This window comes from Micromonospora sp. NPDC050695 (assembly GCF_040654415.1).
GTDB lineage: Bacteria > Actinomycetota > Actinomycetes > Mycobacteriales > Micromonosporaceae > Micromonospora.
Genome location: NZ_JBFAHZ010000047.1, coordinates 1 through 43086 on the forward strand (window position 1 = coordinate 1; position 43086 = coordinate 43086).

Here is a 43086-nt window from a genome sequence, read left to right on the forward strand (position 1 = left end):
AACGACCGACCCCGTAAGATCCACAATTGGAAGAAGCCCTCCGAGATTTTCGCCGAACTCGTAGAGACAAATGCTTCGACTGTCTGAACCTGCCGGATGCTGGCCTGCGACGACGCAGTGCGGATTGCGTAAGAATGCCTTTGAGTCTATGGGTGGTGACCTGTGAGTCCGCCCGTAGTTCCGGACCAAAACAACTCGCTAAGGACGGAGGCGTTGATCTACGTCTGACAGGCCCGCAGCCAGGGCCCCCGAGTGGTCCGCGAATGTCCTGCCGGGGCTGTTGTTGCCCTGGGGGCGGTGCTCGGATGAGAAGCGAGCACGCCACCTGTGGAACATGAAGTTGTCTACGCTTCAAGATTCACAAGAGGCGTCGTTCTCGCTGTGTCAGCATCGCTCATGTCCGTGGCGGGCCACGCCGTGGTCCACCCCGCTGACCCGGACGGTGTCGGTGAACGGGAACAACATCGCGTGCACCGCACCGCCCTCACTGACCAGCCGCGCCGCGCCGCCATCGCGGTGGACGGCAAGTGTCTACGTGGCGCGAAACGCTCCGGCGGCGCCGCGCAACTGCGGCACCGGGACTGTGAGCCTGATGTAGTGCGATCTTGATGGGTAGATGCAGCGCGCGAGGGCGTGAATCGTTTACGACATCAGCTCCATAGCGGGCCGATCCACGCCAACCGGCCCGCCCACGAGTACCGCTCGGTGGGACGGGCTGGTCGGCGCGGGATCAGCCACGCAGCCAGACGGTCACGTCGGCCGGGACCGCGCCGTTGTCGTCCAGGGGCGCACTGGCGGCGAGCACCTCGGCGCCGGCCGGGACCGGCACCGGGGCGTCACCGAAGTTGGTGAGCACGGTCAGCTCGCCGTTGCGGAAGGTCAGCACCTCGTCGCCGGAGGACAGCCATTCCAACGTCCCGCGGCCCAGCCCGTGGGCGCGGCGCAGCCGCAGCGCCGTGCGGTACAGCTCGTACGTCGAGCCGGGCACGCCGCGCTGCCGGTCCAGGGCGTACTCCGCCCAGAGCGAAGGCTGCGGCAGCCAGCTCGCGTCGGTCGGGCCGAAACCGTACGACGGGGCGTCGGCCTCCCACGGGATCGGCACCCGGCACCCGTCGCGGCCGCGTTGGGTGTGCCCACTGCGCACCCAGGTCGGGTCCTGCCGGGCCTCGTCCGGCAGCGTGGTGTGCTCGGGAAGCCCCAGCTCCTCGCCCTGGAAGAGGTACGCCGAACCGGGCAGGGCCAGCATCAGCAGGGTCGCTGCCCGGGCCCGGCGCAGGCCGAGCGCGGCGTCCGGCTGCGGGTCGCCGATGCCGATGCCGTTGGGTCGGCCGCCGCCGATCGGCAGGCCCAGCCGGGACGCGTGCCGCACCACGTCGTGGTTGGACAGCACCCAGGTGGTGGGCGCGCCGACCGAGTCGGTCGCCTCCAACGAGCGGGTGATCACCGCGTACTGGGCCGGCGCGGTCCACGCGGCGAGCAGGTACTCGAAGTTGAACGCCTGGTGCATCTCGTCCGGGCGGACGTAGCGGGCCAGCCGCTCGGCCGGTTCCACCCACGCCTCGGCGACGAGCACCCGCTCACCGGCGTAGCTGTCCAGGACCTGCCGCCACTGCCGGTAGATCTCGTGCACGCCCTCCTGGTCCCACATCGGCGGGCGGGGCTTGTCCACCTCGTTGCCGGAGAGGATCTCCTGCGGCTCCTGCCAGTCGGCCAGGTCGGCCTGCTTGACCAGGCCGTGCGCGACGTCGACCCGGAAGCCGTCCACACCACGGTCCAGCCAGAACCGCAGCACGTCCAGGAACTCGGCGTGCACCTCCGGGTTGTCCCAGTTGAGGTCCGGCTGACCGGTGTCGAACAGGTGCAGGTACCACTGGCCGGGTCGCCCGTCCGGGTCGACCGTGCGCGTCCAGGCTGGACCGCCGAAGACGCTCTGCCAGTCGTTCGGCGGCTGGTCGCCGTCCGGGCCCAGGCCGTCCCGGAAGATGTACCGGGCCCGTTGCGGGCTGCCGGGGGCGGCGGCCAGCGCCGCCTGGAACCAGCGGTGCGCCGAGGACGTGTGGTTGGGCACGAGGTCGACGATCACCCGCAGGTTGCGGGACCGGGCCTCGGCGATCAGCTTGTCCGCGTCGGTGAGGGTGCCGAACAGCGGATCGATGTCGCGGTAGTCGGCCACGTCGTAGCCCGCGTCGGCCTGCGGCGACGGATAGAAGGGGGAGAGCCACACCGCGTCCACACCCAGCTCGACCAGGTGGTCGAGGCGGGCGGTGATGCCGGGCAGGTCACCGATTCCGTCGCCGTCCGAGTCAGCGAACGAGCGGGGGTAGATCTGGTAGATGGCGGCCTCGGTCCACCAGCCGGTGGAGGTCTGCTGCGTCGGATCGGTGTTCAGGGTCTTCTCCCGTGTCTTGCTGTGGTTGAGGTTCCAGTGTGCCCCGGGTCAGGGTGCCCGGGGTGGTGCGGTGGAGTCCCGGACGACCAACCGAGTGGGCAGGATCACCGGTGTGTCGCGACCGGTGCCGCGCTGCCCGACGATCGGGCCGAGGGTACGGGCGCCGAGTGGGTCGAGGAGGATCCGCGCGGCCAGCCGACCCTGCTCGGCGGCGGGCTGGGCGACGGTGCTGAGCCCGAGCACTCCCGCCAGGTCGTGGTCGTCGATGCCGATGACGCTGACGTCCTGCGGCACCCGTAGGCCGGCGTCCCGCAGCGCGGCCATGGCGCCCATCGCCATCTCGTCGGACGCCGCGACGATGGCGGTCGGTGGCGTACCTCGGGCCAGCAGCTCGGCGGTGGCCCGGGTGCCGCCGTCGATGGTGAATGACGACTCGATATCCAGGCTCGGGTCGAGGCGTAGACCCGCCGTCCGTAGCTCCGCCTGGTAGCCCCGGCGCCGATCGGCGTGGGCGGTGAAGACGAAGTGCTGGTCGGGGTCGCCGGAGATGTGTGCGATCCGGCGGTGGCCGAGGTCGAGCAGGTGCCGGGTGGCGGTGCGCGCGGCGGCCATGTCGTCGATGCGCACACACGGCCAAGTGGGCACCGTGGTGCCCGAGCTGATGGTCACGCCGGGCAGATCCAGGTTGGCCAGCGCGGTCAGGTCGGCCGGCCGCAGCGGCGTGGCGACCAGCATCACGGCGTCGACCCGCTTGTGCAGGTTGGCCGTCCGCAGCACCCGCTGGCGCACCTGTTCGCGGCCGCCCAGGTTGTAGAGCAACAGGTCGTAGCCGGACTCGTGGAGGTACTCCTCGACCGCCTCGACGACGGTGCTGAAGAACCAGCGGGTGATCCGGGGGACCACCACCGCCACCGTGCCGGTCCGGCCGCCGGCGAGCCGCGACGCGCTCGGCGACACCTCGTAGTTGAGTTGCTCGGCGGCGGCGAGCACCCTGCGCCGGGTGGCGGCCGAGACCGTCGGCAGTCCGCGCATCGCCCGCGAGACGGTGGCCGTGGAGACCCCGGCCAGCCGGGCGACATCATCAATCCTGGTCACGGTTCCCCCGCTCGGTGCCCGGCGCCCGCCGCCGCCCGAGGGCCAGGCGGCGGCGGGCAAGCGGGTCAGCCCTTGACGCTGCCGGCGAGCAGACCTCGCACGAAGAAACGCTGCAGGGACAGGAAAACAACGAGGGGTACGACGATCGAGACGAACGCTCCGGCGGTCAACCGCTGCCACTCGTTGCCCCGGGTGCCGGCCATCTCAGCCAGCCGGACGGTGAGCGGGGCGGTCTCGTTGCCGCCACCGGCGAAGATCAGCGCCACCAGCAGGTCGTTCCAGACCCAGAGGAACTGGAAGATGCCGAACGCGGCCAGCGCCGGGGTGATCAGCGGCAGCACGATGGTTCGGAAGATCTTCGGGTGGGTGGCGCCGTCGACCCGGGCCGCCTCCATCAGGTCCCCCGGGAGCTGCGAGACGAAGTTGTGCAGCAGGAAGACCGCGAACGGAAGCGCGAAGCAGGTGTGCGCGAACCACACCTGTGCGAACTTCTGCTCGTCGACCAGATCCCAGGCGGGCATCAGGGTGATGCCGCCGAGGGTGACGCCGGTGGAGAAGAACTTCAGCAGCGGCACCAGCGCCATCTGCAGCGGGACGATCTGCAACGCGAAGATCGCGATGTAGAGCCAGTCCCGACCCCGGAAGTTGATCCACGCCAGCGCGTACGCGGCCAGGGCCGCGAAGGCGAGCGGGAAGAGCACCGAGGGGATGGTGATCGCCAGCGAGTTGATGAAGTAGCTGGCGAGCTGCCCGGAGGACGACGACCGTCCGAACAGCACCTGCTGGTAGTTCTCCAGCGTGAACTGCGGGTTGGTGAACGCGGTCCACCAACCGGTCGTCTTGATGTCGTCCTCGGGCCGGATGGAGGAGATGAACAGACCGAAGGTCGGGATGGTCCAGACCACCGCGATGACGATCGAGACGAGCGTCGCGGTACGGCTGTTCAAGCGTTTGCGGACCCGACCGGCGGTGGTGGGCGGGGTGCCGGCGGTCTTCTGGGCGCCGGCGGCGACGGTCGGCGTTGCGGTCGTCATCTCAGCCCTCCCGCTGTTGACGGAGGTTGCGGATCTGGTAGATCACGACCGGGATGACCAGGATGAAGAGGAAGACCGCGAGCGCGGAGCCCTGCCCGTTCTGGCCGTACCGGAACGCCTGGTTGTACATCTCGCTGGCGATCACGCTGGTGTCGTAGTTGCCGTTGGTCGAGGTCCGGACGATGTCGAAGACCTTGAGCGTGGCGATCGTGAGTGTCACCACCACGACGATCAGCGCCGGCCGGATGCTCGGCATGGTGATCTGCCAGAACATCTGCCACGGGCTGACGCCGTCGAGCCGGGCGGCTTCGACGATGTCGCCGGGGATCGCCTTGATCGCGGCGGAGAGCACCACCATGGCGAAACCGGCCTGGATCCACACCATGATGACGATCAGCAGCAGCGTGTTCAGGGGTGATTCCAACAGCCACTGCTTCGGCTCGCCGCCGAGGCTCACGACCATCTGGTTGAGCAGACCGATCTGGTCGCCTTCACCGCGGTAGGCGTAGACGAACTTCCAGATGATGCTGGCGCCGACGAAGGAGATGGCCATCGGCAGGAAGATCAGTGACTTGGCCACCGCCTCGAACCGGGCCTTGTCCACGAGGATGGCGTAGGTGAGACCGAACCCGGTTGCCACCAGCGGGACCAGGAGCACCCAGACCAGCGTGTTGATCAGGACCCGGACGATCGAGCTGTCGGAGAACATCCAGCCGTAGTTGCGCAGCCCCACCCAGTTGCTGCTGCTCCCGTCCATCAGGGAGAGCAGCGTGGTGCGGATGGCCGGCACGACGAGGCCGATGACGAGCAGAAGCAGTGTCGGCAGCAGGAAGAAGAGCGCGAAGAGCCCTTCCCGCTGTTTGGGCCGGCGGGCCAGCGGCGTGCCGCTGACGGAGGCGGCGACGAGCTGGGCCTCCCGCCGCCGGGCGAACCAGGCCGGTACGACGTCGAGTAGCAGGAGCAGGCCACCCACCACCACAACGAAGGCAACCAGCCCGTACATCAGCATGAGGAGCTTTGGCTGCTCATCGGCGAAGTCGAACCCCATCAACCCTCCCTATCGGGTCCACCTCGGCCGGTGGCCCGGCCCGCGAACGCGGGCCGGGCCACCGCCGGGATCACTTAGGCCAGCTGCTTTCGATGCCCTGGAGCACCGGGGCGGTCTGCTTGCCGTTCAGCCATTCGACCATGCCCTTCCAGAACGTTCCCGCGCCGACGGCTGCCGGCATCAGGTCGGATCCGTCGAAGCGGAAGGTGCCGCTCTTGTCCTGGAGGATCTGGACGGAGAGCTTGTCGACCGGGCTGGCGACGTTGGCGATGTCCAGCTTGTTGTTCGCCGTGACCCAGTTGCCGAGCTTCGCGCGGCTGTTCACGTACTCGGCCGAGGCGAGGTAGGTCTGTACCGCCTGCACCTCGGGACGGTCGGCGTAGGCGACGACGAACTCGCCAGCGCCGAGGACCGGCTTGCCCTTGGCGGGATCGATGGCGGGGAAATAGAACGCGAACGCGTCGCCGTCCGGGGCCACCTTGGTGCCTTCGGGGAACTGGTTGGCGTAGAAGGACGCCTGCCGGTGCATCGCGCACTTGCCGGTGGTGACCGGTACGCCCGCCTCCTGGAAGGAGGTGGTGGTGATGCTCTTGACGCCGCCGAAGCCGCCGTTGACGTACTTCTCGTTCTTGAGGATGGCGCCGGCGCGGTCGACCGCGTCGACGATCTTCGGGTCGTTGAACGGGATGGCGTGGGTGGTCCACTGGTCGTAGACCTCGGGGCCCTGGGTACGCAGGATCACGTCCTCGATCCAGTCGGTGGCCGGCCAGCCGGTGGCGTCACCGGACTCGACGCCCACGCACCACGGCTTCATGCCGCTGGCAGCGATCTTGTCGCTCAGGGCGATGAGCTGGTCCCAGGTGGTCGGAACCTCCCAGCCCTTCTCCTTGAAGGTCTTCGGGGAGTACCAGACGAAGGACTTCACGTTGGCGCCGAGCGGCACGCCGTAGAGCGTTCCGTTGACGGTGCCGTACTTCAGCCAGTCGGCCGGCATGTTCTGCTCGGCCAGGGCCTTGGTGTCGGCGCTGAGGGCCTTCAGCTTGCCGGCGTCCGCGAAGCGCTTCACGAGGCCCGGCTGGGGCACGAAGGCGATGTCGGGGGCGTTGCCGCCGTCGACCCGGACGGGGAGCTGCGCCTCGAACTCGCCGCTGCCCTCGTAGGCGATCTCGATTCCGGTGCAGTCCGTGAACTGCGACCACGACCGCTCCAGCAGGTCGGCCTCCGCGTCCCGGATGGACGCGTAGATGGAGACCTTCTTGCCGTCGTTGCCCTGGTACTTCTCGTATGCGGCACACTCCGCGGAGCCCGCCTTGTCACTCTTCTTGTCGTCGCCGGTACCGCAAGCGGTGGCGCTGAGCGCCAGCCCGAGTGCACCGGCGATCACGAAGGCCTGGCGTGGTCTGGTAAAGACCGCCATGCCGTCCTCCTTCCTAGCCGGCGCGGTCGTGCTGGTGACCCGTCGCCGGTCCGATTGGGCGTGCACACATGTAAGCGCTTGCATCCGGTCCGGTCCACCCCCTGTCAGACACGAGCGAGTAACAATCCGGAAACCTCCGGGCTGCCTGGTGGGCGCGTTCCCGGGCCGGATCGCCGACTCTTTCGAAGAATGACGATATCTGTCAGGCTGAGGCAGCCACATCGAAGGTTTTCGACATAGGAGGAGCTGTATGCGCAAGCGGTGGATCAGCCTGCTGGTGACCGGTCTACTCGTCGGGGGAGCGCTCGTGCCCGCGAGCCCCGCGCTCGCCGCACCGACCTTCAAGGTGCCGTTCCCGTGCGGCCAGTCCTGGTCCGGGCAGACCCGGTCGGACCACAGCCCGGCATACGCCGTCGACTTCAACCGCACCGACGACCTCGGCGACCCGGTGGTCGCCAGCGCACCCGGCACGGTCGACCGGGTGACCGACCTCGGTGACACGAGCTATGGCAAATATGTCCGAATCAACCATGGTGGCGGTTACAGCACCTACTACGCACACCTCAACGGCTTCAACGTCTCGGTGGGGCAGACGGTCGGCTACGGCAAGGTGCTCGGCTGGGTGGGCAGCACCGGCGGATCGACCGGCCCCCACCTGCACTACGAGCAGCGCCTCAACGGCAGCGACATCCAGGTCCGCTTCAACGGCACCCTCGGCCTGTACTGGGGCACCAAGACCTACACCAGCGACAACGGGTGCTCCTCGGGCAGCGGCAACGGCACGGTCGACACCAGCGGCACGGCGTTGACCGTCCGCTCCGGCCCCGGCACCGGGTACGCCTCGGTGGGCACCGTCGCCGACGGCACCCGGGTGACCATCGCCTGCCAGACCAGCGGCACGACGGTCACCGGCACGTACGGCACCAGCTCGATCTGGGACCGGATCGGCACCGGGCGCTACATCGCCGACGCGTACGTCTACACCGGGTACGACGGCTACCTCCCGAACGTGCCCCGCTGCTGACCGGCTGACGACCACGGTCCCCGGCGGGCGGCGACGCCGGGGTCCAGATCGCGTTGAGCACCAGTTGGGCGGTCCACGCCCAGAGGGCGCCGGCGAAGCCGACCCGTCGCCACACCAGCCAGCCGGCCACCGCGATCAGCGCGTAGAGCAGCGTCCAGACCGGGCCGAACAGCCACGAGGGCGGTGCCCAGTCGGGCTGCCGCAGGCTCGCGTACTCGTCGCTGGTGCCCTGGACCCCCAGGCCACCGATCGCGGCCGCGACGAAGACCGCCGCCGCGAAGCCGGCGAGGGCCCACCACGAGCGCCGGCCGGAGGCGGTCGCCCCGTCCTGAGATCTCTCCATGGTCGAGATATTTCCCGGCGGCTACTGCTCAAACCCGCGCACAAAAAAGCGCCGGGGCCGCTGCGGCCGGTGCTTCTGTCGGGAGGACGAAGCTCCGGTCGCGGCGACCCCGACGGGTCCCGGTGTCGTGCGGATGTTCGAACGTCAATTGAAGATGCTGACACCACCCGGGCCGACCAACAGCCCGACAACGATGAGGACGATGCCCCACAGGATCTGCCGGCGGAACAGCGCGAGGATGCCGGCGACCACGAGTACGACTGCGAGAATCCAGAGAATCAGCTCCATGACCTCTGACTACCCGACTGGCCGATCGGGGAAACCTGGTCGGTATCAAGTTGATCGCCGACGTGGAAGACGCTGTACGCCTGCTTGATCACGGGGTGGGCGACGTTGCGGACGCGGACACCTCCAGGGGTGGTGCCACGCTCGGTCCCGGCGTGCGCGTGCCCGTGCAGGGCGAGCGCCGTGTGCGCCGAGTCGATCGCCTGCCCCAGCTGGTACGACCCGAGGAACGGATAGATCTCCAGCGGCTCCCCGGCCAGCGTGTCCGGCACGGGGGAGTAGTGGGTGAGCGCGACGAGCATGTCGCAGTCCAGCGAACGGAGCGCCGTGCCGAGGCGGTCGGCGCTGTCGTTGGTGGTCCGGACGAACGCCTTCATCTCCGGCTCGCCGAAGTCACTGGCGCAGCGCCCGGCGAACCCGCCGCCGAAGCCCTTGACCCCGGCGATGCCCAGCCGCCCGCCCGCGCAGTCCAGCACCACGCCGTTGCCCTCCAGCACCGTGATGCCCGCGTCCTCGAGCACCTTGACCACCTGTGGCACCTGGTCACACTGGTGGTCGTGGTTGCCGAGCACGGTCACCACCGGCACGGCCAACCCACCGAACTCCTGTGCCACGCAGCGCGCCTCGGCCTCGGTGCCGTGCCGGGTCAGGTCCCCGGCCAGCAGCAGCACGTCGGCGCACTCCGGCAGCTCCTCCAACGCGGGACGGAACCGGCCGACGACGTCCTCGTCCAGATGCACGTCGCCCACGGCGGCGATCCGGATCACCATGGAACCTCCTTCAGGGCAGTTGCTCGATCTCCGTGGGCGCCTGGGCGCGGATCACACCGATGTCGCTGGTGATCGGCACGTCCGGGAAGCGCTCGGACACGCGGCGCAGGATCTCCTCCCGCCGGTGCGGGCTCTCCACCTCGCCGTAGAGCACGATGGCGCGTTCCCGGCGGACCACGGTGATCCCCTGCTCGGCGACGGCGGGGTCCTCGGCGAGCAGTCGCTGGATCTCGGCTTCGACGTACTCGTCCGGTGGCCCGGCGCCGATGTCGCGATGGTGGGTCACGATGTCCCCTCTCCTGCCGGGGTGCCGGCCGTCGGCACCACCTCCAGCCGGTCCAGCAGCACCAGGAACGCCTCGGCGTACGGCGAGTGCTGCGTCTCCTTGCGTACCCGTTCCCAGTCGATCTGCTCCCGTAGCGACCGGGCCAGTGGCAGGCCGCGGGCGAAGTCGCAGTAGTGCTGCGAGAAGCTCAGCAGCTTGTGCACCATCAACTGGGTGGCGGACAGGACCGGCATGTGAATCGCGTCCACCGGCCGGACGACCGTGTCGGCGAACGTCTCCTCGGTCACCGGCGTCTCGATCGGCCGGTGGATCAGATCCACCATCCGTCCGTCGTCGAAGACCTTCACCAGCCAGTCCTCCGGGGGGCGCTCGGCGATGAAGCCGGCGGCCACCAGGGCCTCGAGGGACCGCTCCACGTCGGCCTCCCGGATGAGGAAGTCGACGTCGTGGTCGCTGGAGTGGCCGCCGTGGGCGTACACGGCGAAGCTGCCGCCCAGGGCGAACGGGATCTCGGACTGCTTGAGCACGGCGGCGACCTTCTTGAGGGTGTGCACCAGACTCTCGTCCCCGCGCTCAGCCATCTGGATCTCCCGTCGGTCGTGTTGGTGGACAGGCGGTTGGTTTGAAACTCCGGTACCCGGCATTCCGGTCGGCCACACCTGCCCGCGTCGCGGTAGGGTGCCAACCGGGATGAAGCGGAAGAAACCTCGCGGAGCACGTGCGTCGGTCGGATAACCTGTCGAGGGTGGCCAGATCATCGGGGATGCGACGCGGCAGGGCCCGGTTGCGCACCGTCGCCCTGATCGGCATCGACGGTTCGGGCAAGACCACGCAGGCACACCGGCTGGCCGACGCGCTGAACGCGGCCGGTCGTCCCGCCACGTACCGCCGCAACGCCAGCGGACGTCGGTGGCTCGGTCGGGTCGCCAACCGGCTCGGCCGTCCGGACGCCCAGCGGCTCGTCGGGCGCGACGGCGTGCTGGCGGTGGAGTCCGTGCTGCGCTGGCTCGCCATCGCCGTCGCCCTGCTCACCTGCCTGCTCACCGGCCGTACGGCGGTGATGGACCGCTACTCGGCCTGCCAGTACGCCAGCATCCGGGCGCACGGCGGGCACCGTTGGGAGCGGCTCGCCCGGGCCGGCTACCGGCTGTTCCCGACGCCGCAGGTGACGTTCCTGCTGGCCGTCGACCCGGCGGAGGCGTACCGGCGCATCGAGGAGCGCGGCACCGACCACGAGACGATCAGCTGGCTGACCGCGGCGGACACCGCCTACCGGACCCTGCCCGAGTACCCGAGCTTCGTGCTGGTGGACGCGGGCCGCCCAGCCGAGGAGGTGACCGAGCAGATTCAGGCCCACCTGGCGACCTGGCTGCCGTCGGGTGCCCGCCCCGACCTCACCCGGCCACCGTCCGACGTGCCGCCGCCCGTGCCGGCCCCGTCCGAACCGCCGCCCCCCAGGTCGGCGCCGTCGGATCTGCCGACGCGCGGCGGCCCCGGCCCGTTGGTGGCTCAGGCCCGCCCGTAGACCGGAACGGTGGCGCCGCTGGTCGGAGCGGACTCCGGCGACGCGAGGAAGCGGATCACCGGCGCGATCTCGGCCGGGGTGACCCAGCGGGAGTGGTCGGCGGTGGGCTGGGCGGCCCGGTTCGCCGGCGTGTCGATGACGCTGGGCAGCACGGTGTTGCAGCGCACGCCGCGGGACCGGTACTCGACCGCGACGGCGTTGGCGAAGGCCAGCACCGCCGCCTTGGCGGTGACGTAGCCGGCCGCTCCGGCGAACGGGGTGACCGCCGCGCGGGCCGAGACGCAGACCACCGCGCCGCCGCCGGCCGCCACCAGGTGTGGCAGCGCGGCCTGGGTGATCAGGTAGGTGGGCCGCAGGTTGACGGTGAGCATCCGCTCGAACTCCTCGACCGGTGTCTCGTGGACCAGACCGCCGCTGGCGTACCCCCCGACCAGGTTGACCACCGCCCGCAGCGGCGCCGCCGGCTCACCGGTGGCGGCCTCGACGGCCCGCGCCGCGCCGGCCGGATCGGCCAGGTCCGCGATGACCCGGACCAGCCCGTCCGCCGCCGGCTCCGACCCGGGCCGGGCTTCCCGCTGCGGTACGACCACCCGCCAGCCCGCCTCCACGAACGAGGCGACGACCGCCCCGCCGAGCCCGCCGGTGCCTCCGGTCACGACCACGCTGCGCTCCGCCATGCGGCACACGCTAGCGCCCGCTCCGGCGGCTCGTCGGCCGACCGGTGCTCTGCCCAGAGCAGAGTGGTTGGCCGAATCGCCCGCCGGCGGCGCAGGATCGGCGGATGCGGATCCTGATTCTCGGTGGCACCCGGTTCCTCGGCCGGGCGGTGGCTCACCTCGCCGTCGCGCAGGGCCACGAGGTGACCTGCGCGGCCCGGGGCGTGTCCGGCGTCGCGCCGGCCGGGGCACGGTTCGTGCCGGTCGACCGCGACGACCCCGAGGCGCTGGTGTCGCTCGCCAGCGACGGCGTCGACGCGGTGGTGGACGTGACCCGCCAGGTCAGTCACGCCCGGCACGCGCTCACCGCGCTGGCCGACCACGTCGGTCACTGGTCGTTCGTGTCGACCATCTCGGTGTACGCCGACAACACCACGCCGGGTCAGACCGTGGCGGACGCGCCGGTGCTGCCACCCGCCCCGTCGGATGTGGACGCTCCGGTCGGCCCGGACCACCGCTGGTACGGGGAGTGCAAGGTCAGCATCGAGCGGCTGGTCCGGGAGCGGATGGGCGAGGACCGCTCGTTCATCTGCCGGGCGGGGCTGCTCGTCGGTGCCGAGGACCCGAGCGACCGCTTCCCGTACTGGGTGCGTCGGCTGGCGACCGGTGGGGAGGTGCTCGCGCCCGGACGGCCCACCGACCGGGTGCAGTTCGTGGACGTCGCCGACCTCGCCGGCTGGTTGCTGCACGCCGCCGGCACCCGCCTGGCTGGTACGTACGACGGCATCGGCGCGGCGATGTCCCGGGCCGATCTGCTGAGCGGCGTGGCCGCCGGGCTGGGTGTCGCCGAACCGCACCTCACCTGGGTCGAGCAGGACTTCCTGGTGGCCCGCGACGTCCGTGAGTGGTCGGGGGAGCGGGCGCTGCCGCTCTGGGTGCGACTGCCGGAGTGGGCTGGCCTGATGGACCGCGATGTCCGTCCGGCGCTGGACGCGGGGCTGACGGTCCGTCCGTTGTCCGACACCGTTCGGGCGACCGCGTCCTGGATGGCATCGTCGCCGGACGCCGTACGGCAGGGTGGACTCGACCCGGTGGATGAGGCGGCGGTCCTCCGGGAGTGGGAGGCTGTGCGCAACGCGTGAATCCGGTCGGCGACACTTTCCCCCACCACAGACAGTCATGGTTGACGCTCACGCCTCGTGAAAGTAAGTTTCATCCGTGGCGAAGAGTCCGAAGATTTCTGCGAGTCACGAGCCCGGTGGGCTGATCGTCCACATCAGCGGGCTGTTGCCGTCGCTGTCGCCCGCCGAGCAGCGGGTCGCCCGGCTGGTCGTGTCCGACCCGGCCGCCGCGGCCCGGCGGACCATCACCGACCTCGCCACCGCAGCCGAGACATCGGAGGCGACCGTCATCCGGTTCTGCCGCTCGGTCGGCATGGACGGCTACCCGCAACTGCGCATCCGGCTCGCCGCCGAGGCCGCCCGCCGCATCGAACCGCCGGACGCCCGGGTGGTCGGCGGCGACATTCCACCCGGCGCCGACCTCGCCCAGATCATCGCCACCATCGCGTTCAACGATGCCCGCGCGGTCGAGGAGACGGCCGAGCAACTCGACCCGGCCGTCTGTGAGCAGGTGGTCGAGGCGATCAGCGGTGCCGGCCGGATCGACATCTACGGCGCCGGTGCCAGCGGGTTCGTCGCCTCCGACTTCCAGCAGAAGCTGCACCGCATCGGCCGGATCGCCTTCTACTTCCCGGACGTGCACACCGCGCTGACCTCCGCCGCGCTCCTCGGCCGGGGCGACGTCGCGGTGGGCATCTCGCACACCGGCACCACATCCGACGTCATCGAGGTGCTGGAACAGGCCCGGACGCGCGGCGCCGTCACCGTGGCGCTGACCAACTTCCCCCGCTCGCCGATCACCGAGGTCGCCGACTTCGTGCTGACCACCGCGGCCCGGGAGACCACCTACCGCTCCGGCGCGACCGCCAGCCGGCTCGCCCAGCTCACCGTGGTCGACTGCCTCTTCGTCGGCGTGGCCGCCCGCAACCGGTCCCGGGCCCGCAAGGCCCTCGAGGCGACCGCCGAGGCGGTCCAGTCGCACCGGGTGGGTGCCAACCGGAGGCGGGCATGACGGCCGGTGCGGTGGAGCCGGACGAGGACAAGCCCGCACCGCCCGCCCGCCCGACGGTTCGGGTGGGCGCCCCCACCGAACGGCGTAACCCGCTCAGCGTCGACCTCGACCTGATGTCGACCCGGGACGTCCTCACCGTGATCAACGAGGCCGACCGGCGGGTGCCCGCGGCGGTCGCCGCGGTGCTCGACGAGATCGCCACCACGGTCGATCTGGCGGTCGACGCGCTGCGCGGCGGCCACCGGGTGCACTACTTCGGCGCCGGCACCTCCGGCCGGCTGGGCGTCCTCGACGCGGCCGAACTCGCACCCACCTTCAACTCCCCCCGGCACTGGTTCTGCGCCCACCTGGCGGGCGGTCCGGACGCCATGTGGCGGGCCGTGGAGGACGCCGAGGACGACGACCGGGGCGGCGCGGTGGAGGCCGCCGGGTGTGTCCGCGCCGGTGACCTGGTGGTCGGTCTGGCGGCCAGCGGGCGCACCCCGTACGTCCTCGGGGCGCTCGCCACGTCCCGCGCCAGGGGTGCCTCGACGGTGCTCCTCTGCGCGAATCCGGAGGCGGAGGCGGCCCGGTCGGTCGACGTGTTCATCGGGGTGGACACCGGACCCGAGGTGGTCACCGGATCGACCCGGATGAAGGCGGGCACCGCGCAGAAGTTGGTGCTCAACACGTTCTCGACCGCCGTCATGGTGCGCCTGGGACGGGTCTACTCGAACCTCATGATCGATATGGTGGCCACCAACGCGAAGCTTCGCGGACGAATGATCTCGATCCTGGTCGAGGCCACCGGTTGCTCCGAGGAGGTCTCCCGGCGGGCCCTCACCGAGGCCGACGGCGACCTGAAGACCGCGCTGGTCTCCCTGGTCTCCGGCGCCGAGGTCGACGCCGCCCGGGCCGCCCTGGCCCGCTCAGCCGACCAGGTGCGCGGCGCGCTCGCCCTGCTCGCTTCCGCACCACGGGAAGCGAACGGGGCTCCGGATTGTTCATCTGGCCGGGGGGTAATAACACCCCGTGGATGAACCGACCGGTCCACCGGTGCGTGTCTGACAGTGACCAGGATCGCACCACGGTGGTGACCCGGGTCGCTGTGCCCCCGCGGCGGGCGGTGTTGCCATGGTGCGGGCGGTCTGCGATTCGTCGACCGCCAACCCGTACGTGGTGCCCAGCGGCGAGCCACCCGGCGGGATGCTGACAGCAAACATGGACCGTGCTCTCAGCTACTACTCAGGCATTCGTGACACTTTCGACTCACGACATGGAATCCCCGACACGTCTCATCTGTTGTGTAGGTGTCAGCCCCGATGGGCACAACGGAAGTTACCAGGGGCTGACAGACGTGGGGAATGGCAAGGAACCGGGCAACCGGCGCGAGCGAGGGGACCGTGGGCAACGTGGACAAGAACATCGGCATGCGAACCGACGAGGTTGCCGAGGAGCGCGACCTGGTCGGCGTCTACCTGCACGAGATCTCCCGGACGCCACTGCTGGACGCCGCCAAGGAGGTCGATCTCTCCAAGGCGATCGAGGCCGGCCTCTACGCCGAGCACCTGCTCGGTGAGGATGCCGTTCCCGCCGGTGTCGACCGGGACGACCTGGATCGGCTGGTCGTCGAGGGCGAGCGGGCGAAGGACCTCTTCATCCGTGCCAACCTGCGACTGGTCGTGTCGATCGCCCGCCGGTACGTGCGCTCGGGTATGCCCATGCTGGACCTGATCCAGGAGGGCAACACCGGCCTCGTCCGCGCGGTCGAGAAGTTCGACTACGAACGTGGCTACAAGTTCTCCACCTACGCCACCTGGTGGATCCGCCAGGCCATCAGCCGGGCGATCGCCCAGCAGGAGCGCACCGTCCGTCTGCCGGTGCACCTGGTGGAGGACGTCAACCGGATGCGCAACGTGACCCGGCAGCTCACCCGTGAGCTGGGCAGCGACCCGGAGCCGGAGCAGATCGCCGCGTCGCTCGGCGTCACCGTCGAGCGCGTCAACGAGCTTCGCCGCTGGTCGCAGGACACTGTCTCGCTGGACACCCCGGTCGGCGACGACGGCGACACGAACCTCGGCGACCTGGTCGCCGACAGCGACGCGCCGTCGCCGGAGGACATCGTCCTCAGCGGCCTGGAGCGGCAGCGCATCGAGGGGCTGCTCAACCACCTCGACGACCGGTCGGCCGGCATCATGCGGGCCCGCTACGGGCTGGAGGACGGCCGGGAGCACTCGCTGACCGAGGTCGCGTCCCGGTTCTCGCTGTCCCGCGAGCGGATCCGGCAGTTGGAGATCCAGGCCCTCGGCCGGCTCCGTGAGCTGGCCCGGGCGGAGGGGCTGCAGGCGGCCTGACCTGGTAGTAATGACGGCGAACGGCCGGCGTCCGATAGGGGGACGCCGGCCGTTCGCCGTTCGCGCTACCGAACCCGGCCGTAGCCCTGGATCGGCATCATGTCCATGGCGCGCTTGCGCACGTTGCGACCGGGGCTCGGTGCGTCGATCGCCTGACCGTCGCCCACGTAGAGGGCGACGTGGCCGAGCCCGCTGTAGAAGATCAGGTCTCCCGGCCGCAGGTCGTCGCGGCTGATGTGGGTGACCACGCCCCACTGCATCCGGGCGTTGTGCGGCAGTGACTTCCCGGCCGCCCGCCACGCGGCCAAGGTCAGCCCGGAACAGTCGTAGCCGTCTGGCCCGTCGCTCGCCCAGATGTACGGCTTGCCCAACGCGCCGAACGCGTAGCGCACCGCGACCCCGGCGCCACCGGCCACCGCGGGCACGTTCTTGGCCTCGGTCGCCGCGGCCCTGGGTTCGGGTCGCTCGGTGGCCGCGCCGTACGCCTGGCGGCGCAGCTCGTACAGCTTCGCCAGGTCCTGCTCGATCTGCTTCTTGCCCGTCGACAGTTGGCGGGCCTGTGCGGCCTGCCGGGTCAGCGTGGCGTCCAGGCGGGCCTTCTCGTCGAGCAGCTGCCGCTGGTTGGCGGTGAAGCCGGAGATGCGCTCCTGCCGTTGGCGGGTCAGCTGGTCGAGGGCGCCGAGTCGATCCAGCAGCGCGGCCGAGCCACCGGGACGCAGCAGCGCGTCCGCGGTCCGCAGGCTGCCATTTTTGTACGCCGTGCTCGCCAACTCGGCGACGTCGGCCCGGCTCTGCTCGGCCTGCTGTTCCAGTGGGCCGATCCGGGCCTGTAATCGGGCCACCGCGGCCTCGTTGGTCTTGATCTCCTCGCGGAGCTTGTTGTACGCCTCGACGACCCGCTCCAACTCACCCGAGGACGCCTCGATCTGGCGGGTCAGGTCGGCGGGGGACGGTTCGGCGCGAGCCACCGCCGAGGGGGCGATCAGCGCGGCCGACATGCCGGCCAGCGCCACGGTACGCAGCAGGTTTCTCAGGGATGACAAGAGCGCGATGCCCCTCTCCCACGGGCCACCGTCGGCTGCTGACGCCTTCGGCGGCACCAGCCGGGGCCATCCGGGTGGATGGCGCTGGGCCGGACCGGCTCGCCCAACCTAACCCGGGACGGGTGCCACGCGCAGTTAAGCAGGGGCGAATGTTGGCAAAGTGGCGCGTCGGGCGGGTGCGCTCGGTGACTCCCTCGTGGCTGCTGACACTCGCCGGGCGAGGTTCGCGTCCTCTTAGTGACCGACTGACGGATATGCGACTTTCGTCGTTCCCGACGTATGCCGCCGGATAGCTGCGCTCCATAACCGATAAAAGCTGAAATGGATGCTGTTTCCTGGCGATGTCCCCCGGGCGGGTGACCTGTCGGGAGCCGGTAAATGCCCTGGTGAGCTGGCGGTGCCCCAACACAATGAAGGCCGGAGCCGGGATTCCCGCCGGCAGGCAGCGATGCCGGAACGGCGGGACAACCCGACGAACCGCCCCACGGGAGGAACCGTGAATCGTGAAGGCGCAAAGACGCGACCCCCGCGAACGGTGCCCGGTGCCCGGTCGACCCTGCTCTACGCCCGACCCGGCATCGTCGTGACCGTCGACCGGTTCACCGTCGGCGGCACCAGCTACCGGGTCGCCGACCTGACCCATCTCCGCACCACCAGAGGGCCGCACGACCGGATCGCCGTCCGGGCCGTCGTCATCACCGCCAGCATGCTCGGCGGCGTCGGGCTGCTGCTCGGATTCACCGGCGGCCTGCAACGGCTGACCGCCGGGGCGTACCTCATCCTCGGGGCGGTGTTCCTGCTACCGGCGGCGCTCGCCCTGGTCGGCGATCGGTGGCGCCCGCCGCCGTACGAGTTGTGGGGGTGGCGCCGGGGAGCCGAGACGCTGCTGTTCAGTTCTGACGATGAGCGGCAGTTCGGGCAGGTCACCCGCGCGCTGCTGCGCGCGCGGGAGGTCAACCGGTACGGCGGCTGGGTCGATCCCGCTCGCCTCCGCCAATCCGTGGCGGCCGAACCGCTGACCCGGTCGAGGATCCGTACCCGTTGACGACTCGCCCCAGGGTGGGCCGCTCACCGTCAGCGCGGGAGAGCCGGCTCCGGGGTCCGCTCCTGCTGCGGGGCGGCCACCCAGGCGCTGACCCGACGCTCGGCGTAGAACGAGACGAACGGCACGGTGCCGGCCAGCATCACCAGCAGCATCCGCTTCAGCGGCCAGTCGGCCCGACGGCTCAGGTCGAAGGCGGCCACCAGGTAGATCATGTAGAGGAAGCCGTGCGCCGGCCCGACCGTCTCCACCACGACCGGGTTGTCGAACCCGTACTTCAGTGGCATACCGACCACGACCAGCAGGATCAGCACGACGCCCACGATCCAGGCGATCACGCGGTATCGGGTAAGGGCAGCGCCCACCTTCGTCCGTCCTTCCGAGCCCGGCCTCAGCCGGGGTAGTCACCGGGCCGGGCGCCCGGATTGGCGTTCAACCATGACAGGTAGTGGTTGTAGGCGGCCAGGTCCGAGTCGTCGACGGCCTCGCCGCCGGCCGGCACCCGGGACACCCGCACCGGCCGTCGTACCGCCGGTCGGGACCCGGCGGTGACGACCGGCTCAGGCTCGGTGGCCGGTGCGGCCGGCGGGGCGTCGGGCTCCGCCGCGCGCCGACGGGCCAACTTCACCTCGCGCCACCACACGTAGACCACGAAGCCGGCGAAGATCGGCCACTCGACCGCGTACCCCCAGCTCAGACTGTTGCCGGCGGTGGCCCGGCTGATCTGCCACCAACCCAGCCCGAGGAAGCCCACGACCAGCACGACCATGGCCACGTGACGTGCGATCCACGCCGGGGTCCAGAGCCACCTCATGACGTCGAGGGTACCGGGAACGACGCCGGTCTCCGACACGGTGTCGTAGTTGTCGCGCGGCCGGGAGGGTTTGGCGTCACCCGGTGTGGGCATCCGTCTAGACGCCAGCCCAAACCAGACCAGGGGGGCGATGATGACCGGATCGGTACGCGAGGACGGATTTGCGTCCAGCGGCAGCACGGACATGAGCCCGGAGCAGCGGGTGCCCGAGTGGGGCGGCGACCACCTCGCCGACCCGACCGGCGCCGAACTCGACGGCGACACGCTCGACGGCGACACGCTCGGCGTCGACCCGACGGAGCTGACCGACGAGGATCTGATCCGCGAGATGCACAGCCTGCACCGGACCCGGCTGGACACCCTGCGGCACGCCGCCGACTCGGCGCTCGCCAACCACCTGCGGCGTACGGCGGAACTGGAGACCGAGTACCTGGCCCGGCACCCCGGCCGGGAGGTCGACCCCGGCCGCCTGCGGGACGCGTGATGCCGGCGCGCGCCGTGCGCGGCATGTCCGCGCCACCCGAGGTGGTCTTCAACACGGCCACCGACCCCGCCCGCGCCTCGGCCTGGCTCCCGGAGGCACTGCGCGGCGACGGCAGTCCAGCCGCCGAGATCAACGGCGAGGAGCTGCGGGCCCGCTGGAACGGTGCCGCGCACTGGTCCGCGGAGATCCAGGTGGACCCGGCGGATTCCGGCGGTGCCCGGATCCAGCTCGACCTGGCCGACGGGTCCGACGGGCCGGCCCCGGACCAGCTCGTCGACGAGGCACTGACCAACCTGATCCGCGAGGTCGCGGACAACCTCCAGGCCGGCTGAGACCGCCGCCGGCCGCACCGGGCGCCCGCCCCCGCACACCACGACCTGGGAGGAGACCGCGTGACCGACACTGGCCTGCGAGAGAAGGCGGTACGGCTACGCCGCGCGTACGCGCCGCACGAGCATCGGCCGCTCGGCGGCTACCTGGCCGCGATGGGCACCTACGCCGGCGTGACCGGGGTGCTCGCCGGCCTGGTCAAGGCGACCGGGCGGCCGGTGCCCGAGCGTCCCGCCCCGGCCGACGTGGTGCTGCTCTCCATCGCCACGCACAAGCTCAGCCGCCTGCTCTCCAAGGACGCCGTGACCAGCCCGTTGCGGGCCCCGTTCACCCGCTACGACCGGCCGATCGGCAGCGGCGAGGTGATGGAGCAGGTCCGCGACTCGGGCAGCCCCACCCGGCACGCCATCGGCGAGCTGCTCAGCTGCCCGTTCTGCCTGGCGGTCTGGGTGGCCACCGGGCTGACCGGCGGTTTGGTGCTCGCGCCCCGGCTGACCCGACTGGTGGCCACGGCGCTCACCGCGGTCGCCGCGTCCGACTTCCTCCAGATGGCGTACGCGGCCGCCCAGCAGGCCGCGGAGGGCGGCCACGACGACGAGGACTGACGAGCGGACGCGCAGAGGGGGCCGGCAGATGCCGGCCCCCTCTCGTCGTACGCCTCAGCGCTGCATGCCGGACCAGCCGTGCGGCGACTCCGGTTCCCGTTCGTCCTCGTCGGCCCCGGTGATGATGTCCCGGTCCACCGCGGTGCGGTCGTGTTCGTTCGCGAAGTCCGGCTCGGGGGTGGTGTCCCGGCCCTTCGGCGGCTGGCCCAGCGCCGGAACCCTGTCCTCGTGATCCTCGTGGTGCGTCATGTCGGTGTCCCTTCTGCGGTCGCTCAGGCGACGGAGCCGCCCAGCAGGTCGCTCGCCTCGTCCACCGAGTACTCGCCCTCGGGGAGCGCGTCGATGCGGGCGAGCAGGTCCGGCGGAAGCTCGGCGGCCACCGCCCGGCGGTAGATCTCCCCCTGGGTGACCCGCTCCTGACCCCGGAAGATGTCGTCCAGCAGATCGTCGAGGGCCCGGGTGTCCGGCTCGCCGGCCACGGATGCGTCGTCGGTCACGCCGATCAGCTACCCGGGCCGGAATCGGTCAAACGTCACGCCAGTGGTCCACCCCACAGACAACGCCGCCCCCGGCCTTGTGGGCCGGGGGCGGCGTTGGTGTCGGTGTGCAGGTCGCCTCTCGGCGAGTGGCACGACGCGGCTCCAGCCGAACGGTATTCCGCGAGGGCAATTTAGGTGAGGCCCGGGGACACTGGACACACCGACACCTCAGTTAACCAGGTGCCGCCCGTCCGTGTTCCGTGCCCCGTCGTGCCGGCCGTCACACCGTCAGGCCCGGGGCCGGCACGGTGGCCCGGCGGGCCCGCACGGCGGTGGCCAGGTGGTCGAGCACGTCCGCGGTCTCGTCCCAGCCGAGGCAGGCGTCGGTGACCGAACGGCCGTACACCAGCTCACGGGTCGGGTCGAGGTCCTGGCGGCCGGGCAGCAGGAACGACTCCAGCATCACGCCGGTGATCCCACGCTGACCGGCGGCCAGCTGGGCGGCCACGTCCGCGGCGACCAGCGGCTGGTTACGGTGGTCCTTGCCGCTGTTGGCGTGGCTGGCGTCGATCACCAGCCGCTCCGGCAGGCCGGCCGCCCGCAGCAGGTCCAGCGCGCCGGCGACCGAGTCGGCGTCGTAGTTGGGCCGGCCGCCCCCGCCGCGCAGCACCAGGTGCCCGTCGGTGTTGCCGCGGGTGTGCATGATCGCCGGGGTGCCGGAGAAGTCGATGCCGGGGAAGACGTGCGGTACGCCGGCCGCCCGGATGGCGTCGACGGCCGTGCCGATGCTGCCGTCGGGGCGGTTCTTCATGCCGATCGGCATGGACAGGCCGGACGAGAGCTGCCGGTGCACCTGGCTCTCCACCGTGCGGGCGCCGATCGCGCCCCAGGCCACCGTGTCCGCGATGTACTGCGGCGTGATCGGATCGAGGAACTCGCAGCCGACCGGCAGGCCGAGGCGCAGCACGTCGAGCAGCAGTGCCCGGGCTCGCCGCAGGCCGGTGTTGACGTCTCCGCTGCCGTCCAGCCCGGGGTCGTTGATGAGGCCCTTCCAACCAACGGTTGACCGGGGCTTCTCGAAGTAGACCCGCATGACGATCAGCAGGTCGTCGGCGAGCCGGTCGGCGGCGGTGCGCAGCCGCTGGGCGTAGTCGAGGGCGGCGGCCGGGTCGTGCACCGAGCAGGGACCGACCACCACCAGCAGGCGGTCGTCCTCGCGGTCCAGCACGCGACCCACCGCGCGTCGGCCGGTCAGCACGGCCGAGGCGAGCGGGGCGTCCAGGGGCAACTCGTGGTGCAGCAGGGCGGGGGTGGTCAGCGGCACGACACGTTCGATTCGCTGATCGCTGACCCGATCGGTCTCCGGGGTGGTCACGGTGGGCATCCTTTCGCCGACCGTGCCCGGGGCCGGCGCCCGGGACGAGCCGGCTGCTCGTACGCAAAAGGGCAGGAACGACAGCTCCTGCCCAGCCGACTCGGTCCGTGGTGACGTCAGATCATGGTGAGGTCACCGGCGTGCGAGCCGGCTGTCTAAACCATCGATACGAACGCGTCACGCCGGCCAGCCTACCCGACCCGGCGGGCAGTTCCGTTGTCTTGTCCCAAAGTGCGGCGTGAACCTCGCGTGCCGAGGGCCGGCCCGGGGTAACAGGGGTGCCATGACAGACGAGCACAGCGACCAGGCCCGGGTGGAGTCCCGCGCGCACCTCCTCCCCGAGGAGGCGGCGGCGGGCAGCGACGACCCACGGGCGCAGGCGGAAGCCATCCTCGCCGAGTCGGACATCCGCGAGGCCGACCAGAACGCGGCACCGGACACGGTGCTGGAACGACGTACCTCCGATCAGACGGTGGCCGCCGTCGAACCCCCGGACTGACCATCCACCCCGCGCGCCCGGCGTGACCCCCGGTAGGTCCGCTCCCGCAGCCAGGCCAGCGGGCCGGCCGCCCGCAGTTCGGGCGGCAGGTTACGCACCGGGTCGAACGCGAGCGCGGCGTCCTCCCGGGCGCCGAGCGGGGTGCCGAGACTGACCTGCCCGACCGGCCGCCACGGCCCCACGGCGGACGCGACCGCGAGCACCAGGCGTGGCGCGTTCGCCCGGGCGGCGGCGGCCACCGCGTCCAGGCCGCGGCCGAGGTCGACCGACTCCGGGTCGGCCAGCGCGGCCAGCCAGAGCCGACGCGGACCCGCGCGGTAGCCCATGATCGTGCTGTACGTCCCGCTGAAGTCGCGGCAGGGCAGCGGCAGGTTTCGCAGCAGCGGTGCCGCGCCGCTGGAGCTGACCAGCAGGTCGAACGGTCGGCCGGCATTGAGGTGCAGGCGTAGCGCCAGGCCCAGCACGTCCGGCCAACTGCCGGGCGTGGGCGTCCCCTTCGAGAGTCGGACGGTCGCCCGATACCGGCCGGGGTCGTCCAGCAGACCGACCCCGGTGGGTGGTCCGGGCGTACCCCAGATCACCACCTCGCCGGCGAACGAGCGACCGGCGGGATGCAGCAACCGACCGCGGCGCAGCCTGCCGAGCGCGGCGGCGGCGCGTTCGACGGCCCGGGACACCGGTGGGGTGACGGTCATTCCCCTCCGATACCCCGGGCGGAGGTCCCGAAGCGGGCGGGTCGGCTCGCCGACCGACCGCACGTCACCTTTCCGCCCGCGAGATCGGATAGCGTCGGTGCCATGCCCGACAGCGGTTACCCCTGGCCCATCGAAACGTCCCGATTGGACAACGGCCTACGCGTGGTGGTGAGCGAGGACCGCACCGCGCCCGCCGTGGCCGTCAATCTGTGGTACGACGTCGGCTCCCGGCACGAGCCGGCCGGGCAGACCGGCTTCGCCCACCTCTTCGAGCACCTGATGTTCGAGGGCTCGGTGAACGTGGCGAAGACCGAGCACATGAAGCTGATCCAGGGCTCCGGCGGTTCGCTGAACGCCACCACCAACCCGGACCGGACCAACTACTTCGAGACCGTCCCCGCCGAACACCTGGAGCTGGCGCTCTGGCTGGAGGCCGACCGGATGGGCGGCCTGGTCCCCGCGCTCACCCAGGAGACGCTGGACAACCAGCGCGAGGTGGTGAAGAACGAGCGGCGGCAGCGCTACGAGAACGTCCCGTACGGCGACGCCTTGCTGCGGCTGCTGCCGCTGCTCTACCCGCCGGGGCACCCGTACCACCACTCGACGATCGGCTCGATGGCCGACCTGAACGCCGCCGACCTCGCCACCTTCCAGGCGTTCCACGAGACGTACTACGTGCCGAACAACGCGGTGCTCACCGTGGTCGGCGACGCGCCGGCCGCCGAGGTGTTCGCGCTGGCTGACAAGTACTTCGGCGCGTTGCCCGCCCGCGACGACATCCCGCCCGCACCGGACGGGCGGAGCGTGCCGGCCACCGGACAGCCCGCCGTGCAGACGGTGACCGCCGACGTGCCGGCACCGCGGGTGTACGTCGCGCACCGCGGCCACCCGTTCGGCAGCCCCGGGTACGACGTGCTCACCGTCCTCGCCACCGTGCTCGGCAGCGGCCGGGGCAGCCGGCTCTACCAGCGGCTCGCCGACGGTGAGCGGATCGCCCAGCCGGACCTGGTCGGGGCGTACGGGGTGGACCTCGCGCACGCACCGGCGCCGCTGATCGCCACCGCGACCGCCCGCCCCGGGGTGAGCGCCGAACGGCTCGCCGAAGGGCTCGCCGAGGTCGTCGACGAGCTGGCCACCGTGCCGGTGACCGCCGCCGAACTGGACCGCGCCAAGGCGTTGCTGAGCACCGCCTGGTGGCGGCAGATGTCGACGGTGGACGGCCGCGCCGACACGCTGGGCCGGTACGCCACCCAGTTCGGTGATCCGGCCCGTGCCGGCGACCGGCTGCCCGCCTGGCTCGCCGTGACCGCCGAGCAGATCGCCGAGGTAGCCGCCGAGGTGCTCGGCGCCGCCGACCGGGTGACCCTGACCTACGTGCCCGAGGAGACCGCATGACGCTGATCGCCGACCGTCCCGGCCCGGGTGCCGCCCGCCCGTACCGGTTCCCGCCGGTGGTCCGCCGCGCCGTGGCCGGTGGCCAGGTCGTCGCCGCGCACCTGCCCGGGCAGAATCTGGCCGTCGCCCTGCTGCTGCTCGAGGCCGGCGCCGGCCGGGAGCCGAACGGCAAGGAAGGGCTGGGCGGGGTGCTGGCCAAGGCGTTGGAGGAGGGTACCGCGCAGCGGGACGCCACCGCGTACGCGCTGGCCATCGAGGCGCTCGGCACCGAGCTGGTGACCGGACTGGACTGGGACTCGTTCCAGGTCAGTGTCCAGGTGCCGGTGGACCGGCTGACCGCGGCGGTGCAACTGCTCGCCGAGGCCGTCCGGACGCCCCGGCTGGACCCGGCCGACGTGCAGCGGGTCCGGGACGACGAGGCGACCGCGCTGCGGATGGACTGGGCCAACCCCGGCCCGCGTGCCGACGCGGCGCTGCGCGCGGACCTGTTCGGCGCGCAGAACCGCTGGGGGCGTCCGATGTACGGCGACCCGGAGTCGGTCGCCGGTCTGGACGTGGAGGACGTGACGGTCTTCCACTCCGAGTGGTTCCTGCGGCCCGGCACGCTGGTCGTCGCCGGTGACCTGGACCGGATCGACCTGGACGCGCTGGCCTCCGCCGCGTTCGCCGGCACCGGCGGTGGTCCCGCCGACCGGGGTGGTCCGATCGAGGTGTCGCTGCACACCGAGCGGCGGATCATCCTGGTGGATCGGCCCGGCTCGGTGCAGTCCACGCTGCGGCTGGGCCACCCGTCGCCGCACCGGGCGCACCCCGACCACGTGCCGATGACGCTCGCCGGCACGGTGCTCGGCGGGGCGTTCACGTCCCGGCTCAACCACCTGATCCGTGAGGTGCGCGGCTACACGTACGGCATCCGGGGTGAGTTCGCCTCGTCCCGCCGGTTCGGCCGGTTCGCGGTCAGCTCCGGCGTGCAGACCGCGGTCACCGCGCCGGCCCTCATCGAGGCGGTGGGCGAAATCACCCGTACGCAGGCCGGCGGGGTGACCGAGGACGAACTGGCGGTGGCCCGTGCCTGGCGGGCCGGGCAGTTGTCGGTCGAGTTGCAGAGCCCCCGGGCGATCGCCTCGGCGTTGACCACGCTGGTGGTGCACGACCTGCCGGACGACTACCACGCACGTCTGCGGGAGGCGTTGCTGGCGGCCGACGTGCGCGAGGTCTCCGAGGCGGCGGCCACCCACCTGCACCCCGAGGCGCTGACCCTGGTGATCGAGGGCGACGCGGCGGTGATCCGCGACGAGCTGCAAGCGGCAAACCTGGGCGCCCTGCTCCCCTGACCCCCACTTCCGCGGTGATCATGAGGTTGGCGGGGAGTTCGATCAACAAGAGCCCCGCCAACCTCATGATCAACCCGGTCTTCGGGGAGATGCGGGTCGGGGTGTGATGCTGACCCGGGGGGTGGGAAAGGGGTCCCGGTTGCGGGGGTGGGGTCGGTAGCCTCCGGGGCATGAGGATCGGCATTGTGGGGGCCACCGGTCAGGTCGGTGGCGTTATGCGGCAGGTGCTGGCGGAGCGGGAGTTCCCGGCGGAGCAGGTGCGGTTGTTCGCCTCGGCGCGGTCCGCCGGGCGCGCGCTGCCGTGGCGCGACGGCGAGGTGACCGTCGAGGACGCGGCGAGCGCCGACTACTCCGGACTGGACATCGTGCTCTTCTCGGCCGGTAAGGGCACCGCCCTGGAGCTGGCCCCCCGGGTCGCCGAGGCCGGCGCCGTGGTGATCGACAACTCGTCGGCGTTCCGGATGGACCCGCAGGTGCCGCTGGTGGTCGCCGAGGTCAACCCGCACGCCGCCGGCAACCGCCCGAAGGGCATCATCGCCAACCCCAACTGCACCACGATGGCCGCGATGCCGGTGTTGCGCCCGCTGCACGCCGAAGCCGGCCTGGTCGGCCTGGTCGTGTCGACGTACCAGGCCGTCTCCGGTGCCGGGTTGGCCGGCGTCGCCGAGCTGGACGAGCAGGTCCGTAAGGTCGCCGAGCACGCCGCCGGGCTGGCCTTCGACGGCTCGGCCGTGGAGTTCCCCGCCCCGCGCTCGTTCGCCGAGCCGATCGCCTTCAACGTGCTCCCGCTGGCCGGCTCGATCGTCGACGACGGCTCGTTCGAGACCGACGAGGAGCAGAAGCTCCGCAACGAGAGCCGCAAGATCCTGGAGATTCCCGACCTGAAGGTCTCCGGCACCTGCGTCCGGGTGCCGGTCTTCACCGGTCACTCGCTGCAGATCAACGCCCGGTTCGCGCGGCCGCTCACCCCGCAGCGTGCCCACGAGCTGCTCGCCGACGCACCCGGGGTCGCGGTGACCGCCGTACCCACGCCGTTGCAGGCGGCCGGTCAGGACCCGACCTACGTGGGCCGGATCCGCGCCGACGAGACCGTGGAGCACGGGCTGGCCCTGTTCTGCTCCAACGACAACCTGCGCAAGGGCGCCGCACTCAACGCGGTGCAGCTTGCCGAGCTGGTCGCCGCCGAGCGTCGCTGACCGGCACGCTCACCCCGAGCCCTCGCCGGCCACCGGCGGGGGCTCGGGCCCCGTTCCGGGCGGGGCGGCGGCCGCCCAGGCGTGCTTGGATGGGGGGCGAAGCCGACGGCCCATGGAGGACACCGTGCCGGATGACCGCACCCAGCAGGCGTTGACCGACCTGATCGCCGGCCGCTCGATGGGCGTGCTGGCGACCATCAAACGGGACGGGCGACCGCAGCTGTCCACCGTGGTCTACTCGTACGACCGGGACGCTGGGCTGATCCGGGTCTCCGTCACCGAGGGGCGGGCCAAGACCGCCAACCTGCGTCGCGACCCGCGAGCCAGCTTCCACGTGAGCAGCGAGGACGGTTGGGCGTACGCGGTGGTCGAGGGGCGCGCAGAGCTGACCACGCCCGCCGCCGAGCCGGGCGACGCGACGGTCGAGGAGCTGGTGACGCTCTACCGGGCGCTGCGCGGCGAGCACCCGGACTGGGACGAGTACCGGCAGGTCATGGTCGACGAGGGCCGGCTGGTGCTGCGCCTGCACGTGGAGCGGATCTACGGAATGCCGCCCCGGGGCTGACGCGCGTCGCGGTCGCCGACGCCCGTCGGGCGCGCGGCGCCCCACCGGAGGCCGCCGCCCGACCTGGCCGGTCAGCCTGGCTCGATCACGGTCACGCCCGGCCAGCGCTGCGCCGGCCGGTGCCGGGCCAACCGCTGCCGGGACAGCGCCACGTCCACCCGCGCCGGGTTGTGCCGCCACACCCCGCCGAGCAGATCCGCCAGGCCGTACGGCGCGCAGACCTCCAGCCGGTCGCCCCCATCGAGGCGGACGGCCACGGCGGTCGCGTACTCCGGCCAGGTGGCGACCGCCTCGGCCACGCTGCGGTACGGGGCGATCGGGTCGCCACCGAACTTCGCCGCGTACCAGATGTGCACCGCCGCCTGGTTGCGCGCCTGCCACGGCGGTTGCGGCCACGCCGCCGTCAGCCGGGCGGTGGCCCGGTCGTCGTCGTCACGGGTCAACCTCGTCGGGTCGAAGAAGACCACGTCCACGTCCCGGACCGTCGTCGGGTCGAACCCGTCGCCGTACCGCTCGCCCCAGACCAGGTCGCGCAGGGCGCCCGCGCCGATCCAGGCGTCCGGCAGGCCCGAGTCGCGCACCACGGTCAACGCCCGGGTCAACCAGCCGCTGCCGGCAACCAGGTCCCGCAGCTCCCGCTCGCCCGCCACCATCGGCCCACCGTAGGCGACGCGGCCGACGCACGCCGTTCCCCAAGGGCGACCACGCCGTACGCGTTACCCCCTCCCGCGTGGCGGGTAGACGGCCGTGCCGACACCGAGAGGGGAGCACCATGACAACGGTCGGAGAGTTCATGACGACCCGGTTGGTGACGATGGACGGCAGCGACACGCTCATCGCAGCCGCGCAGGAGATGCGTGACAGTGCGATTGGTGACGTGGTGGTGACCGACGGCGACAACGTGGTCGGCATCGTCACGGACCGGGACATCACGGTCCGGGGTGTCGCGGAGAACATGGACCCGGGCTCGACCCGCCTGAACCAGATCACGACCCGCGATGTGATCACCGTGAGTCAGTACGACGACGCGGTGGCCGCCGCGGACCTGATGCGCACCTACGCCGTACGCCGGCTGCCGGTGATCGACGACGGGCGCCTGGTGGGGCTCGTGTCGATGGGCGACCTCGCGGTCGAGCGCGAACCGCAGTCGGTTCTGGCCGACATCAGCGCCGACGACCCGAACAACTGATCGTCCGCCGCGGACGCGCCGGCTCTCCCCTCGTGGGAGGGCCGGCGCTGCGCGCGTCGTGAGGACCCGGGCCGTTCACCCGATCCGGGCGAGATTGACGGCGCGACCGGCGGGGACCCGTGCGGGGACGTGCCAGGCCGGCCGTGCGCGCGACGCGCGCCGGGTGGGATCCCGGGCCCGGCGAACTGGGAGGAGTGGACCCGATGGTGGACGCGACCACGAGGTTCTTCGAGGACCTGGACCGCAGGGGGTACGAGCCCCTGCTGGCGAAGACCTCCGGGACGCTGCGCATCGACCTGCACGAGGGCGCGCAGACCCGGCACTGGCTGCTGCGGATCGACCATGGCCAGCTGAACGTGAGCCAGGAGGACCGGGAGGCCGACACCGTCATCGGGGCGAGCCCCGCCCTCTTCGACGACCTCGCCACCGGCCGCGAACACGGCCTGGCCGCCCTGCTGCGGGGCGACATGACGGTGGCCGGCGATGCCCGGCTCGTCGTGCAGGTGGAGCGGATCTTCCCGGGTTCACCGGACGCGCGTGGGCCGCGCCGGCGCTTCGCGGGGGAGGTGCACTGATGGGGCAGAGCAACATGGTCCGGATCCTCGACGGCAACACGTTCGTCGTCTGCGAGGACACCGGCGACATCGAGGCGACCCCGAGTGAGCCCACCGGGCTGTTCTCCCTCGACACACGGTTCCTGTCCACCTGGGTGCTCACCGTCAACGGGGAGCGACTCAACTCGCTCTCCTTCGACGACCTCCAGTACTTCGAGTCCCGGTTCTTCCTCGTGCCGGGGATGGCCACCCACTACGTGGACGCCAAGTTGTCGATCATCCGGGAGCGGGCGGTGGGCGGCAGCTTCCGGGAGCAGCTCACCATCCTCAACCACGACGAGAAGCCGGTCGACCTGGAGATCCGGATGGACGCGGCATCGGACTTCGCCGACCTGTTCCAGGTCAAGGACGAGATCCTGAACAAGAAGGGCGAGAACTACACCGAGGTCGAGACGGACAAACTGCGGTTGGGCTACCGGCGGGGCAACTTCCGGCGGGAGACGGTCATCTCCTCGTCGATGGCGGCCCGCTACGACAGCAAGGGCTTCGCGTACACCGTCCACCTGGAACCGAACGAGCAGTGGAACACCGCGATCGACGTCCGGACCCACGCCCTCGGACCCGGTGGTCGGGACCTGCGGATCGGGTTGCGGGTGCACGGCACCGAGCGGCTGGCGCTGCAGCACGACCTGGAGAAGTGGATCGCGGACGCCCCGAAGGTCAACAGCGAGCACGGCCGGGTGGCCAGCACGTACCGGCGCAGCCTCATCGACCTGGCGGCGCTCCGCTTCTCGCCGCTGTCGCTGGGCGGCGCCACCCTGCCCGCCGCCGGCCTGCCCTGGTTCATGACCATGTTCGGGCGGGACAGCATCCTCACCTGCCTGCAGACGTTGCCGTTCACCCCGCAGCTGTCGAAGACCACGCTGCGCATCCTCGCGTCCCTGCAGGGCAGCCGCTTCGACGACTTCCGGGACGAGGATCCCGGGCGGATCCTGCACGAGATGCGCTACGGCGAAACCGCGGCGTTCGAGGAGCAGCCGCACTCGCCGTACTACGGCTCGGTGGACGCGACCCCGCTGTTCGTCGTGCTGCTCGACGAGTACGAGCGGTGGACCGGGGACGTCGCGTTGGTCAAGGAACTGGAGCAGGAGTCCCGGGCCGCGCTCAGGTGGATCGACAACTACGCCGACCTGGTCGGCAACGGCTACATCTGGTACGAGCGGCGCAACACCGACACCGGCCTGGAGAACCAGTGCTGGAAGGACTCCTGGGACTCGATCTCCTACGCCGACGGCACGCTGCCGCCGTTCCCGCGGGCCACCTGCGAGGTGCAGGGGTACGCGTACGACGCGAAGATCCGCGCCGCCCGGATGGCCCGCGAGTTCTGGGACGACCCGGAGTTCGCCGACCAGTTGGAGCGGGAGGCGGCGGAGCTGAAGCAGCGGTTCAACCGGGACTGGTGGGTTGCCGACGGCGAGTACTACGCGCTGGCCCTGGACCCGAACGGCCGCCAGTGCGACGTCCTCAGCTCCAACATCGGTCACCTGCTCTGGAGCGGGATCGTCGACCAGGAGCGGGCGGAGAAGATCGCTCAGCACCTGGTCGGGCCGCGGCTGTTCAGCGGGTGGGGGGTGCGCACGCTCGCCGAGGGGGAGGCGCGGTACAACCCGATCGGCTACCACAACGGCACGATCTGGCCGTTCGACAACTCCTTCATCGCCTGGGGTCTGCGCCGGTACGGCTTCGCCGAAGAGGCCGCCAGCATCGCCAACGGCATCCTGGACGCGGCCACCTACTTCAACGGGCGGCTTCCCGAGGCGTTCGGTGGTTATCCGCGGGAGCTGACCAAGTTCCCGGTCGAGTACCCCACGGCGTGCAGCCCGCAGGCCTGGTCCACCGGTACGCCGCTGTTGCTGCTGCGCACCATGCTGGGCCTGGAGCCACACGAGGGCCACCTGGCGGTCGAGCCACGGCTGCCGGTCGGCATGGGCCGGATCGAGGTGCTGGACATTCCGGGTCGCTGGGGTCGGGTGGACGCGTTCGCCCGCGGCAGGTTGGACCTGGACAGCCTCGGCGACTGACCGGACGGGCCGGCGTTCACCGGCGGCGACGCGACCGGCGTGTCGCCGCCGGTCACCACCCAGGCGATCCCCAGCGGAGCAGGGTAGATTCTGCGGATGCCGGAGCTCGTGTACCCGCCCGTTATCGCCGCCGCCAAGACGATGTTCCGGGTCCTCGACCTGAAGATCACCATCGAGGGCGCCCACCACGTACCCCGCACCGGCGGGGCGGTGCTGGCCAGCAACCACGTCAGCTATCTCGACTTCATCTTCGCCGGGTTGGGCGCGAACGCGTCCGGCCGGCTGGTCCGGTTCATGGCCAAGCAGTCGGTGTTCACGCATCGGATCTCCGGCCCGCTGATGCGCGGCATGCGACACATCCCCGTCGACCGGGAGGCCGGTGCGGCGTCGTTCCGGGCCGCGGTGGCCGCCCTGAAGCGCGGCGAGGTGGTCGGCGTCTTCCCCGAGGCGACGATCAGCCAGTCGTTCACCGTGAAGGAACTCAAGAGCGGCACCGTCCGGATGGCCCGCTCGGCGAAGGTGCCGGTGCTGCCGGTCGCGCTGTGGGGCACTCAACGGCTCTGGACGAAGGGCCGCCCCCGCACCCTCACCCGCCGGCACACCCCGATCACGATCCTCATCGGCGAGCCGATCGACCCGGCCGATCACCCCGACCCGAACGCGCTGGCCGCCGAGCTGACCACCCGACTCAGCGCGCTCGTCGACCGGGCCCAGCGGGAGTACCCGGACGCGCCGGCCGGCCCGGAGGACACCTGGTGGCTGCCGGCGCACCTGGGCGGCAGCGCACCCACGCCGGAGGAGGCCGCCGCCCTGGACGCCGCAGGTGAGCAGCGCACCCCCAGCGCCTGACGCTGGATCGATCCGCACCCGCCACGAGGCCGCATGGGGTGCTGGCCTGCCGCCGGGGCAGGGCTAGTCCTGTTGAGCGTGATGCCGCTGAGTCATCTTGATGACTCAGCGGCATCACGCTCGTCGGAGGATGTGTCACCGTCGCGCTTCGCGGGATGAGCGCCACGGTACGACGGTCGAGTCGGCCGCGCGGAGCGTCGGCTTCACCGATGCCCGGATGCGGTGCCGCCCGCGAGCCCGGTCCACGAGGTCGGCTCCGGCCCCGAGCGGTAGTAGTCGTCGCGGGAGCGGAACTCCACCGGAAGCGAGCCGGGCAGCGTGACCCGGGTGTCCCCGGCGAGCAGGCCGGGGCCGGCCCGCAGCAGCAGGACGTCGCGCTCCTGCGCCGACAGGTCGACCAGGTGCGGGCGGGTGAGCCGGAACATCGCCACCGCACGGCGGACCTGCTGGGCCAGCGCGAGGACCTCGCCGGCCGACCCGCCGAGCGCCAGCGCCGGCTGCTGGATGGTGCGCAGCGCGTCGCAGACGATCAGCAGTTGCGCCGGGGCGTCCGCGGTGGCCGGCGGCAGCTCCAGACGGGACGGCCACTGCCAGCGGATCTGCCCGCTCATCAGCCCCGGCAGCCGACCGGCGAGCCGGGAGCGGGGCGTGTCGTCGGCGACCAGGGAGAGCTGGGAACCGGTGCCCACCCAGCAGATCCGCTGGTCGGTGACGGTCACCGAGACCGGGCCGGGCAGCCCCCAGCCCCGCCGCGCCTCGGTCGGCCCGAGCAGGTAGCCGGCGACCAGCAGCCGGTGCCGGCCGAGCACCCGTTCACCGGGCATCGGACGCAGGTCGTAGCGGCGGTCCAGGACCGGCCCCACGTCGTCGTCCGGCGCGTCGAACCGATGGGGTCCGATGAAGAAGGGAGACGCGTCGGAGTGCATCGTCACGACCTTCCGGTCAGCGGGCTGTGCTCAGAAGCCTGGCGGATCCGAGGTCCGCTGTCATGACGCCCGTTAGGGGGTCGGCCGGTCGTGCGTCGCCTGTGACCGGTAGATGCCGATCTCCTCCGGGCGGACGAGGCCGTCCTCGATCGCACGGGCGAGCAACGCCGCCTTTGTGGCGGCTGGGCGCCCCGCCCGGGTGTACTTGATCCGCGCGCGGTCGACGTACTGCTTGACCGTGTGTTCGCTGATCTGCATCCGGCGGGCCACCGACGCCTTGGACATCGACTGGAACCACAGCAGCAGCGCCTCACGTTCCTTGTCGGACAGCATCGGCCGGTCCGGTCGGGGGTCGCCGACCATCGCGCCGGCCAACGCCGGCGGCACATAGGGGCGGTCGCTCGCCGCGGCCAGCACGGTCGCCACGCAGTGCTCCCGGCCCTCGTGCTTGGCCAGGAACGCCACCGCGCCGGCGTCCAGCGCCGCGAGCATCGTCTCCGGGTCGGTGTGCTCCGAGTAGACCACCACCCGCCGCCCGGCGGCGCTCAGCTCGGCCAGCTTGTCCAGCGCCATCCTGCCGTGCAGTCGCAGGTCGAGCAGGACCACGTCGGCGTCCGGCGCCGCCCGCAGCACCTCGTCCGGGTCGTCACCGGTGGCCAGCACGGTCAGTCGTGTCTCGGTGGCGAGCCAGGCGCGGACGCCCTCGACGACCACCGGGTGGTCGTCGACGATCGCCACCCCGACCGGCCGGGCGCCCGTCACCTCCGCCACCGGGTCTGTGCCCATCTGATGTCCCCGTCCCGCTCGTAGAGGTGCTGCACCGGCCCGTCGTCGTGGTCCCCGAGCGGCGGCCCGGTCGCCTCCGGCTCCTGCCGGTCCGGCGTGACCAGGCTGACCACCACCTCGTCGGGGCCGGACACCACGGTCAGCCGGGCCCACCCCCGGGCATCGGCGAGGATGCCGGTGAGCGGGTCGGCCAGCTGACGGCGGATCTCCACCGGCAGCGGCGGCGGCCCGCCGATGGTGACCAGATCGATCGGCAGGCCGTTGCGTTCGGCCAGATCGACGGCCGCCCGCAGTTCGTGCAGCAGCGGATCGGGCACGTCGTCGGACTCGGCGATCAGGCGGCGCAGCCGGGCGGCGGCGAGCACGCACCGCCGTTGCACCTCCGGGTCGTCCGGGTCGGCCTGACCGGAGGCCAACTCGCCGAGCACCCGCCCGGCCGCCGCCCCGACCAGGGCGAGCCGGTCCCGGCGTTCCCGCAGGCCCCGCTCGGCGGCGTCGCGTTCCGCGGCCATCGTGTGCATGGCGGCCGCGGCGGCGGCCCGTTCCCGGGCCAGCCCGACGATCGCCGCGCTGCCCACGAAGACCGCCACCGGGAGCGAGAACGTGCCGTAGACGTACATCACGTAGCGGGCCAGGTCGGCACCGTCGGAGCCGTGCCCGAGCACGGCGACCAGCGCGATCACCGCATGCGTGGTCAACAGCGCCACCAGCCCGGCGACCCGCCGTCCCCACAGCGCGAGCACGAAGAACCAGCCGAGCGTGCCCCACACCCAGTTGCCGGCGGTGAACAGCTGTCGCTCGCCGGCGGCGGCGAAGACCGCCGCGTCGACGACGAGCAGCAGCCCGGCCAGCGGCCACGGCGGCAGCGGCGTGCCCCGCAACAGCAGCACCCCGGCCGTCGCACCGGCGGCCAGGACCAGCACCCATCCGCCGAGCACCACCACCGGCGCGGCGAACTCCGCGCGGGCGGCGAGCACCGCCGGCAGCCCGATGGCGACGTGCCAGGCCAGCGCGATGGCGACGGCGACTATCCGGGCACCCCGGTCGGAGGCGTGGGCCACGGCGGCCGGTGCGGCGAGCGCGGCCGTGGACGCCGACTCCCGGGGCGCCGGCACGCCGCCCCCGGTGCGCTCAGGCGCCTCGGCCACGGGGGTGGGCGGCGTCGCGGCGCCGAGGTCAGCCGACACCGGGCCACTCCAGTCGGATCCGGGTGCCCCCACCGGGGGTCGAGTGCACCTCGGCCCGCCCGCCGACCGTCGCCATCCGGCCGCGGATCGACTCGCGCAACCCGTACCGGTGCGCGGGGACGGTGGCCGGGTCGAAGCCCGGACCGTCGTCGGCGACCTCGACCACGACGGCGATCGCGTCGCGGGAAAGCCGCAGCGTGGCCCGCGCCCCCGGAGCGTGCCGGACCACGTTGGACAGCGCCGCGTAGGTGCTCTCGGTGATCGCGTCGGCCACCCCGGCGGGCACCGCGCACCCCGCCAGCTCCAGGGTCACCGGTAGCTCGGACAACCGGTCGGGCACCGTGCGCAGCCGCTCGTCCAGGGGCACCGGGCCGTCACCGGGCACCGGGCCGACGTCGGCGGCCGCGACGAGGGTACGCAGGTCGGCGGCACACCGTTCGCGGAACGCGGCGGACGGGCCGGCCACCGCGCCGAGCCCCACCATGGTCAACGTCCCGAGCACGGTGTCGTGTAGATCGCGGTTCTGCTGACGTTCGGCCTCCCGGGCCGAGCGGGCGACCAACGCCTCCCCGGTCAGCCGCTGATGCTCGGCGAACGCCCGGTCCGCACGTCCGATCCGGCGGCGCATCACCCCGGTCATCATCGCCGTGCAGGCGGTCTGCACGAGCAGCGTGGCCGCGTGCGCCCGCGCCTCGGTGGAATTGCCGGCGGAGGACGTGCCCAGCGCGTACGCGGCGGTGACCAGCAGCCCGGCCGGGACCGACCACCGCGGCGCGGCGGTGGCCTGTGCGTTGATCACCGTGGTGCTGGCGAGCACCGCGATCCAACTGCCCTCGCCGGGCAGCACCCCGGGTGCCACCAGCACGGGTATCAGCAGGCAGGCCACCGAGGTGACCGTGACGTCACCGGCGACCAGGGCCGGGGTGAACCCGTGGCGCAGCGCGCGGACGGCGTACCAGAGCGACCAGCCGGTCAGCGCGGCCACGACCGGCAGCAGCAGGGCCGGTTCGACCGGTGGGGTACGCACCGACAGTGCCACCGCCGCACCGACCAACCCGCAGGTCAGCCGCAGCAGCGCCGGCAGGGTGGTGAAGATGAGGTTGAACGCGCCGCCGGCCGGACTGTCCAGCGCGGGCGGCGGCACGGTCGGGGTGGCAACGGCCGGCATCGGGAGGCGTCCTTCCGACAACGACCCGGTCCGGGTCCGCGCGGCGGAGATCGACATCGGAGAATAGCATGGCCGACGACAACCGGTCACCCGTTGTGAGCGCCGTGTCGCTGATGTGTCACTCTGTGCTGCGGGGCTGGAGCAGGTCCCAGCGGTTGCCGTAGAGGTCGGCGAAGACCGCGACCGAGCCGTACGACTCGTGCCGCGGCTCCTCCAGGAACCGCACCCCGGCCACCACCATCCGCGCGTGATCCCGGGCGAAGTCCTCGGTGTACAGGAACAGGCCGACCCGGCCGCCGGTCTGGTCGCCGATCCGCGCCTGCTGCTCCGGGCTGCTCGGGCGGGCCAACAGCACCGCCGTCTCCCGGGCACCCGGCGGGCGCACCACCACCCAACGCGAGCCGTCCGGTCGGGTGGTGTCCTCCACCAACTCGAAGCCGAGGCCGCCGACGTAGAAGTCGATCGCCTCGTCGTACTCCCTGACCAGCAACGCGACGAGTCCCAGATGTGCCATCTGGCCATTCTGCCGACCGGCGCTCCGGCGGCGGCCGGCGGTGGCACCCATGGTTGGCGACGTCACGCCACCGCTTCGCCAGCGCCGCGTCCCGGTACGACCGGCGGGAACCGGGTGTGCCCGCCGTCCGTCCCATCTCCTGGTGGAGAGGTGGTGAGCGGGATGCGCCCGGGTGGCACGGTACTGGTGGCGGCGGTGCTCGGCATGGCGCTGGGTGGGTGTGCGGGCTCGGCGACCGGGCCGGCGGACGAGCCCGACCCCGCCCGGATCGTCGACCGGTGGGCCTCCTGCGCCCAAGCCGCACCGCAGGCCGGCGCCGTGTTGCTGACGCCGCCGGCCGCCGCCCGGGACGAGCCGGAGAGCGGGCGCATCGACCCCGCGTTCACCCCGGTCGCCGTCGTGCTCTGCGGCCGGGAGATCCGGCCGCGCCCCGGCGGCGGTCAGGAACAGGTGGCCACCGAACGACGCGCCGACGAGATCGGTGCGCTCGTGGACGCGCTGCGCCTGCCCACCCAGCGGGCGGACGGGGAGATCGCCTGCACCCTCGACATGATCGTCCCGCCGTGGCTCGCGCTGCTCGACGAGCGGGGACGCTGGCTGCGCCCGTACCTGCCGACCGACGTGTGTGGCAAGCCACGCCCCGAGGTCCGCGCGGCACTCGACGGACTGCGGCTGACCACGGTGGACACCCGTGCCGTCGGGCAGGTCGAATCGTCGGAGGCCGAGGCCGCCGGCTGTTCGCAGCGGTGGGCGGACATGGTGTGGGTGGAGACGAGCATGGGACGCCCCCGACCGCCCGCACCGGCCACCGTCCCCACCGCCGGGCCGCTGCGCCTCTGCGTCTACCAGGTGCCCGCGTCCGAGCAGGGCGGCGGCAAACCGGCAGGCGATTTCGAGTACGGCGGCCCGCTGCCACCCGAGCGGCAGGCGGGCGTGCTCCGGGCGCTGGCCACCACCCGCACGGCGGACGACTGTGCCACCCCGGCGTCACGCTTCGCCGTGCTGCGACCGCTCAACGGTGCCGGCGGGCCGGACCGGTACGTGGAACTCGACGGCTGCCGGCGCTTCCTCGTCGTACCGCCGGCCGGTGGGGCGCAGCTCGGCCAGGGCGACGCCGCGTTGGCCGCCCTGCTCGGGCCGGTCTGACCCGGCTTCAGCGGACCGGCAGTACCGCCGTGCCGCCGCCGGCGATCGACCGCTTGACCGACGTGCCGCCGGACCAGTAATAGCAGCGAATGCCCCGGTCACCCCGCTCCCACAGAAGCCGGTTCGGGAACCGGTACGCGGTACCGGTGCGATAGGGCAGCTTGGCGTCCACCGGCACCTTCGCGAACCGGGCGATGACCGCCCGGCAGGCGGAGTGGACGGAGGCTTCGTCCCTGGTGGCGTCCCCCCAGGAGCGGTCCGGCGCGGTCCAGGTGCCGGCGTACTCGAACTGGTGCCCGGTGGTGCAGGCGACCGGCCGCAGCATGCCCCACTTGTCCTCGTTCATGCAGCTGAGCAGCAGACCGGAGCGCTTGGCCAGAGCATCGCGGAGAGAACCGAGCCGCTGGATCGCGGCGTCGGACTCCCCGTTCGGGCCGTTGACCTCGTCCACCTCGAAGATGTCGCACCGGTACCAGCGGGCACCGCCCGCCCAGCCGGCCGGCGACGCCGGTGCGACCTGCACCGACAGTCGGGCATCGCGCCAGTCGCCACCCACGAACTGCTTGGCACGCGTGTCACAGTCGGCGAACGTCGACCGCATCGTCGCCGACTCCACCTTGGGCGGCGAGGTTCGTGCGGCCAGCGCGCCGGTGAACGTGCCCACGTGAAAGGTCTCCACCAGATGGGTGTTCGCGCAGTCCACCGGGGCGTAGCTGGTGAGGTACGCGGTCGGTTCGGAGATGGTGTGGCACTCGCCCGCCTTCGGCGAGAACTGCTCCGCCTGAGCCATCGGCCGCCAGTCGTCGGACAGATCGCCGTCCGTACCGGCCGGCGTGCCGCAGCCCGCCGCCACCACCATGACGAAGGCAGCCGCAACCGCTGCCGTGACCTGGCGTCGCATGTCCATCTCCCCGTGCCCCCGTGCCGACGCGCGCAGCATAAGGCACCACCGCGACCAGTGAGTGAGCACGCTGACCGTCGGAGGTGAGCGCTATGTTCCGGGCATGGCAGCGAGGATTGATCTGACACTCGACTCCACCGACGCGCAGGTGCTCGGCGCGTTCTGGAAGACCGCCCTGGGCTACATCGACGAGCCGCCGCCCCCGCCCTTCACGACGCGGGCGGAGTGGCTCGCCCAGTTCGACCTGCCGGAGGACGACCTCCCCGAGCACGGCGCGTGGCTGTGTGACCCGGACGGTGTACGGTGTCGGCCCGCGCCTCTCGATCCTCAACGTCCCCGAGCCCAAGACGGCGAAGAACCGCCTGCACATCGACATTCGCGTGCCGGTGCACGGCGGCCCCGACGAGCGGTGGGAGCGGATCATGGCCGAAGCTCTCCGCCTGGTCGAGGCGGGCGGGACGATCCTGGAGGAGGTCGACCGGCACCACGTGGTGATGGCCGACCCGGAGGGCAACGAGTTCTGCGTCGCCGCATCCGCAGCCTGAGAGGCAGCGGGGTCACCGCGACTTCTCTTCTTCACCGGGCCATCCTCCGACGCGGACGCGACCTGTCGCCCGCGCCGGAGGAGGCCGCCGATCAGTTGCCGAGCGTGACGTGCAGGACGCGCTCGTTGCTGTTGTTCGGGGTGCTGTCCTTGTCACCCTGGTTGGTGGTGGTCAACCACAGCCCCCCGTCGGGAGCGGGCTCCACCGTGCGTAGCCGGCCGTAGGTGCCACTGAAGTACGTCTGCACGTTCGTCAGGCTGCTGCCGCTGATCGCCGCGCGATACATGCGGGCACCCCGCGCGCAGGCCACGTAGAGCGCGTCCCGCACGATCGTGATGCCGGAGCAGGATCCTTCCGCGGTCGGGTAGGTGCGCACCGGCGCGATGAACCCGGCGGTGCCGCAGGTGCCACTGGTGCCCTCGCACGCCGGCCAGCCGTAGTTGCCTCCCCGGGTGATCAGGTTGGTCTCATCCATGATCGAGTTGCCGAACTCCTGCTCCCACAGCCGGCCCTGCGAGTCGAACGTCAGGCCCTGCGGGTTGCGGTGACCGTAGCTCCACACGTAGTTGCCGAACGGGTTGTCCGAGGGGACGGTGCCGTCCGGGTTGAGGCGCAGGACCTTGCCTTCGAGCGCGGAGCGATCCTGGGCGTACGCGCCGTTCTGCGCGTCGCCGGTGCTGGCGTACAACTTGCCGTCCGGGCCGAACCGCAGCCGACCGCCGTCGTGGTACTTGTTCCGCCGGATGCCACTGACCAGCACCTGCTCGCTGGCGGTGTTGAGGCGGCCGTTCTCCAGGCGGATCCGGACGACGCGGTTGTCGCTGGGCGAGGTGTGCATGATGTACAGCCAGCGGTCGCTGCTGAAGCTGGCCGAGATGGCGAGGCCCAACAGGCCGCCCTCACCGTCGGTGCTCTGCACGTTCGGCACCGTGCCCAGGTTGGTCTTGACCCCGGTGGTGGGGTTGAGCTGGATGATGTCGTGCGCGTCCCGGCGGTTGTAGAGGACGCTGCCGTCCGGCAACGTCACCAGTCCCCACGGGATGTCGGTGTCGGTCGTGACCTGTCGTACCCCGCACACCGGGTTGCCGCACGCGGCGCCGGTGGTCACCGTCGTGGTGCTGCTGCGCGGCGAGACGTTGTCCTGCGCGTCCCGGGCGACCACGTAGTACTGGTACGCGGTGTTCGCCGCCAGACCGGTGTCGGTGAACGTGGTGGCCGGGGGCGCGCCGGTGACCGTGCCGACCTTCACGCCGCCGCGGTACACGTCGTACCCCCGGACCCCGATGTTGTCGGTCGACGCCGTCCACCGCAGCGTCACCGTGGTGCCGGCCGCGGTGCCGGTGAGCTGTGTCGGCGCGGTCGGTGCCTGCGTGTCGGCCTGACACGGCGGCGGCGTGATCGAGACGGTGGTGCTGGCCTGCGACACGTTGCCGGCGGCGTCGCGGGCGTTGACGTACAGGCCCCAGGTCGCCCCGGCGACCACGGTGAGGTCGGTGGACAACGTCGAGCCGCTGACCGACCTCATCAACTGCCCGTCGTGGTAGACGTCGTAGAAGGCCACCGCGACGTTGTCGGTCGAGGCGTTCCACGCGAAGGTCACGGAGTTGCACGTCAGGCCGCTCACCCGAGGGCTGCCCGGCGCGGTGGGCGGCTGGCTGTCGGTGCTGCCCAGGGCCGTCGTCCACCGCTGGTTGCCCTGCCCGTTGCAGGTCCACAGACCGACGGTGGTGCTGTTCGCGGTGCCGGCGCCGGTCACGTCCAGACACAGGCCGGACTGGACGGCCACGATGGTCCCGTCGGTGTTGACCCGCCAGCGCTGGTTGGCGCCGCCGTTGCAGCCGTAGATCTGCAGGGCGGCAGGCGCGCTGGTGTCCTGCCCGACCACGTCCAGGCACATCGTCTCGTCGTAGACCCGCAGCTCACCGGCCGAGGTGAAGGTCCACGCCTGGTTGGCCTGACCGTTGCAGTCGTAGATGTTGATGCCGGCGCCGGCCGTTCGGACGTTGCTGACCACGTCCAGACAGCGGCCACTGGCCACGCCGACCACGGTCGAGGGGGCCGCGGCCACCGCCGGCGCGCCGACCACCACCGTCAGCAGCGTTGCCACTGCCATCGTCGCCGGCAACAGCCGTCGACGTGGTCGACGCGGGTTGGTCCGCGCGAAGAGTCGCATCCGTCCTCCAGGAACAGGGCATCGACCGGCAGGCCCCAGATGACCCGGAGCCCGACCAAGCCGAACGATTGACATCGACCATCACAGATGATTTGCCCACACATGTCAACGAGGTCACTCGATGGGGGACAAAACCGGAGGTCGACGCGCAGGTCTAACCCGCCCGGTCGTCCGCCCAGTGGCGGCCGGAATCCTCGGGGTCCTCCGGTTGCAGGGTGCCGTCCACCAGCCCGGCGAAGAGCGACTCGTACAACCGATCCGGGTCCACCGGTTTTTGCCCCGCCCGCTCAGGGACCATGTCGTGGGCCACCTGCACCTCGACGACCCGGCGTGCCAACGCCGCCACGTCCACGTCGGTGCGGTACAGCGACGCCCACAGCTCTCGCTCCAGCTCGATCGCCGCCGTCTCCCACGCTGCGCGGGTTCCGGCGCCCTGCCCTTCTCCTCCGCGACCCGCCGGTACTCCGCCGCCGAAAGGGCCCTGCGCGCCAGACCCATGAGGTCCGTGATCAACATGAACGGCCGACGGTTGATCGGGAACGCCCACGGAAGCGTCCGGCCGATCCGGGCGACCCCCAGCGTCTTCACCAGGTCGAACAGCAGATCATCCGCCGCCTTCCAGTCCGCGTCCTGGTCGTGGTCGAGCACGGAGCTCCACCATCGCCCAGCTCGCGCACCCAGTGATGCTGGTAACCGAACCCGCTCATGCCGTCCTGCTCCACGAGCAGGCCCGGTGCTCGCGCCACGACCACCGTGCCCCAGTAACCCATCGCGGGAGCTTAGTGGTCCGCTCCGTAAATCCTTCGGGGGTTATGCGGTCAGGGCCAGTGCGGCAGGCTGGTGATCGCAGCCGGTGGGTTGCTGGGGGTTCTG

At 71.6% G+C, this 43086-nt stretch carries 47 protein-coding genes and 1 pseudogene; 21 read left to right on the forward strand and 27 right to left on the reverse strand.

Features of this window, described 5'->3' with window-relative positions:
* Window positions 1-730: 730 nt before the first annotated feature.
* The 5 genes from AB0H52_RS25490 to AB0H52_RS25510 all read right to left on the reverse strand — a co-directional run bounded on the left by AB0H52_RS25490 (window position 731) and on the right by AB0H52_RS25510 (window position 6983).
* Window positions 731-2389 (reverse strand): glycoside hydrolase family 13 protein, encoded by a 1659-nt coding sequence (locus tag AB0H52_RS25490; RefSeq protein WP_151490594.1) that lies wholly within the window; start codon window positions 2387-2389, stop codon window positions 731-733.
* Between the two features lie 48 nt (window positions 2390-2437).
* Window positions 2438-3484: a LacI family DNA-binding transcriptional regulator gene (locus AB0H52_RS25495; RefSeq protein ID WP_151490595.1), complete on the reverse strand. Its 1047-nt coding sequence runs from the start codon at window positions 3482-3484 to the stop codon at window positions 2438-2440.
* 65 nt (window positions 3485-3549) lie between these two features.
* Window positions 3550-4518, reverse strand: coding sequence for a carbohydrate ABC transporter permease (locus AB0H52_RS25500; RefSeq protein WP_357950525.1), 969 nt, complete (start codon window positions 4516-4518; stop codon window positions 3550-3552).
* 1 nt (window position 4519) lies between these two features.
* Window positions 4520-5566, reverse strand: coding sequence for a sugar ABC transporter permease (locus AB0H52_RS25505; protein ID WP_151490597.1), 1047 nt, complete (start codon window positions 5564-5566; stop codon window positions 4520-4522).
* A 70-nt stretch (window positions 5567-5636) separates the two neighbouring features.
* Window positions 5637-6983 carry an ABC transporter substrate-binding protein gene (locus AB0H52_RS25510; RefSeq protein WP_151490598.1) on the reverse strand — a complete coding sequence of 449 codons (1347 nt, stop codon included), beginning with the start codon at window positions 6981-6983 and terminating at the stop codon, window positions 5637-5639.
* Window positions 6984-7233: 250 nt separating this feature from the next.
* Here AB0H52_RS25510 and AB0H52_RS25515 point away from each other — a divergent pair, with 250 nt between their 5' ends.
* Window positions 7234-8007, forward strand: a complete 774-nt coding sequence (locus tag AB0H52_RS25515) for a M23 family metallopeptidase (protein ID WP_151490599.1) — start codon at window positions 7234-7236, stop codon at window positions 8005-8007.
* Window positions 8008-8044: 37 nt separating this feature from the next.
* Here the strand turns inward: AB0H52_RS25515 and AB0H52_RS25520 are convergent.
* From AB0H52_RS25520 to AB0H52_RS25540, 5 genes and pseudogenes are all read right to left on the reverse strand, one after another.
* A pseudogene (locus tag AB0H52_RS25520) lies at window positions 8045-8350 on the reverse strand (TspO/MBR family protein); the annotation flags it as partial.
* Window positions 8351-8494: 144 nt separating this feature from the next.
* Window positions 8495-8638: a GPGG-motif small membrane protein gene (locus AB0H52_RS25525; protein WP_007464364.1), complete on the reverse strand. Its 144-nt coding sequence runs from the start codon at window positions 8636-8638 to the stop codon at window positions 8495-8497.
* Window positions 8629-9405, reverse strand: a complete 777-nt coding sequence (locus AB0H52_RS25530) for a metallophosphoesterase (RefSeq protein WP_357950530.1) — start codon at window positions 9403-9405, stop codon at window positions 8629-8631. The genes AB0H52_RS25525 and AB0H52_RS25530 overlap by 10 nt, the downstream gene beginning before the upstream one ends.
* A 10-nt stretch (window positions 9406-9415) precedes the next feature.
* Window positions 9416-9691 (reverse strand): hypothetical protein, encoded by a 276-nt coding sequence (locus AB0H52_RS25535; protein ID WP_151490602.1) that lies wholly within the window; start codon window positions 9689-9691, stop codon window positions 9416-9418.
* On the reverse strand, window positions 9688-10449 hold the full coding sequence (locus tag AB0H52_RS25540) for a nucleotidyltransferase family protein (RefSeq protein WP_357950533.1): 762 nt from the start codon (window positions 10447-10449) through the stop codon (window positions 9688-9690). Before AB0H52_RS25540 ends, AB0H52_RS25535 begins: the two co-directional genes overlap by 4 nt.
* Window positions 10450-10454: 5 nt before the next feature.
* On the opposite strand from AB0H52_RS25540, the gene AB0H52_RS25545 reads away from it, so the two are divergent.
* The gene (locus AB0H52_RS25545) at window positions 10455-11216 is read left to right on the forward strand and encodes a dTMP kinase (protein ID WP_151490620.1); all 762 of its coding nucleotides are present in this window, start codon (window positions 10455-10457) and stop codon (window positions 11214-11216) included.
* Here the strand turns inward: AB0H52_RS25545 and AB0H52_RS25550 are convergent.
* Window positions 11201-11893 (reverse strand): SDR family NAD(P)-dependent oxidoreductase, encoded by a 693-nt coding sequence (locus AB0H52_RS25550; RefSeq protein WP_278121136.1) that lies wholly within the window; start codon window positions 11891-11893, stop codon window positions 11201-11203. The genes AB0H52_RS25545 and AB0H52_RS25550 overlap by 16 nt on opposite strands.
* Before the next feature lie 104 nt (window positions 11894-11997).
* Here AB0H52_RS25550 and AB0H52_RS25555 point away from each other — a divergent pair, with 104 nt between their 5' ends.
* The 4 genes from AB0H52_RS25555 (at window position 11998) to AB0H52_RS25570 (ending at window position 16338) form a co-directional block, all read left to right on the forward strand.
* Window positions 11998-13014 carry an NAD-dependent epimerase/dehydratase family protein gene (locus AB0H52_RS25555; protein WP_357950536.1) on the forward strand — a complete coding sequence of 339 codons (1017 nt, stop codon included), beginning with the start codon at window positions 11998-12000 and terminating at the stop codon, window positions 13012-13014.
* 76 nt (window positions 13015-13090) lie between these two features.
* Complete coding sequence (locus AB0H52_RS25560) at window positions 13091-14005, forward strand: MurR/RpiR family transcriptional regulator (protein ID WP_151490606.1); 915 nt, start codon at window positions 13091-13093, stop codon at window positions 14003-14005.
* Window positions 14002-15024 carry an N-acetylmuramic acid 6-phosphate etherase gene (murQ, locus tag AB0H52_RS25565; RefSeq protein ID WP_225854571.1) on the forward strand — a complete coding sequence of 341 codons (1023 nt, stop codon included), beginning with the start codon at window positions 14002-14004 and terminating at the stop codon, window positions 15022-15024. Before AB0H52_RS25560 ends, murQ begins: the two co-directional genes overlap by 4 nt.
* A 324-nt stretch (window positions 15025-15348) precedes the next feature.
* Entirely contained in the window at window positions 15349-16338 is a 990-nt protein-coding gene (locus tag AB0H52_RS25570; RefSeq protein ID WP_151490607.1) for a sigma-70 family RNA polymerase sigma factor, read from the forward strand.
* Between the two features lie 65 nt (window positions 16339-16403).
* Here AB0H52_RS25570 and AB0H52_RS25575 read toward each other — a convergent pair whose 3' ends face one another.
* Complete coding sequence (locus tag AB0H52_RS25575) at window positions 16404-17381, reverse strand: NlpC/P60 family protein (protein WP_357950540.1); 978 nt, start codon at window positions 17379-17381, stop codon at window positions 16404-16406.
* Window positions 17382-17877: 496 nt separating this feature from the next.
* Here AB0H52_RS25575 and AB0H52_RS25580 point away from each other — a divergent pair, with 496 nt between their 5' ends.
* Entirely contained in the window at window positions 17878-18426 is a 549-nt protein-coding gene (locus AB0H52_RS25580; protein ID WP_225854572.1) for a DUF6232 family protein, read from the forward strand.
* Between the two features lie 29 nt (window positions 18427-18455).
* On the opposite strand, the gene AB0H52_RS25585 is transcribed toward AB0H52_RS25580, so the two are convergent.
* Window positions 18456-18788, reverse strand: a complete 333-nt coding sequence (locus AB0H52_RS25585; RefSeq protein WP_151490609.1) for a DUF3817 domain-containing protein — start codon at window positions 18786-18788, stop codon at window positions 18456-18458.
* 26 nt (window positions 18789-18814) lie between these two features.
* The gene (locus AB0H52_RS25590; RefSeq protein ID WP_192580310.1) at window positions 18815-19237 is read right to left on the reverse strand and encodes a hypothetical protein; all 423 of its coding nucleotides are present in this window, start codon (window positions 19235-19237) and stop codon (window positions 18815-18817) included.
* Window positions 19238-19367: 130 nt separating this feature from the next.
* Here AB0H52_RS25590 and AB0H52_RS25595 point away from each other — a divergent pair, with 130 nt between their 5' ends.
* Genes AB0H52_RS25595 through AB0H52_RS25605 form a run of 3 tightly spaced genes read left to right on the forward strand, consistent with a single transcriptional unit; the run spans window position 19368 to window position 20656 of the window.
* Window positions 19368-19721 carry a DUF6158 family protein gene (locus tag AB0H52_RS25595; RefSeq protein ID WP_151490610.1) on the forward strand — a complete coding sequence of 118 codons (354 nt, stop codon included), beginning with the start codon at window positions 19368-19370 and terminating at the stop codon, window positions 19719-19721.
* On the forward strand, window positions 19721-20053 hold the full coding sequence (locus tag AB0H52_RS25600) for a hypothetical protein (protein WP_151490611.1): 333 nt from the start codon (window positions 19721-19723) through the stop codon (window positions 20051-20053). Before AB0H52_RS25595 ends, AB0H52_RS25600 begins: the two co-directional genes overlap by 1 nt.
* A 60-nt stretch (window positions 20054-20113) precedes the next feature.
* Window positions 20114-20656, forward strand: coding sequence for a DUF1360 domain-containing protein (locus AB0H52_RS25605; RefSeq protein ID WP_151490612.1), 543 nt, complete (start codon window positions 20114-20116; stop codon window positions 20654-20656).
* A gap of 54 nt (window positions 20657-20710) precedes the next feature.
* Here the strand turns inward: AB0H52_RS25605 and AB0H52_RS25610 are convergent, their stop codons facing one another.
* The 3 genes from AB0H52_RS25610 to AB0H52_RS25620 form a co-directional block, all read right to left on the reverse strand.
* A complete protein-coding gene (locus AB0H52_RS25610; protein ID WP_151490613.1) occupies window positions 20711-20905 on the reverse strand; it encodes a hypothetical protein in 195 nt (64 codons plus the stop codon).
* A 23-nt stretch (window positions 20906-20928) separates the two neighbouring features.
* Complete coding sequence (locus AB0H52_RS25615; RefSeq protein WP_278121152.1) at window positions 20929-21153, reverse strand: hypothetical protein; 225 nt, start codon at window positions 21151-21153, stop codon at window positions 20929-20931.
* A 262-nt stretch (window positions 21154-21415) separates the two neighbouring features.
* Window positions 21416-22519: a 3-deoxy-7-phosphoheptulonate synthase gene (locus AB0H52_RS25620; RefSeq protein ID WP_151490615.1), complete on the reverse strand. Its 1104-nt coding sequence runs from the start codon at window positions 22517-22519 to the stop codon at window positions 21416-21418.
* A 274-nt stretch (window positions 22520-22793) separates the two neighbouring features.
* Here AB0H52_RS25620 and AB0H52_RS25625 point away from each other — a divergent pair, with 274 nt between their 5' ends.
* Window positions 22794-23009 (forward strand): hypothetical protein, encoded by a 216-nt coding sequence (locus AB0H52_RS25625; protein ID WP_151490616.1) that lies wholly within the window; start codon window positions 22794-22796, stop codon window positions 23007-23009.
* Here AB0H52_RS25625 and AB0H52_RS25630 read toward each other — a convergent pair.
* The gene (locus tag AB0H52_RS25630; protein WP_357950546.1) at window positions 22976-23704 is read right to left on the reverse strand and encodes a phosphodiesterase; all 729 of its coding nucleotides are present in this window, start codon (window positions 23702-23704) and stop codon (window positions 22976-22978) included. The genes AB0H52_RS25625 and AB0H52_RS25630 overlap by 34 nt on opposite strands.
* Window positions 23705-23806: 102 nt before the next feature.
* Between AB0H52_RS25630 and AB0H52_RS25635 the strand changes: the two genes are divergently transcribed.
* The 4 genes from AB0H52_RS25635 (at window position 23807) to AB0H52_RS25650 (ending at window position 28194) form a co-directional block, all read left to right on the forward strand.
* Entirely contained in the window at window positions 23807-25099 is a 1293-nt protein-coding gene (locus AB0H52_RS25635; protein WP_151490618.1) for a pitrilysin family protein, read from the forward strand.
* Window positions 25096-26433 (forward strand): pitrilysin family protein, encoded by a 1338-nt coding sequence (locus tag AB0H52_RS25640; RefSeq protein WP_357950549.1) that lies wholly within the window; start codon window positions 25096-25098, stop codon window positions 26431-26433. Before AB0H52_RS25635 ends, AB0H52_RS25640 begins: the two co-directional genes overlap by 4 nt.
* 170 nt (window positions 26434-26603) lie before the next feature.
* A complete protein-coding gene (locus tag AB0H52_RS25645; RefSeq protein WP_357950552.1) occupies window positions 26604-27629 on the forward strand; it encodes an aspartate-semialdehyde dehydrogenase in 1026 nt (341 codons plus the stop codon).
* 112 nt (window positions 27630-27741) lie between these two features.
* Complete coding sequence (locus AB0H52_RS25650; RefSeq protein ID WP_357950555.1) at window positions 27742-28194, forward strand: PPOX class F420-dependent oxidoreductase; 453 nt, start codon at window positions 27742-27744, stop codon at window positions 28192-28194.
* A 71-nt stretch (window positions 28195-28265) separates the two neighbouring features.
* On the opposite strand, the gene AB0H52_RS25655 is transcribed toward AB0H52_RS25650, so the two are convergent.
* Complete coding sequence (locus AB0H52_RS25655; RefSeq protein WP_357950558.1) at window positions 28266-28847, reverse strand: nucleotidyltransferase family protein; 582 nt, start codon at window positions 28845-28847, stop codon at window positions 28266-28268.
* Window positions 28848-28966: 119 nt separating this feature from the next.
* Between AB0H52_RS25655 and AB0H52_RS25660 the strand changes: the two genes are divergently transcribed.
* The 4 genes from AB0H52_RS25660 to AB0H52_RS25675 all read left to right on the forward strand — a co-directional run bounded on the left by AB0H52_RS25660 (window position 28967) and on the right by AB0H52_RS25675 (window position 32867).
* Entirely contained in the window at window positions 28967-29383 is a 417-nt protein-coding gene (locus tag AB0H52_RS25660) for a CBS domain-containing protein (RefSeq protein ID WP_151492103.1), read from the forward strand.
* Window positions 29384-29586: 203 nt separating this feature from the next.
* A complete protein-coding gene (locus AB0H52_RS25665) occupies window positions 29587-29958 on the forward strand; it encodes an SCP2 sterol-binding domain-containing protein (protein WP_151492102.1) in 372 nt (123 codons plus the stop codon).
* On the forward strand, window positions 29958-32018 hold the full coding sequence (locus tag AB0H52_RS25670) for a glycogen debranching N-terminal domain-containing protein (RefSeq protein WP_151492101.1): 2061 nt from the start codon (window positions 29958-29960) through the stop codon (window positions 32016-32018). Before AB0H52_RS25665 ends, AB0H52_RS25670 begins: the two co-directional genes overlap by 1 nt.
* A gap of 96 nt (window positions 32019-32114) precedes the next feature.
* A complete protein-coding gene (locus AB0H52_RS25675; protein WP_151492100.1) occupies window positions 32115-32867 on the forward strand; it encodes a lysophospholipid acyltransferase family protein in 753 nt (250 codons plus the stop codon).
* Window positions 32868-33070: 203 nt separating this feature from the next.
* Here the strand turns inward: AB0H52_RS25675 and AB0H52_RS25680 are convergent, their stop codons facing one another.
* The 5 genes from AB0H52_RS25680 to AB0H52_RS25700 form a co-directional block, all read right to left on the reverse strand.
* Window positions 33071-33793 (reverse strand): hypothetical protein, encoded by a 723-nt coding sequence (locus tag AB0H52_RS25680; protein WP_151492099.1) that lies wholly within the window; start codon window positions 33791-33793, stop codon window positions 33071-33073.
* Between the two features lie 72 nt (window positions 33794-33865).
* Complete coding sequence (locus AB0H52_RS25685; protein ID WP_151492098.1) at window positions 33866-34579, reverse strand: response regulator transcription factor; 714 nt, start codon at window positions 34577-34579, stop codon at window positions 33866-33868.
* On the reverse strand, window positions 34552-35694 hold the full coding sequence (locus tag AB0H52_RS25690; RefSeq protein WP_225854725.1) for a hypothetical protein: 1143 nt from the start codon (window positions 35692-35694) through the stop codon (window positions 34552-34554). Before AB0H52_RS25690 ends, AB0H52_RS25685 begins: the two co-directional genes overlap by 28 nt.
* A 61-nt stretch (window positions 35695-35755) precedes the next feature.
* On the reverse strand, window positions 35756-36934 hold the full coding sequence (locus AB0H52_RS25695) for an ATP-binding protein (RefSeq protein WP_151492097.1): 1179 nt from the start codon (window positions 36932-36934) through the stop codon (window positions 35756-35758).
* A 118-nt stretch (window positions 36935-37052) separates the two neighbouring features.
* Window positions 37053-37448, reverse strand: coding sequence for a VOC family protein (locus tag AB0H52_RS25700; protein WP_151492096.1), 396 nt, complete (start codon window positions 37446-37448; stop codon window positions 37053-37055).
* 153 nt (window positions 37449-37601) lie between these two features.
* Here AB0H52_RS25700 and AB0H52_RS25705 point away from each other — a divergent pair, with 153 nt between their 5' ends.
* Entirely contained in the window at window positions 37602-38594 is a 993-nt protein-coding gene (locus tag AB0H52_RS25705) for a hypothetical protein (RefSeq protein ID WP_357950564.1), read from the forward strand.
* Between the two features lie 7 nt (window positions 38595-38601).
* Here the strand turns inward: AB0H52_RS25705 and AB0H52_RS25710 are convergent, their stop codons facing one another.
* Entirely contained in the window at window positions 38602-39495 is an 894-nt protein-coding gene (locus AB0H52_RS25710; RefSeq protein ID WP_357950567.1) for a septum formation family protein, read from the reverse strand.
* A gap of 284 nt (window positions 39496-39779) precedes the next feature.
* Between AB0H52_RS25710 and AB0H52_RS25715 the strand changes: the two genes are divergently transcribed.
* Window positions 39780-40040 carry a VOC family protein gene (locus AB0H52_RS25715; protein ID WP_357950570.1) on the forward strand — a complete coding sequence of 87 codons (261 nt, stop codon included), beginning with the start codon at window positions 39780-39782 and terminating at the stop codon, window positions 40038-40040.
* Between the two features lie 91 nt (window positions 40041-40131).
* Here the strand turns inward: AB0H52_RS25715 and AB0H52_RS25720 are convergent, their stop codons facing one another.
* Both AB0H52_RS25720 and AB0H52_RS25725 read right to left on the reverse strand, forming a co-directional pair.
* On the reverse strand, window positions 40132-42213 hold the full coding sequence (locus tag AB0H52_RS25720; RefSeq protein ID WP_357950573.1) for a PQQ-dependent sugar dehydrogenase: 2082 nt from the start codon (window positions 42211-42213) through the stop codon (window positions 40132-40134).
* Window positions 42214-42367: 154 nt separating this feature from the next.
* Entirely contained in the window at window positions 42368-42565 is a 198-nt protein-coding gene (locus AB0H52_RS25725) for a hypothetical protein (RefSeq protein ID WP_151493345.1), read from the reverse strand.
* Window positions 42566-43086 lie beyond the last annotated feature (521 nt).

Excerpts from the sequence above, each read along its gene's own strand:
- AB0H52_RS25500 (WP_357950525.1), bottom strand. The coding sequence starts at position 4,518 with ATGACGACCGCAACGCCGACCGTCGCCGCCGGCGCCCAGAAGACCGCC.
- AB0H52_RS25505 (WP_151490597.1), bottom strand. The coding sequence starts at position 5,566 with ATGGGGTTCGACTTCGCCGATGAGCAGCCAAAGCTCCTCATGCTGATG.
- AB0H52_RS25510 (WP_151490598.1), bottom strand. The coding sequence starts at position 6,983 with ATGGCGGTCTTTACCAGACCACGCCAGGCCTTCGTGATCGCCGGTGCA.
- AB0H52_RS25515 (WP_151490599.1), top strand. The coding sequence starts at position 7,234 with ATGCGCAAGCGGTGGATCAGCCTGCTGGTGACCGGTCTACTCGTCGGG.
- AB0H52_RS25525 (WP_007464364.1), bottom strand. The coding sequence starts at position 8,638 with ATGGAGCTGATTCTCTGGATTCTCGCAGTCGTACTCGTGGTCGCCGGC.
- AB0H52_RS25530 (WP_357950530.1), bottom strand. The coding sequence starts at position 9,405 with ATGGTGATCCGGATCGCCGCCGTGGGCGACGTGCATCTGGACGAGGAC.
- AB0H52_RS25540 (WP_357950533.1), bottom strand. The coding sequence starts at position 10,449 with ATGATCTGGCCACCCTCGACAGGTTATCCGACCGACGCACGTGCTCCG.
- AB0H52_RS25545 (WP_151490620.1), top strand. The coding sequence starts at position 10,455 with ATGCGACGCGGCAGGGCCCGGTTGCGCACCGTCGCCCTGATCGGCATC.
- AB0H52_RS25550 (WP_278121136.1), bottom strand. The coding sequence starts at position 11,893 with ATGGCGGAGCGCAGCGTGGTCGTGACCGGAGGCACCGGCGGGCTCGGC.
- AB0H52_RS25555 (WP_357950536.1), top strand. The coding sequence starts at position 11,998 with ATGCGGATCCTGATTCTCGGTGGCACCCGGTTCCTCGGCCGGGCGGTG.
- murQ (WP_225854571.1), top strand. The coding sequence starts at position 14,002 with ATGACGGCCGGTGCGGTGGAGCCGGACGAGGACAAGCCCGCACCGCCC.
- AB0H52_RS25570 (WP_151490607.1), top strand. The coding sequence starts at position 15,349 with ATGGCAAGGAACCGGGCAACCGGCGCGAGCGAGGGGACCGTGGGCAAC.
- AB0H52_RS25590 (WP_192580310.1), bottom strand. The coding sequence starts at position 19,237 with ATGAGGTGGCTCTGGACCCCGGCGTGGATCGCACGTCACGTGGCCATG.
- AB0H52_RS25595 (WP_151490610.1), top strand. The coding sequence starts at position 19,368 with ATGATGACCGGATCGGTACGCGAGGACGGATTTGCGTCCAGCGGCAGC.
- AB0H52_RS25600 (WP_151490611.1), top strand. The coding sequence starts at position 19,721 with ATGCCGGCGCGCGCCGTGCGCGGCATGTCCGCGCCACCCGAGGTGGTC.
- AB0H52_RS25610 (WP_151490613.1), bottom strand. The coding sequence starts at position 20,905 with ATGACGCACCACGAGGATCACGAGGACAGGGTTCCGGCGCTGGGCCAG.
- AB0H52_RS25620 (WP_151490615.1), bottom strand. The coding sequence starts at position 22,519 with ATGCCCACCGTGACCACCCCGGAGACCGATCGGGTCAGCGATCAGCGA.
- AB0H52_RS25625 (WP_151490616.1), top strand. The coding sequence starts at position 22,794 with ATGACAGACGAGCACAGCGACCAGGCCCGGGTGGAGTCCCGCGCGCAC.
- AB0H52_RS25630 (WP_357950546.1), bottom strand. The coding sequence starts at position 23,704 with ATGACCGTCACCCCACCGGTGTCCCGGGCCGTCGAACGCGCCGCCGCC.
- AB0H52_RS25635 (WP_151490618.1), top strand. The coding sequence starts at position 23,807 with ATGCCCGACAGCGGTTACCCCTGGCCCATCGAAACGTCCCGATTGGAC.
- AB0H52_RS25640 (WP_357950549.1), top strand. The coding sequence starts at position 25,096 with ATGACGCTGATCGCCGACCGTCCCGGCCCGGGTGCCGCCCGCCCGTAC.
- AB0H52_RS25645 (WP_357950552.1), top strand. The coding sequence starts at position 26,604 with ATGAGGATCGGCATTGTGGGGGCCACCGGTCAGGTCGGTGGCGTTATG.
- AB0H52_RS25650 (WP_357950555.1), top strand. The coding sequence starts at position 27,742 with ATGGAGGACACCGTGCCGGATGACCGCACCCAGCAGGCGTTGACCGAC.
- AB0H52_RS25655 (WP_357950558.1), bottom strand. The coding sequence starts at position 28,847 with ATGGTGGCGGGCGAGCGGGAGCTGCGGGACCTGGTTGCCGGCAGCGGC.
- AB0H52_RS25660 (WP_151492103.1), top strand. The coding sequence starts at position 28,967 with ATGACAACGGTCGGAGAGTTCATGACGACCCGGTTGGTGACGATGGAC.
- AB0H52_RS25665 (WP_151492102.1), top strand. The coding sequence starts at position 29,587 with ATGGTGGACGCGACCACGAGGTTCTTCGAGGACCTGGACCGCAGGGGG.
- AB0H52_RS25670 (WP_151492101.1), top strand. The coding sequence starts at position 29,958 with ATGGGGCAGAGCAACATGGTCCGGATCCTCGACGGCAACACGTTCGTC.
- AB0H52_RS25675 (WP_151492100.1), top strand. The coding sequence starts at position 32,115 with ATGCCGGAGCTCGTGTACCCGCCCGTTATCGCCGCCGCCAAGACGATG.
- AB0H52_RS25680 (WP_151492099.1), bottom strand. The coding sequence starts at position 33,793 with ATGCACTCCGACGCGTCTCCCTTCTTCATCGGACCCCATCGGTTCGAC.
- AB0H52_RS25685 (WP_151492098.1), bottom strand. The coding sequence starts at position 34,579 with ATGGGCACAGACCCGGTGGCGGAGGTGACGGGCGCCCGGCCGGTCGGG.
- AB0H52_RS25695 (WP_151492097.1), bottom strand. The coding sequence starts at position 36,934 with ATGCCGGCCGTTGCCACCCCGACCGTGCCGCCGCCCGCGCTGGACAGT.
- AB0H52_RS25700 (WP_151492096.1), bottom strand. The coding sequence starts at position 37,448 with ATGGCACATCTGGGACTCGTCGCGTTGCTGGTCAGGGAGTACGACGAG.
- AB0H52_RS25710 (WP_357950567.1), bottom strand. The coding sequence starts at position 39,495 with ATGCGACGCCAGGTCACGGCAGCGGTTGCGGCTGCCTTCGTCATGGTG.
- AB0H52_RS25720 (WP_357950573.1), bottom strand. The coding sequence starts at position 42,213 with ATGCGACTCTTCGCGCGGACCAACCCGCGTCGACCACGTCGACGGCTG.